At 75.5% G+C, this 42,283-nt stretch carries 29 protein-coding genes and 1 pseudogene (1 of these 30 cut by a window edge); 17 read left to right on the top strand and 13 right to left on the bottom strand.

The genetic code is table 11. The annotated features are described in order from the left end of the window. The 5 genes from CLV34_RS06675 to CLV34_RS06695 all read right to left on the bottom strand — a co-directional run. On the bottom strand, window positions 1–27 hold the beginning of the coding sequence (locus tag CLV34_RS06675) for an NUDIX hydrolase (protein ID WP_342747205.1). Its footprint begins 1,050 nt before the window's first position; only the first 27 of its 1,077 coding nucleotides appear in the window; its start codon is at window positions 25–27; its stop codon lies beyond the left edge, outside the window. Further along, window positions 24–2,369, bottom strand: a complete 2,346-nt coding sequence (locus tag CLV34_RS06680; RefSeq protein WP_100349494.1) for an RNA degradosome polyphosphate kinase — start codon at window positions 2,367–2,369, stop codon at window positions 24–26. The genes CLV34_RS06675 and CLV34_RS06680 overlap by 4 nt, the downstream gene beginning before the upstream one ends. Window positions 2,370–2,456: 87 nt before the next feature. After that, entirely contained in the window at window positions 2,457–3,449 is a 993-nt protein-coding gene (gene mshD / locus CLV34_RS06685) for a mycothiol synthase (protein ID WP_245859061.1), read from the bottom strand. A gap of 161 nt (window positions 3,450–3,610) precedes the next feature. Then, entirely contained in the window at window positions 3,611–5,641 is a 2,031-nt protein-coding gene (gene acs, locus CLV34_RS06690; protein ID WP_100349495.1) for an acetate--CoA ligase, read from the bottom strand. 551 nt (window positions 5,642–6,192) lie between these two features. Continuing rightward, window positions 6,193–6,972: an HAD family hydrolase gene (locus tag CLV34_RS06695; protein ID WP_100349496.1), complete on the bottom strand. Its 780-nt coding sequence runs from the start codon at window positions 6,970–6,972 to the stop codon at window positions 6,193–6,195. Window positions 6,973–7,098: 126 nt separating this feature from the next. Here CLV34_RS06695 and CLV34_RS06700 point away from each other — a divergent pair, with 126 nt between their 5' ends. The 7 genes and pseudogenes from CLV34_RS06700 to CLV34_RS06730 form a co-directional block, all read left to right on the top strand. Beyond that, window positions 7,099–7,845 (top strand): CpaE-like family protein, encoded by a 747-nt coding sequence (locus CLV34_RS06700; protein ID WP_100349497.1) that lies wholly within the window; start codon window positions 7,099–7,101, stop codon window positions 7,843–7,845. Further along, window positions 7,842–9,080 (top strand): TadA family conjugal transfer-associated ATPase, encoded by a 1,239-nt coding sequence (locus CLV34_RS06705; protein WP_100349498.1) that lies wholly within the window; start codon window positions 7,842–7,844, stop codon window positions 9,078–9,080. The genes CLV34_RS06700 and CLV34_RS06705 overlap by 4 nt, the downstream gene beginning before the upstream one ends. Beyond that, window positions 9,074–9,775 carry a type II secretion system F family protein gene (locus tag CLV34_RS06710; protein ID WP_100349499.1) on the top strand — a complete coding sequence of 234 codons (702 nt, stop codon included), beginning with the start codon at window positions 9,074–9,076 and terminating at the stop codon, window positions 9,773–9,775. The genes CLV34_RS06705 and CLV34_RS06710 overlap by 7 nt, the downstream gene beginning before the upstream one ends. After that, window positions 9,772–10,377 (top strand): type II secretion system F family protein, encoded by a 606-nt coding sequence (locus tag CLV34_RS06715; RefSeq protein WP_100349500.1) that lies wholly within the window; start codon window positions 9,772–9,774, stop codon window positions 10,375–10,377. The genes CLV34_RS06710 and CLV34_RS06715 overlap by 4 nt, the downstream gene beginning before the upstream one ends. A gap of 139 nt (window positions 10,378–10,516) precedes the next feature. Next, window positions 10,517–10,879, top strand: coding sequence for a DUF4244 domain-containing protein (locus CLV34_RS16920; protein ID WP_245859065.1), 363 nt, complete (start codon window positions 10,517–10,519; stop codon window positions 10,877–10,879). Window positions 10,880–10,882: 3 nt separating this feature from the next. After that, complete coding sequence (locus CLV34_RS06725) at window positions 10,883–11,224, top strand: TadE family type IV pilus minor pilin (RefSeq protein ID WP_100349501.1); 342 nt, start codon at window positions 10,883–10,885, stop codon at window positions 11,222–11,224. After that, window positions 11,221–11,562 (top strand): annotated as a pseudogene (locus CLV34_RS06730) (Rv3654c family TadE-like protein); the annotation flags it as partial. The gene CLV34_RS06725 and the pseudogene CLV34_RS06730, both read left to right, overlap by 4 nt. Before the next feature lie 66 nt (window positions 11,563–11,628). Here CLV34_RS06730 and CLV34_RS06735 read toward each other — a convergent pair. The 3 genes from CLV34_RS06735 to CLV34_RS06745 are packed head-to-tail and all read right to left on the bottom strand — an operon-like array spanning window position 11,629 to window position 17,410. Continuing rightward, entirely contained in the window at window positions 11,629–14,337 is a 2,709-nt protein-coding gene (locus CLV34_RS06735) for a DEAD/DEAH box helicase (RefSeq protein WP_245859114.1), read from the bottom strand. 2 nt (window positions 14,338–14,339) lie between these two features. After that, window positions 14,340–15,731 carry a M18 family aminopeptidase gene (locus CLV34_RS06740; protein ID WP_100349502.1) on the bottom strand — a complete coding sequence of 464 codons (1,392 nt, stop codon included), beginning with the start codon at window positions 15,729–15,731 and terminating at the stop codon, window positions 14,340–14,342. Beyond that, window positions 15,731–17,410, bottom strand: a complete 1,680-nt coding sequence (locus CLV34_RS06745) for a hypothetical protein (RefSeq protein WP_100349503.1) — start codon at window positions 17,408–17,410, stop codon at window positions 15,731–15,733. The genes CLV34_RS06740 and CLV34_RS06745 overlap by 1 nt, the downstream gene beginning before the upstream one ends. Window positions 17,411–17,677: 267 nt before the next feature. Here CLV34_RS06745 and CLV34_RS06750 point away from each other — a divergent pair, with 267 nt between their 5' ends. The 3 genes from CLV34_RS06750 to CLV34_RS06760 all read left to right on the top strand — a co-directional run bounded on the left by CLV34_RS06750 (window position 17,678) and on the right by CLV34_RS06760 (window position 23,162). Continuing rightward, window positions 17,678–20,014 carry a sodium-translocating pyrophosphatase gene (locus tag CLV34_RS06750; protein ID WP_100349504.1) on the top strand — a complete coding sequence of 779 codons (2,337 nt, stop codon included), beginning with the start codon at window positions 17,678–17,680 and terminating at the stop codon, window positions 20,012–20,014. A gap of 173 nt (window positions 20,015–20,187) precedes the next feature. Continuing rightward, window positions 20,188–20,898 (top strand): ABC transporter ATP-binding protein, encoded by a 711-nt coding sequence (locus CLV34_RS06755; RefSeq protein WP_245859067.1) that lies wholly within the window; start codon window positions 20,188–20,190, stop codon window positions 20,896–20,898. After that, window positions 20,895–23,162, top strand: coding sequence for an ABC transporter permease family protein (locus CLV34_RS06760; protein ID WP_157803737.1), 2,268 nt, complete (start codon window positions 20,895–20,897; stop codon window positions 23,160–23,162). The genes CLV34_RS06755 and CLV34_RS06760 overlap by 4 nt, the downstream gene beginning before the upstream one ends. A 19-nt stretch (window positions 23,163–23,181) precedes the next feature. Here the strand turns inward: CLV34_RS06760 and CLV34_RS06765 are convergent, their stop codons facing one another. Next, window positions 23,182–25,809: a DUF2207 domain-containing protein gene (locus CLV34_RS06765; protein ID WP_100349506.1), complete on the bottom strand. Its 2,628-nt coding sequence runs from the start codon at window positions 25,807–25,809 to the stop codon at window positions 23,182–23,184. 104 nt (window positions 25,810–25,913) lie between these two features. Between CLV34_RS06765 and CLV34_RS06770 the strand changes: the two genes are divergently transcribed. The 7 genes from CLV34_RS06770 to CLV34_RS06800 all read left to right on the top strand — a co-directional run bounded on the left by CLV34_RS06770 (window position 25,914) and on the right by CLV34_RS06800 (window position 35,512). Further along, window positions 25,914–27,500: an MFS transporter gene (locus CLV34_RS06770; protein ID WP_245859068.1), complete on the top strand. Its 1,587-nt coding sequence runs from the start codon at window positions 25,914–25,916 to the stop codon at window positions 27,498–27,500. Further along, a complete protein-coding gene (locus CLV34_RS06775) occupies window positions 27,497–28,951 on the top strand; it encodes a M20/M25/M40 family metallo-hydrolase (protein WP_100349507.1) in 1,455 nt (484 codons plus the stop codon). Before CLV34_RS06770 ends, CLV34_RS06775 begins: the two co-directional genes overlap by 4 nt. 38 nt (window positions 28,952–28,989) lie before the next feature. Beyond that, the gene (locus CLV34_RS06780; RefSeq protein ID WP_157803738.1) at window positions 28,990–29,778 is read left to right on the top strand and encodes an endonuclease/exonuclease/phosphatase family protein; all 789 of its coding nucleotides are present in this window, start codon (window positions 28,990–28,992) and stop codon (window positions 29,776–29,778) included. 102 nt (window positions 29,779–29,880) lie between these two features. Next, window positions 29,881–30,750, top strand: coding sequence for a hypothetical protein (locus CLV34_RS06785; RefSeq protein ID WP_100349509.1), 870 nt, complete (start codon window positions 29,881–29,883; stop codon window positions 30,748–30,750). Window positions 30,751–30,887: 137 nt separating this feature from the next. Then, window positions 30,888–32,486: a DUF7059 domain-containing protein gene (locus CLV34_RS06790; protein ID WP_100349510.1), complete on the top strand. Its 1,599-nt coding sequence runs from the start codon at window positions 30,888–30,890 to the stop codon at window positions 32,484–32,486. Between the two features lie 73 nt (window positions 32,487–32,559). Continuing rightward, window positions 32,560–34,875: an LLM class flavin-dependent oxidoreductase gene (locus CLV34_RS06795; RefSeq protein ID WP_100349511.1), complete on the top strand. Its 2,316-nt coding sequence runs from the start codon at window positions 32,560–32,562 to the stop codon at window positions 34,873–34,875. 217 nt (window positions 34,876–35,092) lie between these two features. Then, complete coding sequence (locus tag CLV34_RS06800; protein ID WP_100349512.1) at window positions 35,093–35,512, top strand: hypothetical protein; 420 nt, start codon at window positions 35,093–35,095, stop codon at window positions 35,510–35,512. Between the two features lie 118 nt (window positions 35,513–35,630). Here CLV34_RS06800 and CLV34_RS17185 read toward each other — a convergent pair whose 3' ends face one another. The 4 genes from CLV34_RS17185 to CLV34_RS06820 all read right to left on the bottom strand — a co-directional run bounded on the left by CLV34_RS17185 (window position 35,631) and on the right by CLV34_RS06820 (window position 42,152). Next, a complete protein-coding gene (locus CLV34_RS17185; protein WP_100349513.1) occupies window positions 35,631–37,949 on the bottom strand; it encodes an ArnT family glycosyltransferase in 2,319 nt (772 codons plus the stop codon). Beyond that, on the bottom strand, window positions 37,946–39,271 hold the full coding sequence (locus CLV34_RS06810; RefSeq protein WP_100349514.1) for a bifunctional glycosyltransferase family 2/GtrA family protein: 1,326 nt from the start codon (window positions 39,269–39,271) through the stop codon (window positions 37,946–37,948). The genes CLV34_RS17185 and CLV34_RS06810 overlap by 4 nt, the downstream gene beginning before the upstream one ends. A gap of 320 nt (window positions 39,272–39,591) precedes the next feature. Further along, a complete protein-coding gene (locus CLV34_RS06815; RefSeq protein WP_100349883.1) occupies window positions 39,592–41,367 on the bottom strand; it encodes a sensor histidine kinase in 1,776 nt (591 codons plus the stop codon). Next, window positions 41,364–42,152, bottom strand: a complete 789-nt coding sequence (locus CLV34_RS06820) for a response regulator transcription factor (RefSeq protein ID WP_100349515.1) — start codon at window positions 42,150–42,152, stop codon at window positions 41,364–41,366. The genes CLV34_RS06815 and CLV34_RS06820 overlap by 4 nt, the downstream gene beginning before the upstream one ends. Between the last annotated feature and the right edge of the window lie 131 nt (window positions 42,153–42,283).

Consider the following 42,283-nt stretch of genomic DNA (forward strand, 5'->3'; position numbering starts at 1 on the left):
GTAACCGGCGTGGAGCGGGTGGGTCACGAGGCCGCGGACCGGCTCGACGACAGCCTGGCGCGCTGCCGCGCGATGTAGAGGTCCTGGAGGTCCGTGAGCGGCGTCCCGTCCTCGGCGGCGGCGTGGCGGACCCAGCGGCCGTCCGGGTGCAGGTGCCACGAGCTCGTCGCGTCCGACATGGAGAGCTCGAGCATGTCGACGAGCTCCGCGACCTGGCCGGGGTCCGTGATCCGGACGAGCGCCTCGACGCGGCGGTCGAGGTTGCGGTGCATGAGGTCCGCCGAGCCGATGAAGATCTCGGGACCCTGCGGCGCGGTGTCGGACGGCACGTCGAGGTCGGTGTCCGGGGCGGAGTTCGCGAACGCGAAGACGCGGGAGTGCTCGAGGTAGCGGCCCAGGATCGACCGGACGCGGACGGACTCGGACAGCCCCGGCACGCCCGGCCGCACCGCGCAGATGCCGCGCACGACGAGGTCGACGCGCACGCCCGCCTGCGACGCCCGGTACAGGGCGTCGATGACGATCTCGTCGACCACCGAGTTCACCTTGATCTTGATCCACGCCTCACGACCCGCGAGGGCGGCCTCCCGCTCCCGGTCGATGCGCTCGACGAGCCCGGCGCGCACGCTGCGCGGGGCGACGAGCAGGCGGTGGAACGTGGAGCGCGGCGCGTACCCGGACAGCTGGTTGAACAGGCGCGTGAGGTCCTGGCCCACGTCCGGGTCGGACGTCAGCAGACCGAGGTCCGTGTAGAGGCGCGCGGTCTTCGGGTTGTAGTTCCCGGTGCCGACGTGGCAGTAGCGCCGCAGGGAGCCGTCGGGCTCCTGCCGGACGACGAGCGCGAGCTTGCAGTGCGTCTTCAGGCCGACGATCCCGTACACGACGTGCACGCCCGCCTGCTCGAGCTTGCGCGCCCAGGAGATGTTGGCCTGCTCGTCGAACCGCGCCTTGATCTCCACGAGCGCGAGGACCTGCTTGCCCGCCTGCGCGGCGTCGATGAGGGCGTCCACGATGGGGGAGTCGCCCGACGTCCGGTACAGGGTCTGCTTGATCGCGAGGACGTGCGGGTCGGCGGCGGCCTGCTGCAGGAGCGTCTGCACGGACGTCGAGAACGAGTCGTACGGGTGGTGCAGCAGGACGTCCTGGGTGCGGATCGCGGCGAAGATGTCGGTCGGGAGCGAGGACTCGACCTCGGCGAGCTGGCGGTGCGTCGTCGGGACGAAGCGCGGATAGTGCAGCTCGGGGCGCTCCAGGTCGGCGATGACGTTCAGGCCGGTGAAGTCCAGCGGTGCCGGCAGCGTGTAGACCTCGGACGCGTCGACGTCCAGCTCGCGCACCAGGAGGTCGCGGATCCGGGAGCTGATGCCCTCGGCGAGCTCGAGCCGCACCGGCGGGCCGAACCGGCGCCGCAGGAGCTCCTTCTCCATGGCCTGGAGGAGGTTCTCGGCGTCGTCCTCCTCGACCTCGACGTCCTCGTTGCGGGTCACCCGGAACGTGTGGTGCTCGCGCACCTCCATACCGGGGAACAGGTAGTGCAGGTGCGCGCCGATGATCTCCTCGAGGGGCACGAACGACGTCGGGCCCTTCTCGGGGTCCGCGGTCTGCGTGCTCGGCGCGGACGGGCGCCCGCGCGCGTCGACCGCGATGAAGCGCGGCAGCAGCGGCGGGACCTTGACGCGCGCGAAGTGCTGCTTGCCCGTCGTGGGGTTCGCGACGACGACGGCGAGGTTGAGCGACAGCCCCGAGATGTACGGGAACGGGTGCGCCGGGTCGACGGCCAGCGGCGTCAGCACCGGGAAGATCTGCTTGCGGAAGTACTTGTGCAGGCGCTCCTGCTCGTGGTCCGACAGCTCGTCCCAGTGCACGAGCGTGATGCCCTCGCCGGCCAGCGCGGGCTGCACCTGGTCGCGGAACACGCGCGCGTGCCGCGTCATGAAGGAGTGCGCCTGCTCGCTGATGGCCTCGAGCACCTGGTGCGGCGCGAGGCCCGACGCGGCCGTCACCGCGATCCCCGTGGCGATGCGTCGCTTGAGGCCGGCGACCCGCACCATGAAGAACTCGTCCAGGTTGGACGCCGCGATCGCGAGGAACCGGACCCGCTCCAGCAGGGGGAGCGAGTCGTCCTCCGCGAGGCCGAGCACCCGGTCGTTGAACGCCAGCCAGGACAGCTCGCGGTCGAGGAACCGGTCGTCCGGGAGGGGGGCGAGCTCGACGGCGTCGGCGTCCGCCGGGTCGTCGTCCACCACGGACGGAGCGATGTGCTCGGCGATGTGCGCGGCGAGCTCCGGGTCGAGGGGCCTGTTGTCCCCGGGCACCTTGTTCTCGGCGCGGGCGTCGGTGCGGTGCGTGTCGGTCAGCGGCTCCGTCATGACCTCATGGTGTCACCGATCGGTGAACGACGGGTGTGCTTCCGGAGACCGGGCGGAAGACCGGTCCGGAGACCAGAGGTGCTCGCGTCAGACGCTCGTCATCTGCACGTCGGCAGCGAGCCGCGAGAATCCCGAGCCGAGGTAGGTGGCCTTCGCGGCCTCGTTGTCGCCGTCGAGGTAGAGCTCGACCTGCGTCACGCCCACGGCGGCCAGCCGACGCAGGCCGTCACGCAGGAGCCAGCGACCGAGCCCGGTGCCCCGCGCGCTCTCGTCGACGCCCAGGACGTAGATCTCGCCCGTGCGCTCCCCGCGCGAGGCCTGCGGCGGGACCTTCGTCCAGCAGTAGCCGACGAGCTCGCCGTCCGACTCGGCGAGGGCGAACCCGCGCGGGTCGAACCAGGGCTCGCGCTCGCGGGCCGAGACGTCGGCGAGCGACACGCGCCCCTGCTCCGGGTGGGACGCGAAGACGCGTGCGTTGAGCTGGACCCAGGCCGCCTCGTCCTGCCCGGGGACGAAGTCGCGGACGGTCACGCCGGCCGGCGTCGCCCCCGCGTCCAGGTCGGCGGCGACGAGGTCCGCGGGCAGCGGGCGGCCCATGCGCCACAGCTCGCGGGTGACGGACAGCCCGCGCGACGCGCCGAGGCGCCGGGCGGCCGTGAGGTCGCCGTGCGCCCACAGGGCGAGCATGCGGCCGCGGGCCTGTGCGAGGTGCTGCACGCGCGACAGCATGGCGACGCCGATGCCGCGCCGGCGGACGTACGGGTGGACGACGAGCTCGGCGCTCGCGCGCGACGTCCCGCCGAGGTCGAGCTGGGCGTAGCCGAGGAGCGACGGGCCGCGGTTCGTGCTTCCGGACGCGCGGGCGAGGACGTGGCGCACGGGGGCGTCGGCGGCCTCGAGCCACAGCAGGGGCTGCTCGGAGAGCGGAGCGACGCCGTCCGTCTCGCGGGCCGCGCGGGCGAGGGCGCGCACGGCGGCGGCGTCCTCCGGGGTCAGGAGTGCCGGGACGTCGTCGAGCGTGAACTCGAGGGTGCGACCCACGGAGAAGAGGGACGCGACGGCGGACGTGAACTCGTTCACGTCACAATTTGATCACGAAAACCTGTGTGTACAGCAAGCCTGCAGGTCAGGGGCCGGGTGAAGTCCCGCGCGCGCCCCTTCCGGACGTGGTCCGGGCCCCTCCGACGGCGCGGAGGGGCCCGGATCACATGGTCGAGCGGGGACGGTACCGTCCCGGTGGGTCAGTCCTCCGACGACGCCCCGGGGGTCGCGAGACCCGCCGAGATGAGGTCCATGACGGACGAGTCCGCGAGCGTCGTCGCGTCGCCCACCGTGCGGTTCTCGGCGACGTCACGCAGCAGGCGGCGCATGATCTTGCCGGATCGCGTCTTCGGCAGCTCCGGCACGACGAGGATGCGGCGCGGCTTCGCGATGGGGCCGATCTCCTTCGCGACGTGGTTGCGCAGCGTGAGCTGGACCTCGTCGGAGCCCTCGGGGGTCGCCGCCTTGTCGGCGTGCTCTCCGCGCAGGATCACGAACGCGACGACGGCCTGGCCGGTCGTGTCGTCGGCAGCGCCCACGACGGCGGCCTCCGCGACGATCTCGTGCGACACGAGGGCGGACTCGATCTCCGTGGTCGACAGGCGGTGGCCCGAGACGTTCATGACGTCGTCCACGCGGCCGAGCAGCCAGATGTCGCCGTCCTCGTCCTTCTTGGCGCCGTCGCCGGCGAAGTAGAGGCCCTCGAAGCGCGACCAGTACGTGTCCTTGAAGCGCTCCAGGTCGCCCCAGATGCCGCGCAGCATCGACGGCCACGGCTCCGACAGCACCAGGTAGCCGCCGCCACCGTTCGGCACGGAGTGCGCCTCGTCGTCCACGACGTCCGCGACGATGCCCGGCAGGGCGACCTGCGCCGAGCCCGGCTTGGTCGCCGTGACGCCCGGCAGCGGGCTGATCATGATGGCGCCCGTCTCGGTCTGCCACCACGTGTCGACGATGGGGGCCTTGTCGCCGCCGATGACGCGGCGGTACCACATCCACGCCTCCGGGTTGATGGGCTCGCCCACCGACCCGAGCACGCGCAGCGACGACAGGTCGAACTGCGCGGGGATGTCCTCGCCCCACTTCATGCACGTGCGGATCGCCGTCGGGGCCGTGTAGAGGATCGTCACGCCGTACTTCTCGACGATCTCCCACCAGCGGCCGCGGTGCGGGCTGTCCGGCGTGCCCTCGTAGACGACCTGCGTCGCGCCGTTGATCAGCGGGGCGTACGTCACGTACGAGTGGCCGGTGATCCAGCCGATGTCGGCGGTGCACCAGTAGACGTCCGACTCGGGCTTGAGGTCGAAGACGTTCCTGTGCGTGTACGCCGCCTGCGTGAGGTAGCCGCCGGTCGTGTGCAGGATGCCCTTCGGCTTCCCGGTCGTGCCCGACGTGTACAGGATGAACAGCGGGTGCTCGGCGTCGACCCACACCGGCTCGTGCCGCACGTCGGCGGACTCGAGGGCCTCGTGCCACCACACGTCGCGGTGCTCGGTCCACGCGACGTCGCCGCCCGTGCGACGCACCACGAGGACGTGCTGCACGGTCGTCGCGGGCTCGCCCTCGCGCTCCTCGAGCGCCTCGTCGACCGCCGGCTTGAGCGGGGAGGCGGCGCCGCGGCGGAAGCCGCCGTCGGCCGTGATGACGAGCTTCGCCTCGGCGTCCGCGATGCGGCTGCGGAGCGCGTCCGCGGAGAACCCGCCGAACACCACCGAGTGCGGCGCGCCGATGCGCGCGCACGCCAGCATCGCGACGACCGACTCGACGAGCATCGGCAGGTAGATGACGACGCGGTCACCCTTCTCGACGCCGAGGGCCGCGAGCGCGTTCGCCGCGCGCGACACCTCGCGCTGCAGGTCCGCGTACGTCACCGTGCGGGTGTCGCCGCCCTCGCCCTCGAAGTGGATCGCGACGCGGTCGCCGTGGCCGGCCTCGACGTGCCGGTCGACCGCGTTGTACGCCGCGTTCAGGATGCCGTCGCCGAACCAGCGCGCCACCGGCGCACCGGACCAGTCGAGGGTCTCGGTGAAAGGCGTCTTCCAGGTGAGGAGCTCGGTCGCCTGCTGCGCCCAGAACGCGAGACGGCCCGCGGAGGCCTCCGCGTAGAGGCCGGGCTGCGCGTTCGCCTGCGCGGCGAACTCCGGGGTGGGGGGGAAGCTCCGAGTCTCGTGGAGCAGGTTCTCGAGGCTCGAGGTCTCGGGCTGTGGCACGTCGTCCTCCGTGTTGCGCATCGTCTCTGGTGCGGTGGCTCACGCCATCGTCACACGCGGGGCAGCCAGGCGGGTGCCGGGTGCCGCGCGGGTGAGGTCGGTCACATGCTACTCATGGTTCGGACGGATCGGTTCCAAACTCGGACCGTCGCAGGCTCGGTCGTGTGACGGTGCGTCGACCCGTCGCGTCCGCATCGGCAGACCGCGCCAGGTGTGGACGAGGTTCTCGTCGTCGGGGACGCGCAGCGGGCCGGTCACGCGTCGGAGCATTCCACAGGGCGTGCCGAGCGCCTGCCCGAGACGGCTCCGGACGCGAGAACGGCACCCCGTCGTCGGGGTGCCGCACCGCCAGCGGGAGGGTCGGGTATCCGCGCCGTTCTTTCTTCAAGCCGCCGCGACGGGACAAGCCCGGTCGGCGCTTCACGTGGACGAAAGGGTGTCTTGCGGGGGTCCCGTGCCGCTCTGTGCTGTGGCCTTCCACATTCCGCCCGAACGCGCCTGACCACAACCCCGGCGCCGACGTCCGCGTGGATCTGCACAGCCTGTTCTACCGGTGTTCGGTGCCCCGGGCGTCAGGCGCGGCGGCGTCGGGCGACACCCCAGACGAGGGCGACCACCCCGGCCAGCGTCACCGCCCCGGCGGTCGCGAGCACGGGCTTCGAGGTCAGCGCGGTACGGGCCGAGACGGGGCGCGCGAAGCGCCGCACCTCCCAGCCCCGCTCGTCCGCCGCGGCGCGCAGCGCGCGGTCCGGGTTGACCGCCGTCGCGTGCCCGACGACGGACAGCATCGGCACGTCCGTGACCGAGTCGGAGTACGCGTACGACGCCGCCAGGTCGTAGCCCTCGCGGGCTGCGAGGTCGCGGATCGCCTCGGCCTTGTGCTCCCCGTACGCGTAGAACGTGATGTTCCCGGTGTAGCGGCCGTCCGCGACCTCCATCTGCGAGGCGATGAAGTCGTCGGCACCGAGCACCGCCGCGATGGGGGCGACGAGGTCGGACGCCGACGCCGACACGATCACGACGTCCCGGCCCGCGGCGTGGTGCTCGCGGATGAGGTCGACCGCCTCCGCGTAGACGACCGGGTCGATCGTGGTCGCGAGGGAGCTCGTCACGATCTCACGCACCTGCGCGACGTCCCAGCCCGTCACGAGCGTGCTCATGCTCGCCCGCAGGCGCTCCGTCTGGTCGGCGTCCGCGCTGCCCAGCATGAAGACGAAGTGGGCGTACGCGCTGCGCAGCCCCTCCGCCCGGGTCACGAGGCCGCCCGCGTAGAACTCGCGCGAGAACGCCATCGCGGAGGTGGTCGCGATGACCGTCTTGTCGAGGTCGAAGAACGCTGCCGCTCGCGTCATCGTGCGAGCGTAGCCCTGCGCTCACGCCCGTACACGGTCGTTTCGTCACGATCTGGTTCCACAGTGCAGCGCCCGCGGCCCCGGCGATCTCCCGCTGCGGGTCGCCCGCAGGCCAGGCTCGGCCCCATGCCACCACCCGTCTCACGGAACACGCCCTGGCCGGTCGCCGTCGACGCGCGCGTGCTCGCCGTCGTCGGGTCGTGCGGCGGGGTCGGGACCTCCACCTTCGCCGCCGCCGTCGCGGCCGTCGCGCGCGCCGACGGACCCGCTGCCCTCGTCGACCTCGACACCGAGGGCGGCGGCCTCGACGTGCTGCTCGGCGTGGAGGACGTCGTCGGCGCGCGCTGGCCCGACCTCTACGCCGCCCGCGGCGTCGTGCCCGCCGGCGAGCTCCTCGCGTCCTTGCCCCGGTGGCGCGGCGTCCCCGTGCTCAGCGCCGACCGGCGACGCCCCGGGCACGTCGCCGACGACGTGCGCACCGCCGTCCTCGACGCGCTGCGGTCCGGCAGCACCACCCTCGTCCTCGACGTGCCCGGCGCGGCCGCGGCCTCGGTGCCGGGCGACGCGACGACAGCTCTCGTCGTGCCGCGCACCGTCGTCGGGCTGGCGCACGCGCTCGCCGCCACGCGGCGGCCCGCAGGGACGGCCGGCGCGGGCGGGGCGGTGGGGGCGCAGGTGGCCGTCGTCGCCGCCCGGCCCACCGGGCACCTTCATCCCGCGGACGTCGCCGACGCGCTCGGCCTGCCCGTCGTCGCGCGCGTGCGGCACGACCGCCGGTCCGCCGCCGACGTCGAGCGCGGGACGGGCCCACGCGTCGGGCGCGGCACCGCGCTCCGGTCCGCGGCCAGGGCCCTGCTCGGGGCGGTGCGGTGACCCGGCCCGACCCCGCCCTCGTCGCGCGTGTCCGCGAGCGGCTCGGCACCCGGCCCGCGGGCCACGCACCCACCGAGACCGACGTCGCCCGTGCGCTGCGCACCACCGGGCTCGTCGTCGGCAGCGCCGCGACCGCCGGTCTCGTCCGCGCCGTCACCGCCGAGATCGCCGGCGCCGGACCCGTCCAGCCGCTGCTCGACGACCCCGACGTGACCGACGTGCTCGTCAACCCCGCCGGGGACGTCTGGGTCGACCGCGGCCGCGGGCTCGAGCGCGCGACCGTCCGGCTCGACGGGCCGGCAGACGTCCGGGCGCTCGCGGTGCGGCTCGCCGCCACCGGCGGGCGACGGCTCGACGACCAGCAGCCCGCCGTCGACGCGAGGCTCCCCGACGGGACGAGGCTCCACGCGGTCGTCGCGCCGCTGTGCACGGCGGGCGCCGCGATCTCGCTGCGGACGCACCGCCCGAGCGCGCTCGGGCTCGACGACCTCGTCGCGGCAGGCGCCGTCCCCCGCGCGTGGCGGCCCGTCCTCGCCGGGCTCGTCGCGCAGCGTGCCAACGTGCTCGTCTCCGGGGCGACCGGCACCGGCAAGACGACGTTGCTCGCCGCGCTGCTCGCGCTCGTCCCGCCCGGCGAGCGCGTCGTGTGCGTCGAGGAGGCCCGGGAGCTCGCGCCCCGGCACCCCCACGTCCTGCACCTCACGCCGCGCGCCGCGAACGTCGAGGGGTCCGGCGCGGTCGGGCTCGACGAGCTCGTCCGGCACGCGCTGCGCATGCGACCCGACAGGATCGTCCTCGGGGAGTGCCGCGGCGCCGAGGTGCGTGACGTCCTGCTCGCGCTCAACACCGGTCACGACGGCGGCATGGCGACCGTGCACGCCAACACCGCGTCCGACGTGCCCGCGCGGCTCGAGGCGCTCGCCGCGCTCGCGGGCCTCGGCCGGGACGCCGTCGCCGCGCAGGCCGCCAGCGCGCTCGACGTCGTCCTGCACCTGCGGCGCGACCCCGCGACGCGTGTCCGGCACGTCGCCGAGCTCGGCCGCGTGGGGCGGGACGAACGGGGCGAGCTCGTCGTCGACGTCGTCGCGCGGTGGGACGGGCGCGGGCCGGTGCACGAGGGCCCCGGGTGGCGTGCGGCGGCCGCGACGTGGGGTGCGGCTGACCCACCGGGCGTCGCGGACGCCGGGCCGGTGGACGCCGGGCCCTTGGACGCCGGGGTCGAGCGGGCGTGCTGACCGACGTCGTCGTCGGCGTGCTCGTCGGGCTGGCGGCTGCGACGGCGGCGTGCCGCGGGGCACCGCTCGGCGGGTGCTCGGCGCGGCGCCGGGCCCGGGCGCTCGACCCGCGGTCCGGGCGCGGCACCGGCGGTCGCGGCACCGGCCGGCGCCGGCGCGCGGGCGCGGAGGCGGCACCGGCCCCCGTGCTCGTCGCGCAGGTCGCCGCGCTGCTGCGCTCGGGTGCGCCGCCCGGTGAGGCGTGGCGGGCCGTCGCGAGCGTGCCGTGCGACGCCACCGGTGTGCCCGACCCGGGTGCGCTCGCGCGTCGGCTCAGCGGCCGCGGGGCGGCCGACGGCACCCGGGCCGCGTGGGGCGTCGTCGCCGCGGTGCGGCTCGCCGTCGACCTCGGGGCGCCGCTCGCGGACGTGCTCGACGACGTCGGGGCCGCGCTCGCCGTCGCGCACGAGGTGCGGGCCGAGCAGGAGGCAGCGCTCGCCGGGCCGCGCGCCAGCGCGCGGGTGCTGCTGTGGCTGCCGCTCGCGGGCGTCGGGCTCGGCTACGCGCTGGGCGTCGACCCGGTCGCGTTCCTGCTCGGCGGGCCGGCCGGGTGGGCGACGGTGGTGCTCGCCGCCCTGCTCGTCGAGGCGGGGCGGCGGTGGACCGGTGCACTCGTGCGCACCGTCCGGACCGATGCCGAGCGGGGTGCCCGATGACGACCGCGCCCGGCGGCGCGGCCGTGGACGCGGCCGTCGGCGTGGTCGTGGCGCTGCTCGCGCTCGCCGCCCTCGCCCCCTGGCGCCCGGTCGCCCACCGTCGCGCACGCCGCCTGACGGACGCGACGACGCCCGGTGACGCCGCGGCCTGCGTGGGCGGCACCGCGTCGTGCGACACCGTCGTCGTGCTCGCCCTGCTCGCGGCAGCCGGTCGCACGGGCGTCGGGCTACCGCGAGCCCTCGAGGCGGTCGGGGCCGCGGTGCCCGGCCCCGACGGGGTCACGCTGCGCCGGGCCGCCGACCGCCTGGCCCTCGGGGCGTCGTGGACGGACGCGTGGGCGGACGCGCCGGGGCCCGGGCCCACCGGGCTCGTGGTCGCCGACGTGCTCGCGCCGTCCTGGGACCGTGGGGCCGCGCCGGGGCCCGCGCTGCGCGCCGCGGCCGAGCACCTGCGCCGAGAGCGGCGCGAGCACGCCGCGACAGCCGCCGGGCGCCTCGGGACGCGCCTCGTGCTCCCGCTCGGCCTGTGCTACCTGCCGGCGTTCGTGCTCGTCGGGATCGTGCCGGTGCTCGTCGCGTACGGCGCCGGGGCCTTGGGGTGAGGGTCGTGCACCGGTCGGTCGTCCAGGGGCCGGCCCACAGCCCGCGGACGACTGCAGGGGCGGCGCGGCACGGGTCCGGGCAGGCGCGGCACGGTGTGCGTGGTGACGGCAGGGTGCCGTCACCGGAGGGGAGACGACCATGAGCATCCTGCTCAGCAAGGAAGACCGTCCGACGGCCACCCGGGGGCACGACGGGCACACCACGCGCGCCGCGCGTGGTGCCGGTCGCAGCGCGGACGCGACCGGTCCTGGCGCGGTCCGGACGGGCGCGGTCCGGACGGGAGCGGTCCGGACGGGAGCGGCGGGCGTGGTCCGACGTGCCCGAGGGCTCGCGGGCGCTTCGCGCCTCGCCGGTCGGGAGGCCGGGATGGCGACCGCCGAGTACGCGGTCGCGACGCTCGCGGCCGTGGGGTTCGCCGGCCTGCTGCTGGTGATCCTCAAGAGCGACGAGGTGCGCGGGATGCTGCTCGGCATCGTGAAGTCCGCGCTGTCGGTGGGCTGAGGCGTGCGCGACCGCGAGCGGGGCAGCGTCACCGCGGAGCTCGCGGTCGCGCTGCCCGCCGTCGTCCTCGTGCTGGTGGTGGTCCTCACCGTCGGGTCGGCGTCGTCCGCGCACCTGCGCGCGCTCGACGCGGCCCGCACCGGCGCCCGCGCCGCGGCGCTCGGGGACGACGACGCGGCCGTGGTCGCGGACGCCCGGCACGTCGCGGGTGCGGGGGCCGAGGTGTCGACGCGGCGGGACGCGGACTGGGTCACCGTCACGGTGACGGCGCCCGTCGTGGGCGGGTGGTCCGGCTTCGGGCCGCTGCGCGCGTCCGCGACCGCGTCGGCGCTGGTCGAGCCGTGAGCGCCCGCAGCCGCGAGAACGGCTCCGGGACGGTGCTCGTCATCGGCCTGATCGCGGTCGAGCTGGCGCTCGCCGCGTTCCTCGCGGCGCTCGGCGCCGCGCAGGCCGCACGGTCGCAGGCGCAGACGACGGCCGACCTCGCGGCGCTCGCGGGAGCGACGGCGCTGCGGTCCGGGCACGACGCGTGCGCGGCCGCCGGACGAGTCGTGGCCCGGCACGGTGGGACCGTCGCCGAGTGCGTCGGCGAGGGGGACGGGGTCGTCCGGGTCGTCGTGCGGTGTCCCGTGGGCGGGGTGGCCGGAGCCTGGACCGGGGGACGCGACGCCGAGGCGGTCGCCCGGGCCGGCCCGCGCCCGCCCACCGCGTCGACACGGCTCGCGGGAGGTCTCCGGGCGCAGCCGTCGTCAGGCCGGTGGCGCCGCGGCGAGGACGACGTCGAGCAGACGGCGGGCACCGTCCTTGTCGAGGGGGTGGTTGAGGTTCCCGCACTTGGGCGACTGGACGCACCCGGGGCACCCGTCGGCGCACGGGCACGACGCGATGGCGTCGCGGGTCGCGCGCAGCCAGGTCGCGGCGAGGTGGAAGCCGCGCTCGGCGAACCCCGCGCCGCCCGCCAGGCCGTCGTGCACGAACACGGTCGCCTGCTCGGTGTCGACGTGCAGCGCGGTCGACAGGCCGCCGAGGTCCCAGCGGTCGCACGTCGCGAGCAGGGGCAGCAGGCCGATCGACGCGTGCTCGGCGGCGTGCAGGGCGCCCGGCACGGCCTCCTCGGTGAGCCCGGCTGCGTCGAGCACGGACGTCTCGACCGTCCACCAGACGGCCATGGTCGAGAGGTACCGCTCGGGCAGGTCGAGGTCCTCGTCGGACAGGATGCGCAGGTCCGGCAGGTGCCGGCGCTGGAAGCTCACCACCTGGCTCGACACCTCGACGGGACCGTACCCCCACGTGACGGACGGTCCCCAGGCACGCTCGTGCACCGGTTCGTCGGACGCGAGCCGCACCGTGGACGACGTGCGCGCCCACGTCCCGAAGTCGACCTGACGCTCCTCGACGAGCGCGACGGTGGGGTGCCCCGCGGCATCGTCGGTGGAGTCGGGGGAGCCGGTGGACCACCCGCCCTCCGACTCGAGCGCCCGGACCACGAACGTGCGCCCCTGGTGGACGTACACGGCACCGGGGTGGACGGTCGAGTCCGCGGCGGCGGAGTCGACCGTCCCGAGCATCCGGCCGGTCGACTCCTCGACGACCCGGACGGACGGGCCGCCCGAGCCGCGCAGGTCCGCCATCGACGCGGCGGGCCGGGCGTGCGTCCAGTACCAGCCGGACGTGCGGCGCCGCAGCGCCCCGCGGTCCGACAGGACGTCGAGCAGCCCGCGCACGTGCCCGGCGTCGCCGAAGGTGTCGAGCTCGTCGGTGCGCAGCGGCAACTCGGCGGCTGCGGCGCACAGGTGCGGAGCGAGGACGTACGGGTTCGCGGGGTCGAACACGGTCGCCTCGAGCGGGGCGTCGAGCACCGCCTCGGGGTGGTGGACGAGGTACGTGTCGAGCGGGTCCTCCCGGGCGACGAACGCGACGAGCCCCTCGGCGCCCGCCCGCCCCGCACGACCCGCCTGCTGCCACAGGGAGGTGCGTGTGCCCGGCCAGCCGGCGACGAGCACCGCGTCGAGGCCCGACACGTCGATGCCGAGCTCGAGCGCGTTCGTCGTGGCGAGCCCGCGGACGGCACCCGACCGCAGCCCGGCCTCGAGCTCGCGCCGCTCCTCGGGCAGGTACCCGCCGCGGTACGCGGCGACGGTCGCGGCGAGCTCGGCCGACACGTGCCGCAGGTGGTCCTGCGTCGCGAGCGCGACCGACTCCGCGCCGCGGCGCGAGCGCGTGAACGCCAAGGTCCGCGCGCCCGACGCGACGAGGTCCGCGAGCAGGTGTGCCGCCTCGGCGGTCGCCGACCGGCGCGCACGCTCGGGGGCGTCGCCCACGACGGCGGGGCCGTCGGGCTCGTCGACGAGCCCGAGGTCGTCGTGGGCGGTCGGGTCGACGAGGAGCGCGTCGGCGAGCGCGGCCCAGTCATCGTCCGCGCTCTGCGCCGGACCGCCCGCGCTCCGCGTCCGACGGACCGCACCGGCGGTCCCCGCCGCGCGGGCGGCGGCGACCTCGGGCGGCTCGACGCCCTCGAGCTCGGGCGGCTCCCACAGGACGAACGTCTTGCGCCCGGCGGGCGAGGTGTCGTCGGCGACCGTCACGACGTCGTCCGGGTCGACGCCCACCAGCCGCCCGACGGTGCCGGCCGGGTCCGCGGACGTCGCCGACGCGACGACGAACGTGGGCGCAGGCCGCCCGGTGGCACGGTGGTGGTCGGCGAGCCGCCGCAGCCGTCGCAGCACGAGTGCGACGTGCGCCCCGAACACGCCCCGGTACGCGTGCCCCTCGTCGACCACGACGTACCGCAGCGACGCGAGCAGCCGGGACCAGCGGCGGTGGTCGGGCAGCAGCGTGTAGTGCAGGAAGTCCGGGTTCGTGAGCACGACGTCGGCGTGGTCGCGCACCCAGCGGCGCTCGTCCTGGGAGGCGTCGCCGTCGCACGTCGCGACGCGCACGGCGTCCCGCCCGCGGTCGACGCCCGACGCCGCGAGCAGGCGCTGCAACGCGGAGAGCTGGTCGGCGGCGAGCGCCTTCGTCGGGCACAGGTACAGGACGGCGCCGCGCCCGCGTCCGCCCGGCCCGGCGGCGCGCACCGTCTCGATGCGGCCGGCGTCGAACGTGTCGGCGGCCCGGCGCGCGGCGACGTCGTCGCGCACCGACGTCAGCGCGGGCAGCCAGAACGCGAGCGACTTGCCCGACCCGGTGGAGGTCGCGAGCGCGACGTGCCGCCCCGCCCACGCCGCCTCGGCGGCGACGGCCTGGTGCTCCCACGGCTCGGCGACGCCGAGCGCGCGGTATCCGGCGACGAGCGCGGGGTCGGCCCACACGGGCCACGGGCGGTGCCGCGCGTCGCGCGCGGGCAGGACGCGCACGTGCCGCAGGCTGTCGGCCCGCCCACGCCCGGTGAGCAGGACGTCGAGCAGCGGGCTGGGCTCGTCGTCCCGCCCGCCGTGCGGGCCACGCGCGGCCGGCACGCTCACCCGAGGAGCGCGGCGCGCATCGCGCGGCTCAGGTACCAGGGGTCGACGACGGCGGTGAGCTCGCGCGCCGAGTGCATCGAGAGGATCGCCGCGCCGACGTCCACGGTGCGCAGGCCCAGCCGGGTCGCCGTGATCGGGCCGATCGTGGAGCCGCACGGGATCGCGTTGTTCGACACGAACGCCTGGCTGGGGACGCCGGCCGCCGCGCACGCCGCCTCCCACGCGGCGATGCCGACGGCGTCCGACGCGTACCGCTGGTTCGCGTTGATCTTGAGGATCGGCCCGCCTCCTGCGACGGGGTGGTTCGCCGGGTCGTGCCGCTCGGCGTGGTTCGGGTGCACGCTGTGGCCGACGTCGCTCGACACGACGAGGGAGGCGGCGCGGGCCCGGCGCACGTCCTCCGCGGACGCGCCCAGCCCCGCCTGGACGCGGTCGAGCACGTCCTCGAGGAACGGCCCGGCGGCCCCGGAGCGCGACGACGACCCGATCTCCTCGTGGTCGAACGCGGCGAGCACCGCGATGCGATCCGCGGCGTGGTCCGGACCGGCGCCCGCGTGCGCGAGGAGCGCGACGAGCCCCGCGTGCACGGACAGCAGGTTGTCGAGCCGCCCCGACGCGAGGAGTGCGCCACCCGCCCCGAAGGTGCGCGGCGCCTGCGTGTCCGCGACCGCGAGGTCGTACCCGAGCACGTCGTCCGGGTCGACGGTGGCGTCGGCGCCGACGACCCCGCGGACGACCTCCGCCAGGACGTCGTGCTCGCGCGGGTCGCCGAGGCCCCACACGGGCTGCGTGTGCCGCTGCTTGTCGAGCGCGAGCGAGTCGTTGACGCTCCGGTCGAGGTGGATCGCGAGGTGCGGCACGCGCAGCATCGGGCCGGTGCGCACCAACAGCTCGCGGGTGCCCCGTGGTCGGCCGCCGACCTGTCCGGCGCGGTCGCGCACCACGACACGACCCGCGAGCTCGAGCTCACGGTCGAGCCACGACGCGAGCACCGGGCCGCCGTACACCTCGACGCCGGCCTGGAGCCAGCCGTGCGCCCCGGTCGTCGGGCGGGGCTTGAGCCGGAACCCGGGCGAGTCGGTGTGCGCGCCCAGCACCGTCACGGGCGTCGTCGGGGACGCACCGTCGGGGACGACCCACGCGATCACGGACCCGTCGCGCACGACGACGAACCGCCCCGGGCCGCCGGGCCACGCGTCCGTCTCGGCGAGCCGGACGAACCCGGCCCCTGTGACGCGCCGGGCGACCTCCTCGGCCGCGTGGAACGACGACGGGGACGCCTCGACGAAGCGCGCGAGGTCGTCGGCGTGCTCGCGCGCGGCGGTCGGGACGGCGCTCGGGTCGGTGCTCGGGGTGCTCGGGGTGCTCTGCGGCTTCACGCCCTCCATCATCGCCCAGCGACGGTGGCGTCCGCCGACGGCAGCGGCTCGACCCGGTGGTCGGCCGTCACCAGGACCGTGGTGGCGTCGTCGGTCCCGAGGTACCACTTCGCCACGCCCACGTCGTAGTTCGCGATGTACCGCGCATACGGGACGACCTGGTAGACGCCCGGCTCGAGCGGGAACGGGTGCTCGCCACCGGGCGCCGAGCGGCAGTAGTCGGTGACGTCCCACCGCGGGATCGGGAGGGCGAGCGTCCCGCCCGGTGCGATCCGTCGCAGCCCGGGCTGCTGGTCGTCCGCCCCCACCCCGACGACGCGCCCGTCCTGCACCCAGAGCGCGACGGCGTGCGCGGGGCCACCGAGCGAGAGGGGCTTGTCGCCGTCGTTGCGCACGACGACGTCCAGCCCGGACCCGGACGCGCGGACCCGCACGGTGCTGAGCCCGTCGACGTCGACGTCGGCGGTCCGGACGACCAGGTCCGTGACGCTCTCGCCGCACGCGAGCGGCGAGCCGGCGAGCCACTCCGGCTGCGCGCCGTCCGGCACGGTCGAGATCACCGTGACGCCGACGGGCTCCGACACGAGGCGCTGCTGCCGTCCTTCGGTGTCGGTCACGGTCGAGCTCACGACCGCCTGGTAGGGGCCCGCCGGCATCGGGTCGCCCGTGGCGCAGGACGCGAACCGCACCGTGGTCCGGGCGGTCCCCGTCCCCGGACGGCCTGCCTTCGTGTCGGACGTCGCGCCTTCCGTCGCGCCGGACGGCTCGACCCGGTTGCCGAGCCCGACGACCCGGTCGCCGCTGGTCAGCCAGACCGACGGCGCCAGGTCGCCCGCGCGTACCGGGAAGGAGCCGCTCGCGACGCGGTACGACGCCGTCCAGGTGCCGCCGGAGACGACGGTGTCGCGCACCGGGTCGAGCGTGACGGGGACGAGCGGGTCCTTGTCGAGGCCGAGCCGCGCGGGGCACAGGGGGCCCGCGTCCGGGGCGGCGACGGCGGGCGGGCCGTCGTCGCGCAGCAGCGGAAGGCACAGCGCGCCGGCGACGAGCGCGACGGCCGCGCCGACGGCCACCGCGCGCAGCAGCCGGGCGCGGCGGCGCGCACGGACCCGGGCGACGAGGTCGGGGGTGCGCTCGCGCGGGGGCCGGGGTGGCGTGAGGGGCCGCGTCGCCCGGGGGCGCGGCCGGCGAGCCGGAGGGGGCGGGGCGAGCCGCTCCGCCGCCGGGCCGGCCGGGGTGGTGGCCGGGCCCACGTCCCGCAGGGCGGCGAGGTCCCGCTCGGCGTCCTCGTCGAGGGGGACGAGGTCCTCGATCTCACGCTGGACCGCGTCGGCGAGCTCGTCGACGTGCGAGCCGACGACGATCCGGACGCCCGGGGACCGGTCCGGCGGCGGTCCGGCGGTCCGTGCGCGGTGCACGAAGACCGTGACGATCGCGTCGTCGAACACCCGCTCGACGACGGCGGGGTCGAGCACCGGCGGCGCGTCCTCGGACTCGTCGTCCGGCGGGTCGTCCGGGTTGCGGTGACCGGCGTCCGCGGGGAGCGCGGGGACCGAGGGGTCGGTCGCGTCCGTCGGCCCGGGGGCGCCCGGGAAGACGGGCGCCACGGACAGGCGGTCGGCGGCGACCTGCTGCAGGTCGTCGCCGCGCTGCTCGACCACGTCGCGCAGGTCGTCCTGCCAGCCCATGGGCACCTCCCGTGCGCCGCCGGTCAGGAGCGACGCACACTCCTGATCGTGCGCGCGTCGGCCGCGCCGTGCAGCGCCGGTGCGGGTCACGGGAAGGATTCCACCCGGCGCGGCGACTCGCCCGGCCGGAGGACACCCCGGCGGAGACCTGTTACCGCTCCTGCCCTTCTGCGTACACTCGCCACATCGCGGGGGCGACGAGGCTCCCGCAGGCACGCTCCGGCAGGTCTTGACGACTGCGGCGACTGCTTTCGTCAAGGAGGACGAATGCTCGACCTCGGAACCACCAGCATCACGATCGTGTCCGTCATCGCGGTGATCGCCCTCGCGTCGCTCGCCGTGGCGTTCGTCCTGAGACGCCAGGTCCTCGCGACCCCCGAGGGGTCGGAGTCCATGCGCGACATCGCGCGCGCGGTCCAGGAGGGCGCGGCCGCCTACCTCAACCGTCAGTTCCGCACGCTCGCCCTGTTCGCGGTCGCGGTGTGCGCGCTCCTGTTCCTGCTCCCCGGGGACGCCGGCATCCGCGTCGGCCGGTCCATCTTCTTCCTGGTGGGTGCGGTGTTCTCCGCGGCCATCGGGTACCTCGGCATGTGGCTCGCGACGCGCGCCAACGTCCGCGTCGCCGCGGCGGCGTCCCAGCAGGGCGGTCGCGCCGAGGGCGCCCGCATCGCGTTCCGCACCGGTGGCGTCGTGGGCATGAGCGTCGTCGGTCTCGGGCTGCTGGGGGCGGCGGTCGTCGTCCTCGTCTACAAGGGCGACGCGCCGTCGGTGCTCGAGGGCTTCGGGTTCGGTGCGGCGCTCCTCGCGATGTTCATGCGCGTCGGCGGCGGCATCTTCACGAAGGCCGCGGACGTCGGCGCCGACCTCGTCGGCAAGGTCGAGCAGCACATCCCCGAGGACGACCCCCGCAACGCCGCGACCATCGCCGACAACGTCGGCGACAACGTGGGCGACTGCGCGGGCATGGCGGCCGACCTGTTCGAGTCGTACGCCGTGACGCTCGTCGCGGCCCTCATCCTCGGCAAGGCGGCGTTCGGCGAGAAGGGTCTCGTGTTCCCGCTGCTCGTCACGGCCATCGGTGCGTTCGTCGCGGTCCTCGGTGTGCTGACGACGCGCGTGCGCGGCGAGGAGTCCGGTCTCACGGCGATCAACCGCGGCTTCTACGTCGCGGCCGTCGCGGGAGTCGTGCTCGCCACGATCGCGTCGTACGTCTACCTGCCCGGCTCGTTCGCGGACTTCGCGGGCGGTGGCCTGGCCGACCACTCGGGCGACCCGCGGCTGGTCGCGTCGGCGGCCGTCGCCATCGGTGTCGTCCTGGCGGGGATCATCCTGTGGCTCACGGGCTACTTCACGGGCACGACGAGCAAGCCGACGCTGCACGTCGCGTCGACGACGCGCACGGGCGCGGCGACCGTCGTCCTGTCGGGTATCGGGGTCGGGTTCGAGTCCGCGGTGTACACGGCCGGGATCATCGCGGCGGCGATCTGCGGGCTGTTCCTCATCGCGGGCGGCTCGATCGGGCTGTCGCTGTTCCTCATCGCGCTCGCCGGCTGCGGCCTGCTGACCACGGTCGGCGTGATCGTCGCGATGGACACGTTCGGCCCGGTGAGCGACAACGCGCAGGGCATCTACGAGATGGCCGGAGGGATGTCGGGGGAGCTGGGCGGAGCGGACGAGGAGGGCGCGAAGATCCTCACCGACCTCGACGCGGTCGGGAACACCACGAAGGCCGTCACCAAGGGCATCGCGATCGCGACGGCCGTCCTGGCCGCGACCGCGCTGTTCGGCTCGTACGCGGACGCCGTCGCGACCGCCCTGGCCGAGCCGGGGGTGCACGTCGGCAACGACATCATCGCGGCCATGACGCGGTACGACGTGATCAGCCCGGTCACGCTCGTCGGGATCATCCTCGGCGGCGCGACCGTGTTCCTGTTCTCGGGGCTCGCGGTCGACGCGGTGACCCGGGCGGCCGGCGCGATCGTCTTCGAGGTGCGGCGCCAGTTCCGCGACAACCCCGGCATCATGACCGGCGAGGTCCGTCCGGAGTACGGCCGGGTCGTCGACATCTGCACGCGCGACTCCCTGCGCGAGCTCGCGACCCCCGGTCTGCTCGCCGCGACCGCGCCGATCGCGGTCGGGTTCGGCCTCGGCGTCGGCCCGCTCGCCGGGTTCCTCGCCGGCGCCATCGGCTCGGGCGTCCTCATGGCCGTGTTCCTCGCCAACTCGGGCGGTGCCTGGGACAACGCGAAGAAGATCGTCGAGGACGGCCACTTCGGCGGCAAGGGATCGCCCGCGCACGACGCCGCCGTGATCGGCGACACCGTCGGCGACCCGTTCAAGGACACCGCCGGGCCGGCGATCAACCCGCTCATCAAGGTCATGAACCTCGTGTCCGTGCTCATCGCGCCGGCCGTCGTCGCGATCTCGGTGGGAGCCCACGCGAACCAGGTCGCACGCATCGCCATCGCGGTGGTCGCGGCGGCGATCGCGTTCGGCGCGATCATCGCGTCCCGGCTGCGGGCGTCGCGCGTGGACGAGGAGGAGGCGGGCATCAGCGAGGTCGCTGCCGCGGAGGAGAAGCTGCAGGAGGCCCCCCTGCGCTGACCCCGGCCGTCCTGCTCCTCCCGGGCCAGGGCCCGTGCCGAGCACGAGCGGGGGAGTTGTCCACCTGGAACGCGCTCAGAAGGTGGACGACCCCCCGCTCGACGGCGATGAAGCCCTTGTTCGTCGCGGCCGCCCCCAGGAAGATGTCAGATTCGCTCTCTAAAGTCCGTTCTGTGACCCTCGCTGCCCGGGCCGTCGGACTTCGGTACGGCCCCACCGTCGCGCTCGCGACCGCCACCCTGACCGTCGCGCCCGGAGAGGTCGTCGCCCTCGTCGGCCCCAGCGGGTCCGGCAAGACGACCCTCCTGTACTGCCTGTCGGGTCTCGTCCGAGCCGGGTCCGGGACCGTCCGGATCGACGGGACGGACCTCGCCGACCTCTCCGCCGACGACCTCGTGCGGCTGCGCCGCGAACGCTTCGGCTACGTGTTCCAGGGCTCCGAGCTCGTCCCCGAGCTCAGCGTCGCCGAGAACGTCGCCCTGCCGCTCGAGCTGCTGCGGCGCCCACGTCGCGAGGTGCGAGAGCGGACCGCCGCCCTGCTCGACCGCCTCGGTGTCGCCGACCTCGCACGGCGCCTGCCCGACCAGGTGTCGGGCGGCCAGGCGCAGCGCGTCGCCGTGGCGCGCGCGCTCGTGCACGCCCCGGCCGTCGTGTTCGCCGACGAGCCCACCGGCGCGCTCGACTCCGCGAACGGCGCGACCGTCCTCGACGCGCTCCTCGGGCTCGCCCGTGACCAGGGGAGCTCCGTCGTCCTGGTGACGCACGACGCCGGCGTGGCCGCAGCCGCCGACCGGCGGGTGGAGGTCAGCGACGGCGTGTGCGACGACACCGCCCCGGTCACACCCGCCGCCGCGCCCCCCGTGACCGCCACGGCCGCGTCGTGACCCGGCTCGCGCTGCGGCTCCTGCGCGGAGGAGGTCGCACGGCGGCGCTGCGGCTCGTCCTCATGGCGGGCGGCGTCGCCGTCACGGTCACGGCTCTGCTCGGCGCGTGGAGCCTGCTGAACGGGCTCGACCACGGCAACGATCGTGCCGTGGCGTCCACCCCCACGCTGCGGTACGACGACGACCGGCCCGGCTTCCTCGTGCGCGGCGCAGGAGACGAGGAGGGCACCGGGGTGGGGCTGCGACCGGTCGCCCGCTGGGAGGTCGCGCTGCCCGACGGCGCGACCGCGCGACCGGAGTGGGTGCCGCCCGGGTGCCCGCACTTCCCGGCGCCGGGCGAGGCGTGCTTGTCGCCCGCGCTGCGCGACGTCCTTGCCCGCACCCCGGGGCTCGCGGCGGCGCTCGGCGCGAGCGGACCGACGGAGACGGTCGGGCAGCCTGGGCTGCGCGGCCCGGACGCCCTCGTCCTCTACGTCGGCCGGGCCCCGGCACAGCTCGCTCACGCGGACCGCGGCACGGTCGCCACCGCGTGGCGGGGTGACCGCGGCGGGACGGTCCCCCCGGTGGCGCCGGGGACGGCCGCGCTCGAGTGGCTGGTCCTCGTCGGGGTGCCCGCCGTCCTCTTCCTGGGCGTGTGCGCCCGGCTCAGCTCGACCACGCGGCTCCGCCGCACGCGGGCGCTGCGCCTGGTCGGTCTGACGTCGCGGCAGTCGGCGTTCGTGGCCGCGTTCGACGGCCGGGTGGCCGGCTGCGCGGGCGCCCTGGTCGGGCTCGGCGCCCACGCGTCGGTGCAGGCGGCCGTCGGTCGTGCCGGGCTGCTCGGCGTGACGTGGTTCCCGTCCGACGGGCGAGTGCCGTGGGGACTGGGAGTGCTGGTCGTCGTCGTCGCGACCCTCGGGGTCGGACGCGTGTGCCGGGTCGGGATGCTGCGCGCGGCCGACTCGCCCACGCAGCGCGTCACCCACCGGCCCGCGCGGCGGTGGCGCCTCGTGCCGCTCGCCGTCGCCGTGCCGGGCACGATCGCGCTGCTGGCGGCGCGGACCCGGGACCCGTCCCTCGGCGGCGCCGCGTACGGGTACACGGCCGCGGTCGCCGGGTGCCTCGTCGGGCTGATGCTCGCGCTGCGCCCCCTGGTCGAGCGCACGGGAGCCGTGCTGGGGGACCGGACGCGCCACGTCGCCGTCCGTCTCGCGGCCCGGCGGCTCCAGGCGGACGCGTCGGCGACCGTCCGCGTGCTCGCGGCGACCGTCGTCCTCGTGCTCGTGGCAGCCGTCGGGACGTCGGTCCTCGCGGAGGTGCGCGCCACCGCACAGGACTACAGCCCGCTCGCGGAGGTCTCCGTCGATCTCGGCCATCTGGACGCCGCCCAGCGCGACGCCGTCGTCGCGCTGCCCGCGACACGGGTCGTCACCGTCGCCCTCGACGTGGTCGGCGCTGACGGCCGGTGGGAGCCCCCGGCCGCGGGCGCTCCTCGCCAGATCGTCTACGCGTCCTGCGCGGACCTGCGGCGGGTCGAGCCGACGCTCACGGGCAGGTGCGTCGACGGTCACCTGTACCGGGCGGTCCCGCAGGGATGGACGTCCGGGACGCACGCGGGCACGCAGGTCGTCCTGCCGGGGCCCCGGGCCGGCACCGGCACCCGCACCACGGTGCCGTCCGACGCCCTCGTGACCCGGGAGTACGGCCTCGTGCTCGGCGACGGCCTGGTGATGACCGGACCGCCGCCCGCGGGCAACGTGCCCGACGGTGCCCAGGTCGTGTTCTGGGAACCGCGGACCGACGCGGACCTCGTGGCGCTCCAGACCGCGATCGCGCGTGTCGCACCCGCGGCGGAGGCACGGCTCGGCGACGCGGTCGGCCTGCTCGCCGCGTACGCCGCCCAGCGCGGGCTCGTCGAGGGCGGTGCGGTGCTCGGTTTCGGGCTGGGGGCGCTCGCGTTCCTCGTCGCGGCCGTGGACCGGTCCGCGGAGCGGCGCCGGTCGCTCGCCCTGCTGCGCGCGGTCGGGACGGGTCCGCGGACGCTGCGTGCCGCACAGGTGCTCGAGCTGGCCGTCCCGGCGGCACTCGTGCTGGTGCCGACTGCGGTGGTCGGGGCCCTCCTCGGCAACCTGTATCGCGCGCTCGGCGGGGCGTCCACGGGGTGGAGCGCCGCACCGCTCGCCACGGGCCTGGCGCTCGCAGCGCTGGCGCTCGCGGCGTGCGCGGTCGTCGGTGTCTTCGTCGCGCAGCGCCGCACGGGGGTGCGCGACCTGGTCGGCGACTGACCGCCGCCGGGCGGCCGGGTCAGTCGCCGGACCAGTCGGTCGGGTCCGCGGTCGTGACCCCCGGCTTCGCCGTCCGCGTCAGCGTGAGCAGCCAGCGGACGACGACCGTGCCGTCCTTGCCCCAGCACAGCCCCGGCAGCGGGGTCAGCGCGCCGGACGCGACGAGCGGCTCGACGCGACGGACCCACGCCTCGCCGACCCCGAGCGCGACGGCCCAGGGGAGCTGGGTACCGAACGGGTCGTCGTACGCCGCGAGGGGCTCGACCGCCCCGGCCCCTGCCGTCGCCGTCGTGACGGTGGACGGCTCGACCGCGGTGCGCAGCGTCGGTCCGGTCGTCGTACCCGGGTACTGCAAGGAGCCGGAGACGAGACCGGGGACAGCGTCACCGTCGCGGTACTCGTACTCCGCCGTCGTCGTGGCGCCCGTCGGCACGGTCACGGTCGTCGCGCTCCCGCGGCGGTCCCGGCGTGCCCGGCGGCGCTTGCCCGCGAGCGTGCGACGGTACGCGGCGGTGTGGTCCGCGAGGTCGTGCCCGAGGCCCGTGCGTCCGTTCGGGCCGAGCGCGTGCAGCCACTTCACGACGACCACCACGGGGAAGAGGCCGGGCACCAGGAGCGCCCACAGGGTGTTCCACCACGACGTCGGCCCCACGGCGCGCCACTGCACCCGACGACGCTGGAACAGGCGTGTCGACGGGTCGGCCTGGCGCGCCGCCAGGTCACGACGCAGCTCCTCGTACAGGGTGCCGCGCGCCGTGCGCAGGACGGAGTGCAGCGCGGGGCCGACGAGCGCCGTCCGCGCGGCCCCCCGGTCGTCGCCGCCGCGGGTCGCGGCACGGGTGAGCACCCGCAGGACCAGCTTCTCGTAGCGGTCGCGCGTGCCCTGGGGTTGCAGGACGCGCAGCGTCCAGCCGGCCGGCTCGGGCGCGAACGCGATGTTCCCGGACGCGGCGAGCGAGAGCAGGACGGCCGCGAGCTCGCGCTCGGCCACGACGCCGTCGTCGAGCATGCCGCCCACGACGACCGGGACGTCCGGCGCCTGCAGCGGGTCGCGCCGCTTGCCGGACCCGGGCCGGTCGCGGTGGATCACGCGGCCGAGGAGCCCGAAGACCAGGGCGAGCACGAGCCCGACGACGCAGGCGCCGAGGTAGAGCCCGCCGAACCCGAGCAGTGCGGAGGGGACGTGCCGCACGAGGTGCGGACCCGCAGCGGCGCCCAGGGGTGTCGGGGTGGTGACGTCGAGCAGGATCGTGCTGTCCCGCGCGAGGTGGTCGATCGTGAAGGAGCCCGGCGTGGTGCCCGGGCAGGGGGTTCCGTCCGCGTCGTCCGAGGACCACCGCTCGACGGTGCGGCACCTCGCCGTGACGGTCCCGTCCGGGAAGGTCACGTGGACGGTCGCGTGGTCCACGCGGTCGTACGCGAGGTCGCTCAGCGCGTCGTGCGTGAACGTCGACGTGCCCCCGTCGGCGGTGTAGAGGCCGTCGAGGCGGTAGTGCAGCACCCACGTCGGCTCGGCGCCCGCGCCTCCGGTGCTCGCGTCGTCGTCCTCCGCGCCCCCGGCCTCGTCGCGGTACTCCTGCCCGTAGACCAGGGCGGTCTTCCGCTCGCGCGCGTCGCCGGAACCCTGCTCGGGGAGCACCGACGTGCGGGCGGGACGCCCGTCGGGCGCGACGGCGTCGAGCGGGGTCACCCCGATCACGCGGTCCTTCCAGGTCGACCACGCCTCGCGCGTGGTGACCGACCGGGACAGGCCCGGCCTGACGTCCTCGGGCCGGACGGCGATCGTCTCGGTGACGTCGACGCTGCCGTCGCTCCCGAGCACGTAGGCGAGGTCGACGTCGGTCAGCACCTGGCCGGACGCCGGGACGAGCACGGGCGCGGACGCGGTGGCGCCCGGGACCGCGGCGACGACCCCGAGGCCGTCGTTGCCGGGGGTGGTGCGCAGACCGCCGTCGGCGGCGCCGCAGGCGGGCTCGGGGCCGTCCTCGTAGGGGTAGAGGGTCGTGCACCGCAGGTCGAGGGCGCCTCCCGGGCCGGTCGCGGTCACGGTCGTCGGGGGCGGTGAGCTCGTGTAGCCGTCGACGACACCGGCGTAGAGCCGGGGGCCGGTCGCGGTCCGGACGACCGCGCCGGTGAGCGTGTAGGTGACGTGGAACGTCACCTCGGTGACCGCGGCACGATCCGTGCCCGCGGCCGGGGACGCCGTGATCCGCGTCGTGCCGCCGTACGCCTCGGCCGTCGCCGCCTCGAGCGGCAGGTCGTGCCCCGCGGACGACGCGGTGACGTGCGGGTCCGTGAGGCGCGTCGTGACGAGCTGCCGGTCGAGGCTCGACGTGGTGTCGTCGTCCGCGCCGTCGAGCCAGGGCAGGCGGGTCGGGACGTCCCAACCGAGGTACGGGTAGTCCTCGGGGTCGGCGTACGTGACGTGCAGGGTCTCGTCGACGTGCACGGTCCCGTCGGCGGCGGCGGTGAGCCGCGCCGTGAGTGCGTCGGTGGCGCCGAGCGCGGTGGCCACGCCCGCGACCGCGACACCGGGGGACGCAGCGGTCGCGGCGGTCGCGGAAGCGGCGGCGGGCGCCAGACCCGCGGCCGTGAGCGCGAGCACCAGAAGGGTCGGTCGGACGAGGCGCAGGGGCGTCGCGGGCATGGGCGGACCCTACCGGCGGCACCGCCCGGAAGGCCCTGCCCGTCTGCGGGGCGGGACGTCCGTCCGGCGTGAGACCGCGGGTGACCAGCGGGTAACCTGCGCGTGTGAAGCCGCCGTCGCGCGAGCCCTCGGTGCCCGAGGCCTACGGTGCGCCCGAGGCCCACGGTGCGCCCGTGCCGCCGGGCGGGCGCCGCCGCGGAGTCGGGTCGCTCGCCGCGCTCGGCGGGATCGTCGGCTACCTCGTGTGCGTGGAGCTCACGAGCGGGATCGTCCAGGGCTACTACGAGCCGCTGCTGTCCGACATCGCGCGCCACCTCGGCATCCACGACGCGGACGTCAACTGGTTCGAGGCGTCCCAGCTGCTGCTGTCGGCGATCGCGGTCCCGGTGCTCGCGAAGCTCGGCGACGTCGTCGGGTACCGGCGCGTGCTGCTGTGGACGACGGCCGTGACGGCGCTCGGCGCGTGGGGCGTCGCGCTCGCGCCGTCCTTCTGGACCTACCTCGTCGCGTGGACCCTCATGGGGACGTACACGGTCTGGCTCCCGCTCGAGATCGCCCTGATCCACCACCGGGCACGGCGCCGGCCCGACGCGCGCGGCCTGACCCGCAAGGCGTCCGGCGTCATCGTCGCGGCCCTGCAGGCCGGGGTGATCTTCGGGGCGCTCGTGGCCGGCCAGCTCGGCGACGGCCTCGGCGGCGACCGGATCTGGATGACCCTGTCCGTGCCGGCGCTCGCGGTCACCGCCGTGTTCTTCGTGGTGCTGCGCAAGGTCCCGGAGAGCCCGGACGTCGCGGGCGGGCGCGTCGACGCCGGGGGAGCGGTGCTGCTGTCCGCGGCGCTGCTCGCCGTCGGCGTCGGGCTCCTGGGCCTGCGGCTCGACGGCCCGGACGCCTGGTGGGTGTGGCTGCTCGTCGCGGTGGGGCTCGCGCTGCTGTGGCCCTTCGCCCGCTACGAGCTGCGCCAGGACGACCCGCTCGTCGACCTGCGGGTCGTCGCCCGCCCGTCGTTGTGGCCGGTTCTGGTGACGTCCGGCCTGTTCGGGGTGAGCGTCCTCGGGGCGCAGGGTCCGCTGTCGACGTTCGCCCGCACCGACCCCGACGCCTACGGGTACGGGCTCGGCGCGTCCGCGTTCACGGTGTCCCTGCTCATCGGCGGGTACGTCGTCGCGTCGCTCGCCGGGGCGCTCACGTTCGCCCGCGTGTCCGAGCGCACGACGCCGCGCCTCGCGCTCGTCGGAGCGACCGTCCTCGTCGCGCTCGGCTACCTGCTGTTCCTGCCGTTCCACGACGCCACCGGGCAGGTGCTGGCGAACATGGTCGTCGCCGGGCTCGGGTCGGGTGCGCTCGTCGCCGCGCTGCCCGCCGCGGCGGCGGCCGCCGCACCGCGCGAGCGCACCGCCGTCGCGACCGGGCTCACCAACACCACCCGCACGCTCGGCGGCTCGTTCGCGTCCGCGGTCTTCGCCCTCGCCCTCGCGTCGGGCGCGACGACCACGCTTGACGGGGACGTCGGCACCGCCGGGTCCCTGCGCGGGTACATGGTGGTGTGGGCGGTGTGCGGGGTCACGGGGCTCGTCGCCGCGGCGCTGCTGCTCGTCGTCCCGCGGCTCGCGTTCGCCGACACCGCGGCGACGGCCGCTGCCGCAGGCACCACCGACAGGCGGACCGACCGACCGGAGGACCACGCATGACCGGGCAGGACCCTCGCACCGCACCGGACGCCCCCGACGCTGCCGTGTCGGACCCCGCCGCGCAGCGCGCCGCCGAGCACCTCGCCACCCTCGTCCGCATCCCGACGGTCTCGTCGAGGGACGCGTCGCAGGTCGACCCCGCCGTCTTCGACCGTTTCGTCGCGACGCTCGCCGCCCTCTACCCGCGCACGCACGACGCGCTGACGCTCGAGCGCGTCGCCGGGCACGGCCTCCTGTTCCGCTGGGCCGGCACCGGCGGCGCGGACGGCGAGCGCTCGCCCGTCGTCCTCATGGCGCACTACGACGTCGTCCCCGTCGACGGGCTGCCGCAGCCCGTGGACGACCCGACGGCCGACGCGCCCGGCTGGAGCGACCCGCCGTTCGGGGGCGTCGTCCGGGACGGGGTGGTGCACGGACGCGGGACCCTCGACGACAAGGGGTCGCTCGTCGTCGTCCTCGAGGCCGTCGAGGCGCTGCTCGCGGACGGCTACCGGCCGCCGCGCGACGTGTACCTGTCGTTCGGGCACAACGAGGAGACGGCGGGCGACGCCGCGCAGGCCGCGGTCGACGTGTTGCGCGCGCGGGGCGTCACGCCGTGGTTCGTGCTCGACGAGGGCGGCGCGGTCGTGACGGGCGCGATGCCGGGCGTGTCGGCGCCGACCGCGGTCGTCGGCATCGCGGAGAAGGGCGTCCTCGACGTGTCGGTCGTCGCGACCGCCGAGGGCGGGCACGCCTCGACGCCCGTCCCCGGCGGGGCGCCGGCGCGTCTCGCCCGGGCGCTCACACGGATCGACCGGTACCGCTTCCCGGCACGCGTCTCGCCGCCCGTGCTCGCCCTCCTGCAGTCGCTCGCGGGCCACACCACCGGGTTCACGCGACACGTCTTCAAGAACGCCGGGACGCTCGGGCCCGTCGTCGCGCGCGTCCTCGCGTCACGCGGCGCCGAGACGAACGCGCTCGTGCGGACCACCGTCGCGATCACGCAGCTCGAGGGCAGCCCCGGCGCGAACGTCCTCGCGGCGACCGCCCGCGCGACCCTCAACGTCCGCGTCGCCACGGGAGACAGCGTCGAGCAGACCCTGTGGCGGCTGCGCAAGGTCGTGCGCGACCCCGGGGTGTCCCTCTCGATCGTCTCCTCGACCGAGCCGTCCCCGGTCTCGCCCGCACGCGGCCCGCAGTGGGACCTGCTCGGAGCGGCCCTCGGGGCGTCGTACCCCGACGCGGTGCTCGTGCCCTACCTCCAGCTCGGGGCGTCGGACTCGCGGCGGTTCTGCGCGATCGCCGAGCACGTGTACCGGTTCTCGCCGTTCGACATGACGCCCGCGCAGCGCGCGTCCGTCCACGGCGTCGACGAGCACGTCACCGTCGCCGCGCTGGGCCGCGGCGTCACGTTCTACGCGGCGCTGCTGCGCGCGGTGCCCGACTCCGCGACGGCCGCGCCGGAGGCCTGAGCCGCGCCTGTCGTCGCCTCTCGTCCTACGGTGACCGGGTGCGCCTCGTCACCTGGAACGTGCGGTCCCTCAAGCAGGACCGGGCCGCCGTCGTCGCCGTGCTCCGTGCCCTGGAGCCCGACGTCGTCGCGCTCCAGGAGGCGCCCAAGTGGTGGCGCGGCGCGCACCGGCTGCGCCGGCTCGCGGCCGACAGCGGGCTCGAGGTCGCGGTGCCTGCCGGCGTCCTCGGCGCCCGGACGTGCGCGGTGCTCGTGCGGGCGGACGGGAGTCCCCCGGGCGACGGGCGCCGCCCGCCCGTCCGGCCCGTCCGTGTCGTGTCGTGGCGGGCCGTCCGGCTCCGGCTCCGCGTGACCGGTCGGCAGCACTGGTACCCGACGTTGCGCGGCGCGGCGCTCGCGGTCGTCCGGCCGGCCGACGGGCCGGACGTGGTGGTCGCGTCCGTGCACCTGTCCCTCGACCCGCGCGAGCGTGCCGAGCACCTCGGCGAGGTCGTCGCCGCGGTCCGCGCGGTCGCGCGCGGCGCAGCGGTGCCGGTGGACCGGGTCGTCGTCGCGGGGGACCTCAACGAGCCGCCCGGCGGGGAGGCGTGGCGGGCGCTCGCCGACGCGGGGTGGCGCGACCTCGCCGCCGACGACGCACCGACGTTCTCGACGACGAGCCCGCGCCGGCGGCTCGACGCGGTCCTCGCGGGGTCGACGCTGTCCGGCGCGGCGCGTCGCGTCGGGGGAGAGGGCGCGCAAGAGGGTGCCGAGGTCGCGAAAAATGTTTCCGCAGGCAGCGACCACTTTCCGGTCGTGGCCGACCTGGTGCTGCTCCCTCGGGCGTGAGCCGGACGCGTCTCACGGTCGCTACAGGTCTTCGCTGAACGGAACCTGATAGGGCAGAATGCGAGCGCCCCGCACGGAGCCATCACGAGGAAGCAGTCAAACATGACGACCCCGCCGCCCTACGGTTCGCAGCCGCAGAACCCCGGTCAGCCCACGCCGCCGCCCGCCCAGCCGTCGCCCTACGCGCCGCCGCAGCAGCAGCCCTACGGACAGCAGCCCCCGGCGCAGCAGCCCTACGGCCAGCAGCCCTACGGCCAGCAGCCGCCGTCGGTCCCGCCGCAGCAGTACGGGCAGCAGCCGTACGGCCAGCCGGGCAAGGTCCCCGGTGCAGAGGACCCGGGCAAGACGATGGGTATCCTCGGCATCGTCTTCGCCATCGTCTTCTGGCCGGTCGGGCTCGTCCTGAGCATCCTGTCGCGCTCGAAGTCGAAGGCCGCGGGCTTCAAGCCCACGCTCGGCACGGTGGGCCTCGTCCTCTCGATCGTCTTCGGTGCGTTCGCCATCGTGTGGGCCATCCTCTGGGCGACGGTCATCGGCTCGGCCGTCAACGACGCCGTGCAGGAGAACAAGGTCGACTCGTCGATCTCGCAGGGCCTGAAGGACGACTCCGCGCAGGACGACTCGGCCGGCGACAGCGCCGGCGACGACTCTGCTGCGGACGGTGACACCGGCGCCGCGAGCGCCGACTTCTGCCAGGGCTTCGAGGACATGACCAAGGGCGCGTCGTCGCTCATGGGGACCGACGCGGACTCGCTCAAGCAGCTCAAGGAGCTCACCACGACGCTCGACGCGGTGCAGGCGCCGGCCGAGGTCGCGGACGACTGGGCCACCATCACGGACTACTTCGACGACGCCTACGCCGCGATCAAGGCGCAGGACTCCAGCAAGCTGCTCGCGCTGACCGACCGGCAGAGCGACCTGCAGGACGCGGCGACCGCGGTCGGTACGTACGCGGGGACGAACTGCTACTGATCCTGCGCTCGCCGACCACCGGCGGTACGGATCGGCGGCAACGCCGCTGACGGCCGTGCATCTCCTCCGGGAGGTGCACGGCCGTCGTCGTCCGTGCGGCGGCGGCGCGTCGGTCAGGGAACGGGGAGGATGGTCGTATGACCTCTCCCGTCCCGTCCGTCGACCTTCGCCTCGTCGACCTCCTGCGGCACGACCTCACGGCGGCGGACTTCACCGTCCCCGGGGTCGAGGCGGTCGTCGGACCGACGGCTGCGGCGGCGCTGCACCGCGAGCAGGACGTCCCGGCCCGGCGCGCGGTCGCAGCCGTCCTGCGGGCCGTCGCCGACCCGGCCGCGGTGCTGACGGCGCTGTGGGTGCTGGGCGAGGACGTCACGCGCCGGCAGGTCGACGCGGCCCTGCCGGGCCTCGGGGCCGACGGCGCGGTGGCGCTCGGCCTCGTCGAGGCGTCGGGGCAGGGCGCGGACGACGCCGTGCGCGCAGCCGTCGATCTGCGTCCGTACGCCGCGCAGGACGCCGTGGGCGAGGTGACGTGGTGGCTCGCGTCCGACCTGTCGGAGCTGCAGACCGGGCGCCGGCTCGCCGCGGACCACGTGCTCGGTGCGGGCGGGGCGTCCCTCACGCTGGCGCAGGTCACGATGCGCGACCCGCGCGGCCGCGTCCTGGATCTCGGGACGGGCTGCGGCATCCAGGCGCTGCACGCCGCCCGGCACGCGGGGTCGGTCGTCGCGACGGACATCTCGCGGCGCGCGCTCGCGTTCGCGGCGTTCAACGCCGCGCTCGACCAGCCGGACGCCGTCACGGCGCTGGACCTGCGCGAGGGCTCGATGCTGGAGCCCGTCACAGGGGAGCGGTTCGACCTCGTCGTGTCGAACCCGCCGTTCGTCATCACGCCGCGGACGGGTGCCGCGGGCGGGGGCGCGTCGGGCCTGCCGGACTACGAGTACCGGGACGGCGGACGCGCCGGCGACGACCTGGTGCGCGACCTCGTCGTCGGGCTCGGAGAGGTCCTCGAACCGGGCGGGGTCGCGCAGCTCCTCGGCAACTGGGAGCACCGGCGCGGCGAGCCGTGGACCGAGCGCGTCGGGTCGTGGCTCGACGCGGCCGGGCTGGACGGGTGGGTCGTCCAGCGCGAGGTCCTCGACCCGGCGGAGTACGCCGAGACGTGGCTGCGTGACGGCGGCAGCACGTCCGACCGCGACCCGGCGGTCTGGGCGGACGCGTACGGGGCGTGGCTCGACGACTTCGCGTCGCGCGACGTGGAGGCCGTCGGGTTCGGGATCGTGACGCTGCGGCGACCCGACCCGGCCGCCGCGCCCGCCGGCCGGGTCACGCTGCGCCGCCTCGAGGAGCACACCGGGTCGGTCCGGCAGCCGCTCGGCGCGCACCTCGCCGCCGTCCTCGCGGCGCACGACCGGCTCCAGGGACTCGACGACGACGCCCTCGCGGCGCAGCGGCTCGTCGTCGCCCCGGACGTCACGGAGGAGCGCTACCTCACCCCGGGCGCGGCCGACCCGAACGTCGTGCTGCTGCGGCAGGGCGACGGGCTGGGCCGCGCGGTCCACGCGTCGACGTCGCTCGCCGCGCTCACGGGGGCGAGCGACGGCGAGCTGACCGTCGGGCAGATCACGGGGGCGATCGCGGCGCTCTTCGACGTGTCCGCCACGGACCTCGCCGCCGAGCTGCTGCCCGCGGTACGGGGGCTCGTCACCGACGGGTTCCTGCTGCTGCCGCAGTGAGCAGCGCCCCACCCCGTCCGGCGGCGGGGATCCGCGACGGAATCCGGCGCACGATCGAGAGGTTGACCAGGACATGACCGACTACGGGCACGACCTGACGTTCGGCAGCTTCCTCACCCCGCGCGCTGACGCGGCCGAGCAGGTCGTCGACCTGGCGGTCGCGTCGGAGGAGGCCGGGCTGGACCTCGTGACCTTCCAGGACCACCCGTACCAGCCGTCGTTCCTCGACACGTGGACCCTGCTCTCGTACGTCGCCGCGCGGACCGAGCGCGTGCACCTGGCGCCCAACGTCGCGAACCTGCCGCTGCGCCAGCCCGCCGTCCTCGCCCGCAGTGCCGCGAGCCTCGACCTCCTGTCGGGTGGCCGCGTCGAGCTCGCGCTCGGGTCGGGCGCGTTCTGGGACGCGATCGTCGCCATGGGCGGTCAGCGGCTCACCCCCGGGCAGGCCGTCGACGCCCTGTCGGAGGCGATCGACGTCGTCCGCGGCATCTGGGACGCCGGCGAGCGCCGGGCGCTGCGCGTCGACGGCACCTACCACCAGGTCGCGGGCGCCAAGCGCGGTCCGCTGCCCGCGCACGACATCGGGCTCTGGCTCGGCGCCTACAAACCGCGCATGCTGCGCCTCACCGGCGCGAAGGCCGACGGGTGGCTGCCCTCGATGGGGTACCTGCAGCCCGGCGACCTCGACCGTGGCAACGCCGTGATCGACGAGGCCGCGGACGACGCCGGCCGCGACCCGCGGGAGATCCGCCGCATCCTCAACGTGAGCGGCGCGTTCACCGGCACCACGCCACCGCCCGGCACGCCCGTCGACGCGGGCAGCATCCAGGGTCCTGTCGACTGGTGGGTCGAGGCGCTCGCCACGCTCGCGACCGAGCACGGCGTCGCGACGTTCGTCCTCGGGTCCGACGACCCGCGCACCCTCGCGACGTTCGGGCGGGAGGTCGCACCCGCAGTCCGGGAGGAGGTCGCGGCCCGGCGCGCGTCGGCGGGGACGACCACGGGGGTCGTGCGACCCGCCCGGGCGCTCGCCCTGCGCGAGCCCGGCATCGACTACGACGCCGTGCCGTCGTCCCTGCGCGACCGGGCCGTGGAGCCCGGCGACCGCGAGTACCCCCTCGTCCGGTCGACGTACATGCGCGGCGGACGCCCCGGGATCGTCCTGCGGCCCCGCACGACGGGCGAGGTCGTCGACGCCCTGCAGTTCACGCGCGCGCAGCAGGACGCCGGGAACGGCGCGGACGACCGGCTCCCGCTGTCCGTGCGGTCCGGCGGGCACGGCATCTCGGGCCGGTCGACCAACGACGGGGGCGTCGTCGTCGACCTCAAGCGGCTCGACGAGGTGACCGTGCTCGACCGGGCCACCCGGCGCGTCCGCGTCGGTGCGGGCGCCACCTGGGGACGGGTGGCCGCGGTGCTCGGCGAGCACGGCTGGGGCGTCAGCTCGGGCGACTCCGGGGGTGTCGGCGTCGGCGGCCTCGCGACCGCGGGCGGCGTCGGGCTCATGGGTCGGCTGCACGGCCTGACCATCGACAGCGTCGTCGCGTACGACGTCGTGCTCGCCGACGGCACCGTGGCGCGCGCGTCCGCCGACGAGAACCCCGACCTGTTCTGGGGGCTGCGGGGGGCCGGCGGGAGCCTCGGAGTCGTGACGCACGTCGAGCTCGCCGCGCACGACGTTCCGCCCGTCGTGTTCGCGACGCTCCTGTGGGACGCGAGCGACCCGGCCGCCCTGCTGCGCGCCTGGGGCGAGGTCGTCGAGTCGTCGCCGCGCGAGCTCACGTCGTTCCTCATCGTGCAGGCCGCCCGGCGCGGCAACCCCGCCGTCGCGCAGGCGTACAGCGTGTTCGCGTCCGACGACGTGCCCGCCGCCGAGCGCGCCCTCACGCCCCTGCTGGGGATCGCGCCGCTCCTGCAGCAGCAGGCGCAGGTCGTGCCCTACTCGGCCGTCGTGGCAGCGCACGACGTGCCGCACCAGGGCGAGGGCGACGGAGGGACGTACCGGAACTCGGTCGTCGACACGTTCGACGTCGACACCGCGCGCCGGGCGGCCGCCGTCGTCGAGTCGGGCCTCGGGCAGCTCTTCCAGGTCCGCGCCGTCGGCGGGGCCGTGAACGACCTGACGTCCGACGCGACCGCGTACGCGCACCGGGACGGGCAGCAGTTCGTCGTGAGCAACGTGGCGTTCGCGCGCCGGACCGAGTTCGACGCCGTGTGGGACGAGCAGATGCTGCCGGTGCAGCACGGGTCGTACGTGAGCTTCTCGACCGACCGCCGGCCCGAGCGGCTGGTCGACGTGTTCCCGGGGCCGACCCTGGCGCGACTGCGTGACGTGAAGCGTCGGTACGACCCGGAGAACGTGTTCGACCGCAACGCCGACCTCACCTGACCCGCCCCCCCCCCCGCCCCGCCCCGCCCTGCGCCGTCGCCTACGCGAGGTCGCTTCGCGTCCGTTGCGGCGCACGCGAAGAGCCGAACCGGACGCGAAGACGGGCCCCGCCCCAACTGGTGTGGAGCACGTCCGAACGCGCGAGTAGCGTGACGGACGTGCCGCACCCGTGTGCGCCCTCGCTCCCCGACCGTGAGCGGCCCCCGGCCAGGCGCGGATGAGCGCCGCCGCGGTCGGGCTCGTCGGCGTGGTCGTCGGTGCGGTCCTCACGACCCTGTGGGCGTGGCTGGCGCTGCTGCGCGGCGAGCTCACCGATGCGATGACCGCCGCCCGCCTGGTCGACGAGGACCTCCACCGGCGGCTCTCCGACCTGGGTTCGTGTGCCGTGGACGGTGTGGCGTCCGCGGTGTGGGAGCAGAACCGGAACGCTCTCGCCAAGGTGCTGCAGGTGGACTCGTGGCGCGCCGTCGCCCGCGTGTACCGGTCACCGGAGAGGCGGGTGGACGTCGACGACCTGGTGCTGGCGCGTGCAGCTCTCGCCAGGCTGGTCTCGGGCCGACGCAGCGTCGTCCCGGCGCGGTACCGCTTCTGGGACCGCCCGGTCCCGCCACGGACCTCGGACCCGGAGAAGGAGTGAGCACCGCGCGCCGTGCGTCGCGCGACCGTGGTGGGTCCGCGTGCGGAACGGCCCTCCGCGTGCGGTGCAGCGCACGCGGAGGGCCGTCGCGTAGGCAAGGTCACCCGCGCCCGGAGGGTCAGGACGTCATGGTGTCCGACGTCGCGCCCGACGACGGCTGGGTGAGGTCGTAGACCGTCGTCCCGTCGACCGTGGTGGCGGTGAAGTTCTCCGACACCCACTCGGAGATCTGCGACGACACGTTCGACCCGCCCGTCTGGTTGCCACCCATCCCGCTGCCCGACGCGATGTAGTAGTGGATCTTCCCGTCGGCGACGTCCTGCTCGAACTGCGCGAGCGTGGGTGACGGGTCGGACCCGTTGAACCCGCCGATCGGCATGACGGAGTGCTCGGTCGCGAGCTGGTATGACGCCGCGCTCTGCGAGCCGGTGACGGCCGCGACCCAGGTGTACGAGCCGGCGTCCTGCGACAGCAGGTCCGTCAGCTCGGAGCTCACGGACGAGCCGTTGATGAGGCTGTTGCCCCCACCACCGCCTCCGCCAGGGCCGCCGCCGAAGCCGCCGTCGCCCGTCTGCGACTGGCCCTGCGACGACTGGCCCTGCGACTGGCCGGGCGGCTGCATCGAGCCGCCACCGTTCCCGCCACCGTTCTGGCCGCCGTTCTGCGAGCCACCCTGCTGGGTGCCCTGCTGTCCGCCCGGGCCACCCTGCTGACCCCCGCCCGGGCCACCCTGCTGACCCCCGCCCGGGCCACCCTGCTGACCGCCGCCGCCCATGCCGCCGCGTCCGCCGCCGCCCATCCCGCCGGGCCCACCGAAGCCGCCGCCGTCGGTGCTGGGCCCCGCGGACGGGAGCGACCCGGTGTGCGCGGACCCCACGGTGTCGATCGAGTACGCGAGGGGTCCGGCGAGCATCGCGACGACAGCGAGGGTGGCGCCGCCGGCTGCGACGCGTGTCGCGGTCCGGTCCGTCCCGAGCGTCCGGGCGGCGACGAGCGCGACCGCGCCGACGAGCCCGCCGACGACGACGGCGACCCGCAGCCACGGGAGGAACGTCGACGCCTGCGACAGGAGGGTGTACGACCACCAGGTCGTCGCGAGGACGGCGACGGCCGCGGTGAGCGTGGCCCACCACGTCGTGCGCTGCTCCCACAGGACGCTCGCGCCCATGCCGAACAGGGCGGCGATCGCGGGGGCGAGGGCGACTGTGTAGTACGGGTGGAAGATCCCGGCCATGAAGCTGAACGTCAGCCAGGTGACGACGAGCCAGCCGCCCCACACGACGAAGGCGGCGCGGCGGGCGTCGGTCCGGCGGGCGCGCGCGGTGACGGCGAGCCCGGCGACGAGGAGGATCGCGGCGGCGGGTGCGAGCCACGCGAACTGGCCGGCGAACTCGGACCCGAAGAGGCGCCCGATCCCGGTCTCGCCCCACATCCCGCCGCCGGTGCCGCCGCCTCCGCCGCCGACGGACCCGGTCTCGTCACCGCTGAGGCGACCGAAGCCGTTGTACCCGAAGGTCAGCTCCAGGAAGGAGTTGTTCTGCGACCCGCCGATGTAGGGGCGGGCGCTCGCGGGGACCAGGACGGTGAGCAGGACCCACCAGCCGGCGGACACGACGAGCGCGCCGATGGCGAGGAGCGAGTCGCGGATGCGGCGGGGCCACGACACGGGAGCGGCCCACAGGTAGGCCGCGGCGATGCCGGGCAGCACGAGGAACACCTGCATCTGCTTGGTGAGGAACCCGAACCCGACGGCGACGCCCGCCAGCACTATCCACCGACCGCTGCGGCCGTCTGCTCCGCCGTCGATGGCCCGCAGCGTGCAGTACACGGCCGCGATCATCAGCAGGACGAGCAGCGCGTCCGGGTTGTTGAACCGGAACATGAGGGTCGCGACGGGCGTCACGGCGAGCGCGGCGCCGGCGAGCAGCGCGCCCCCGGCGGAGAACCGGCGCCGGACGGTCGCGTAGAGCAGCCAGACGGACAGGACGCCGAGGATCGCCTGCGGCACGAGGACGGTCCACGAGCTGAGCCCGAAGGCCCGGATCGCGAGCTCTGACAGCCACAGCGAGGCCGGCGGCTTGTCGACCGTGATGGACCCGGCCGCGTCCGACGACCCCCACAGGAACGCGGACCAGCTCTGCGACCCGGCTTGCTCGGCGGCGGCGTAGAACGAGTTGCCGTACCCGTTGACGGACAGGTTCCACAGGTAGAGGACGCCGGTGGCGACGAGCAGCCCGAGGAGGCTGAGGCGCTCCCAGCGGGGTCGGCGGGCGCGGCGCTCGCGGCGGACGCGGATCGAGGCGCCGTCGGACCCGGCGCCGTCGGACCCGGTGCCGTCGGTCGGGGCCACGGGCGGCGCCGGGGGCGCCGTCGGGGCGGGGGCGTGCGCGTCGTACGACGCGGTGCCCCCGGAGGTCTCGTGCGTGGTGGTGGTCATCGGAGGGTCCCCTCGGTGGTGTGGTCGCTGTCGCGCTGGGGCCGGAAGACCCACGAGCGGAACAGCAGGAAGCGCAGGAGGGTCGCGGCCAGGTTGGCGACCATGAGGACGACGAGCTCGACGCCGTGCCCGACGGTCGGCGCCGCGGCGTGCAGGGCGGCGAGCGAGCCGGCGGTCAGCGCCCAGCCGAGCCCGAACACGGCGAGCCCCTGGGCGTGGTGCCGCAGCGCGCCGCCGGGGCCGCGCACGCCGAACGTGTGCCGCCGGTTGAGCCCCGTGTTGAGGACGGCGGTGGCGAGCAGCGCGAGGAAGTTGGCCCACTGGGCGCCGACGGGCCGGGTGAGGAGCAGGTACAGCAGCGCGTAGGCCGCGGTGCAGGCGAGGCCGACGACCGCGAACCGGACGACCTGGTCGAGCAGGCGGCGGCCTGACGGAGCCGGTCCGCTGAGGCGTGACGGAACGGCGGCGCGGACCTCGTCGAGCGGGATGCGGCCGGCGCCGAGGTCGCGCAGCAGGCGCCACACGCCCTTGAGGTCGGCGGTCGCGGTGGCGACGATGTCGACGCGGCTGTCGGGGTCGTCGACCCAGTCGACGGGCACCTCGTGGATGCGCAGCCCGGCGCGCTCGGCGAGGACGAGCAGCTCGGTGTCGAAGAACCAGCCGGTGTCCTCCACGAGGGGGAGGAGCTGGTGCGCGGCGTCGGCGCGGATGGCCTTGAAGCCGCACTGCGCGTCGGAGAACTTCGCGGCGAGGGTGCCGCGCAGGATGAGGTTGTAGCAGCGGGAGATGAGCTCGCGCTTGGGTCCGCGCTCGACGCGGGAGCCGCGCTGCAGGCGGCTGCCGATCGCGACCTCGGAGTGCCCGGACAGGAGGGGCGCCACGAGGGGCAGGAGGGCGGCGAGGTCGGTGGACAGGTCGACGTCCATGTAGGCGAGGACGGAGGCGTCGGACGACCACCACGCCTCGTGGAGGGCGCGTCCGCGGCCCTTGGCGTCGAGGTGCACGACGCGCACGCCGGGCAGCTCCTGCTCGAGGCGGCGCGCGACGGCGAGCGTGTCGTCGGTCGACGCGTTGTCCGCGACGGTGATGCGGGTGCGGAACGGGAGCTGGGTGGTCACGTAGGCGTGGACGCGGCGGACGGACGCCTCGAGCGTGTGACCCTCGTTGTAGACGGGGATCACGAGGTCGAGTGCGGTCGTGGTGCCGTCGCCGGGCCGGACGGGCGCCGGAGCGGGGAGGGGTGCGCGGGCAGGGGTGCCGTTGACACCGTGCGCGTGGCCCGTGGCGCGGCCCGCCGGTCGGGGGAGCTGTGTCGTCGTCATGCTCCGACGATCCGCGCCCCGTCCGTGCGGACCTCAGGCAGACCCTGTGAGCCCCCGATGAGTGGTGGGACTCGAGCGGCACGGTCAACCACGACCGCGGCACGGTCAACCACGACCGCCGCACGGTCAACCACGACCCCCACCGTTGCCCGGCACACCCACGGTGACCCGGGTCGGGCGCAGACGGCTGGATCCGCATCGTGGTCGACTCGTCACCGGTCGTAGCTGACGTCCGCCGGTCGTGGTTGAGGTGCGACGGTCGTGGTTGACGTGCCGCGGTCGTGGCTGACCCCAGACCGGTCGTGGGTGACGCGGGCCGCTCAGGACCCGTGAGCCGCCGGGAGGCGCACGGTGAACGTGGTGCCGGTCCCGGCGCCTCGCGGACCGCCCCCCGGACCGCCCCCCGGACCGGCGGACTCCGCGGTCCGCGTCTCGACGGTGATGGTCCCGCCGTGCGCCTGCACGATGGCGTGCGCGATGGCGAGCCCCAGCCCGGTGGACCCGCCGGTGCGGTTGCGGGCGGAGTCGCCGCGGCTGAACCGCTGGAACAGCGAGGGGACGAGCGCGGCCGGGATGCCGGGGCCGTCGTCGCGCACGGTGAGGAGCACGTCGTCGCCGTCGGCGCGGACGCCCACGACGACACGGGTCCCTTCGGGCGTGTGGACGCGCGCGTTCCCGACGAGGTTGGTGAGCACCTGGCGCAGGCGCGCCTCGTCGCCGACGACGGTGAGGTCCTCGGCGTCGTCGGTGGTGAGGTCGGCGTCGAGGAGGCCGTCGGGCAGCAGGTCGCCGGGTTCGACGGTGACGGCGGCGGGCTCGTCGGGCAGCTCGACGCCGGGGAGCTCGAGCTCGAACCGGTGGTCGGGTCCGGCGGCGTGCGCGTCCGTGACGGCGTCGACGGCGATCGCGGTGACGTCGACGGGGCTGCGGTCGAGGGGTCGGCCGGCGTCGAGGCGTGCGAGCAGCAGGAGGTCTTCGACGAGGACGCCCATGCGCAGCGCCTCGGACTCGATGCGGTCGATGGCGCGGGACGCGTCGGGGGGCAGGGCCTCGGGGGAGCGGCGGACGAGCTCGGAGTAGCCGCGGATCGACGCGAGCGGCGTGCGGAGCTCGTGGGACGCGTCGGCGACGAACTGGCGGACCTGGGTCTCGGACTCGTGCCGGGCGGCGAGCGAGGTCTCGACGTTGTCGAGCATGCGGTTGAGGGCCGCGCCGACCTTGCCGACCTCGGTCCGTTCGTCGGTGTCGCGGTCGTCGACGCCGTGCAGGGAGCCGACCTCGCCGCGGTCGAGCGGCATGGCGGAGACGTCCTCGGCGGCGGTGGCGACGCGGTCGAGGGGTGCGAGCGAGCGCCGCACGAGGTACGAGCCGCCGATCCAGGCGAGCACGGCACCGACGACGACGAGCCCGATCTCGAGGAGGACGTACTGCCGGATGGTGTCGTCGAGCGACGCGGTCGGCATGGCGGTGATCGAGCGCTCGTCGTTGCGGTTGGTGGTCGACACGGCACGGTAGGAGCCGAGGCCGTCGAGGTCGACGGAGTGGACCTGCCCGTCGGACGGGACGGCGGTGAGCTGCGACACCTGCGTGTCGGTGAGCTCGTTGGCGCACCCGTCGGCGTCGAACTGGTAGGCGGCGAACACCGCGCCGTCGCGGTACACGACGTCGATCTGGCCGGCGCCCTGCCCGGGGGTGCGGTCGCCGGCGGGCGGCTGGTCGGCGGGGTCCTGCTCGCCGGAGCCGTCACCCGCGCCGCCTCCCGCGGTGCCGGTCTCCCCGGTCCCCGCGGTGGGGGTGGTCTCGCCGTCGTTGCCGCAGCGTGCGGCCACGCCGGTGAACGCGGGCGAGCCGTCGGTGCCGGCGGTCCCCCCGGTGCCCGCCGCCCCCAGGTCGGGCTGCCCGACGCCGAACCGGTCGCCGCGCGACGGGAAGTTGGCGGCACGCTGGGCCGACGCGCGGAGCTGGTCGTCGAGCTGGTCGGACAGGTGCGCGTGCAGGACGACGGTGCTCACGGCCGCGAGGGCCGCGAGCACCGCGACGAGGATGCCGACGACGACGAGGACGAGCTGGCGCCGCAGCGTCAGCGGGCGTCTCATGCGCCGGACGATACAGCGACGCCGGCGGTCGCGGCGACGGGAGCGTTCGAGGCGGCCGCGGCGGGCTTGAGCACGTAGCCGACGCCGCGGAGCGTGTGGATCATGGGGGCGCGCCCGGCGTCGATCTTGCGGCGCAGGTAGGAGATGTAGAGCTCGACGATGTTGGCCTGGCCGCCGAAGTCGTACTGCCAGACGCGGTCGAGGATCTGCGCCTTGGAGAGCACCCGCTTGGCGTTGCGCATGAGGTAGCGCAGGAGCTCGAACTCGGTGGCGGTGAGGTGGATCTCCTCGCCGTCGCGCGTGACCTCGTGGGCGTCCTCGTCCATGACGAGGTCGCCGACGGTGATGGTGGACTCGCGCTGGGCGGTCGCGGCGCCGCTGCGGCGCAGGAGCGCGCGGATGCGGGCGACGACCTCTTCGAGGCTGAACGGCTTGGTGACGTAGTCGTCGCCGCCGGCGGTGAGCCCGGCGACCCGGTCCTCGACGGCGTCGCGCGCGGTGAGGAACAGCACGGGCACGTACGGGGAGGTCTGGCGGATGCGGCGCAGGACGGAGAGCCCGTCCAGGTCGGGCAGCATGACGTCGAGCACGACGACGTCGGGCGCGACGTCCTTGGCGAGCTTGATCGCGCCCTGGCCGTCGAGGGCTGTGGACACGTCCCACCCCTCGTAGCGCAGGGCCGAGGTGAGGAGCTCGGCGAGGTTCGGCTCGTCGTCGACGACGAGGACCCGGACGGGGGTGCCGTCGGCGCGGGTGAGGCGGAGGTTCTGCGCGGGGGTGCTCATGCCTCCACTGTGAACCCGGTGTGTGAACCGGCGCTGGACCGAGCCTGTGAATCGGCTGGGTCTGCTGCGGGACGGGGAAAAGGGGAGAGGGGCGTCCGGCGCCGTCGCACGATCGTGGGTCGCGTGGTTTC

This window comes from Luteimicrobium subarcticum, from assembly GCF_002798015.1.
Lineage (GTDB): Bacteria > Actinomycetota > Actinomycetes > Actinomycetales > Cellulomonadaceae > Luteimicrobium > Luteimicrobium subarcticum.

Excerpts from the sequence above, each read along its gene's own strand:
- CLV34_RS06715 (WP_100349500.1), top strand. The coding sequence starts at position 9,772 with ATGACGACCGCGCCCGGCGGCGCGGCCGTGGACGCGGCCGTCGGCGTG.
- CLV34_RS06765 (WP_100349506.1), bottom strand. The coding sequence starts at position 25,809 with ATGCCCGCGACGCCCCTGCGCCTCGTCCGACCGACCCTTCTGGTGCTC.
- CLV34_RS06815 (WP_100349883.1), bottom strand. The coding sequence starts at position 41,367 with ATGAGACGCCCGCTGACGCTGCGGCGCCAGCTCGTCCTCGTCGTCGTC.
- CLV34_RS06800 (WP_100349512.1), top strand. The coding sequence starts at position 35,093 with ATGAGCGCCGCCGCGGTCGGGCTCGTCGGCGTGGTCGTCGGTGCGGTC.
- acs (WP_100349495.1), bottom strand. The coding sequence starts at position 5,641 with ATGCGCAACACGGAGGACGACGTGCCACAGCCCGAGACCTCGAGCCTC.
- CLV34_RS16920 (WP_245859065.1), top strand. The coding sequence starts at position 10,517 with ATGAGCATCCTGCTCAGCAAGGAAGACCGTCCGACGGCCACCCGGGGG.
- CLV34_RS06750 (WP_100349504.1), top strand. The coding sequence starts at position 17,678 with ATGCTCGACCTCGGAACCACCAGCATCACGATCGTGTCCGTCATCGCG.
- CLV34_RS06790 (WP_100349510.1), top strand. The coding sequence starts at position 30,888 with ATGACCTCTCCCGTCCCGTCCGTCGACCTTCGCCTCGTCGACCTCCTG.
- CLV34_RS06820 (WP_100349515.1), bottom strand. The coding sequence starts at position 42,152 with ATGAGCACCCCCGCGCAGAACCTCCGCCTCACCCGCGCCGACGGCACC.
- CLV34_RS06740 (WP_100349502.1), bottom strand. The coding sequence starts at position 15,731 with ATGGAGGGCGTGAAGCCGCAGAGCACCCCGAGCACCCCGAGCACCGAC.
- CLV34_RS06810 (WP_100349514.1), bottom strand. The coding sequence starts at position 39,271 with ATGACGACGACACAGCTCCCCCGACCGGCGGGCCGCGCCACGGGCCAC.
- CLV34_RS06680 (WP_100349494.1), bottom strand. The coding sequence starts at position 2,369 with ATGACGGAGCCGCTGACCGACACGCACCGCACCGACGCCCGCGCCGAG.
- CLV34_RS06775 (WP_100349507.1), top strand. The coding sequence starts at position 27,497 with ATGACCGGGCAGGACCCTCGCACCGCACCGGACGCCCCCGACGCTGCC.
- CLV34_RS06700 (WP_100349497.1), top strand. The coding sequence starts at position 7,099 with ATGCCACCACCCGTCTCACGGAACACGCCCTGGCCGGTCGCCGTCGAC.
- CLV34_RS06795 (WP_100349511.1), top strand. The coding sequence starts at position 32,560 with ATGACCGACTACGGGCACGACCTGACGTTCGGCAGCTTCCTCACCCCG.
- CLV34_RS06695 (WP_100349496.1), bottom strand. The coding sequence starts at position 6,972 with ATGACGCGAGCGGCAGCGTTCTTCGACCTCGACAAGACGGTCATCGCG.
- CLV34_RS06745 (WP_100349503.1), bottom strand. The coding sequence starts at position 17,410 with ATGGGCTGGCAGGACGACCTGCGCGACGTGGTCGAGCAGCGCGGCGAC.
- CLV34_RS17185 (WP_100349513.1), bottom strand. The coding sequence starts at position 37,949 with ATGACCACCACCACGCACGAGACCTCCGGGGGCACCGCGTCGTACGAC.
- CLV34_RS06785 (WP_100349509.1), top strand. The coding sequence starts at position 29,881 with ATGACGACCCCGCCGCCCTACGGTTCGCAGCCGCAGAACCCCGGTCAG.